A 52,685-nucleotide genomic window follows, 5' to 3' on the forward strand; every position below is an offset into this window, starting at 1 on the left:
GCCCCGCCAGCCAGCCCCAGCGCGCCGTGCACGACAGGATCGCGCATGACCTGGGCATCGCCATCGTGGGCGGCCGCTATCAGCCGGGAGACATATTGCCAGGCGAGGAGCGTTATAGCGCCGAACAGGGCATCTCGCGGACCGCCTATCGTGAGGCGGTCCGCGTCTTGTCAGCCAAGGGGCTGGTCCATAGCCGGACGAAGAGCGGCACGCGCATCAACGACCGGCTTCGCTGGAACATGCTGGACCTGGACGTTCTTGCATGGATGTTCGAAGCCGGACCCACGCCCGAGTTTCTCCGCGACATCTTCGAATTGCGTATCGTAGTGGAGCCGGCCGCGGCCCAGTTTGCAGCGCTGCGCCGTGATACGCAGGACATTTCACGCATGGGTCATGCGCTCGAGGAAATGCGGCGCTGCGGACTCCAGACGATGGAGGGACGCGCAGCCGACCAGAATTTTCACCGCCAGATCCTGCTCGCAACCCGCAATGAATCCCTCATCACGCTCGCGACATCGGTCACGGCGGTAGTTGCCTGGACCACGCGCTTTGCGCGCGATGAGCGCCAGGAGTCGCGCGATCCGATGCCCGACCATGACGCCGTTTTCGACGCGATCATGCGAGGAGACGGTGAGGATGCACGTTCGAAAATGCTGCTGCTGATCGGCAATGCATCGAGCGATGCCGGCATGCTGTGAACGAGAAAAACTATTTCTCATACCAGATATTGCAGTATCCGGCAGCAGACCGAACGGAACAACCCGCGCCGTTCACCCCACCTGACACAGCGCTCGCGCTTCGAGCGCGCCCAGCCCCTTCTATATCCGGACGCCCGACATGAGCTGCCCCAGATCGCTTCCCGCGGGCCGCTGGAACAGGCGCAGCCCGAATTCGGGCAGGATCGCGATCAGATGGTCGAAAATATCGGCCTGTATGCCTTCATATTCGGCCCAGACGATGCTGTTGGCGAAGGCGTAGATTTCCAGCGGCAGTCCATGTTCGCTGGGCGCCAGTTGGCGCACCAACAGGGTCTGGTCGGGCCGGATATTGGGATGCGCGCGCAGATAGGCCAGCACATAGGCGCGAAAGGTGCCGATATTGGTCAAGCGCCGGCCATCCAGCCTGTTGTCCGCCGCATGGTCCCCATTCCAGCGTGACAGGTCATGCTGCTTGTCATGCAGATAGGTTCGGAGCAGGCCGAAGCGTGCGACGGCATCAAACCCTGCCTCATCGAGAAAGCCGACACTGTTCTGGTCGATCACCAGCGCCCGCATGATCCGGCGGCCGCCCGATTCCTGCATCCCGCGCCAGTTGCGAAAACTCTCGCTGATCAGCCTGTGCGTCGGGATGGTGGTGATGGTGCGATCGAAATTCTGGACCTTCACCGTATGCAGCGCGATATCGATAACATCGCCATTGGCGTCGAGCTGCGGCATCTCGATCCAGTCGCCGACCCGGATCATGTCGTTGGAGCCGATCTGGACGGATGCGACCAGCGACAGGATCGTGTCCTTGAACACCAGCATCAGCACGGCCGCCATCGCCCCCAGCCCCGACAATAGCAGCAAGGGCGACTGGTCCATTAGCGCCGCGATCATCAGGATGCTCGCCGCGCCATAGACCAGCAGCTTGGCCACCTGCACATAGCCCTTGATCGGCCGGTTCGCGGCATCGGGGCGGCGCTGATACAGGTCGTTGCCGAGCGTCAGCAGGCCGCTCAAGGCGATGGCCAGCGTCAGGATGATGAAGGCGGCGCACAGGCTGGCGATGAAGCCGGCGAGCCTGACCGGCAGATGCGGGACGGCGGCGACGCCCGACTGGATGATGAGCGCCGGCACGATGTTGGACAGGCGCGCGACGACGGCACCAATATGCGCGGCCTCGACCCGGAACGGCAGATGATCGATCAGTCGCAGCAACAGGGTCAGGACGATACGCTTGGCCACCCAGTTGGCCGCCCAGGCGAATGCGCCAAGCAGCAGCAATCCCGTCATGGCCTGCAACCAGACATTCTCAACATAGCCGCGGGTCAGGATCTGGAGGCTGTCCGACGCGATATAGAGCTGGCTGATCATGCTGCACGCTCCCGTGTAAACGGATCGTCATGGAGCGACTGGCCTGCCGTTTCCGGCATGAAGCGGAGCGCAATCAGGCCGATGATGCAGGCCGCCATCATGTAGAAGGCCGGCATGAGTTCATTGCCGGTCGCGCCGATCAGCGCGCTGCCGATCGCCGGCGCCGTGCCGCCGAACAGCGAGGTCGACAGATTATAGGCGATCGCGAAGCCGGCGAAGCGTGCGATGGTGGGGAACAGCGCCGGGAAGGTCGCCGAAATCGTCGCCAGTTGCGGCACATAGAGCAGGCCGAGCAGGACGAAGCCGATGATCGCGCCGGCCAGGCCCGTCGCCATCAGCATGTAGAGCGGCACCACCGCGACCAGCAGGCCAATGAGCGACAGCCGCCACATCGGCCGCCGCCCGATCCGATCGGACATATGGCCGGCGATCGGCAGGAAGACCATCATGAAGAGCATGCCGATGATCGGCACCACCAGCGCCTCGTCCGGGGACAGGCCGATGCGGCGCTGCAAATAGGTCGGCATGTAGCTGAGCAGCGTATAGTTGACGACGTTGAGCGCCACGACCAGCCCGCCCACGACCAGCATCGGCCGCTTATGGTCGCGCAGCAGCCGGGAAAGGGACGGCGATCCGCTGCCTTCGGCCGCCTGCTCGCGGAAGACCGGCGTGTCCTCCATCCGCGACCGCAGATACATGCCGATGAGGCCCATGGGCGCGGCCACCAGGAAGGGAATGCGCCATCCCCAGGCGTGCATGACTGCGTCCCCCAGCAGCAGCGAAAAGCCGAGCATCAGCGCCGCACCGAAGGAGAATCCGGCAAGCGTGCCGAACTCCAGGAAACTGCCATAGAAGCCGCGTCGGGCGTCGGGCGCATATTCAGCCATGAAGGTCGCGGCGCCGCCATATTCGCCGCCAGTGGAAAATCCCTGCACCATGCGCAGGATGATGAGCAGCGCAGGCGCCGCCCAGCCAATCTGCGCATAGGAGGGGATGAGGCCGACGGCCAGCGTCGCGCCCGACATCATCAATATGGTCAGCGCCAGCACCGACTTGCGCCCCAGCCGGTCGCCCAGCGGTCCCCAGAACAGGCCACCCAATGGCCGGACGAGAAAGGAAATGGCAAAGGTCGCCAGCGCGAACAGCACTGCATCGTCCACCTCGCCGGGAAAGAGCGCGGCGGAAATATAGGTCACGCCATAGGCATAGATGCCATAGTCGAACCATTCAGTGGCATTGCCCAGCGCCGACGCGGCGATGGCCCGGCGCAAGGTGGCCTTGTCGGCCTGCACCGGGGCAACAGGGCTGGCAGGAACGGCGGAAGCGGTCATTCGGTCAGTCCGTCTACGGTATTGGGATCGAGCAGCGAGGCCACCGGCGTGGTGCGCGGCACGATCTGGAAGTCCTGCTGGTCGGGGACCGGCACGGGCGGGGTCGCCGTCTGGCGCCAGAGGCCGAAGGCCAGCGTCGCGCCGGCACACAGGGCAATGAAGAGAAAGAGGCCGCTCGTCGGCGCCAGACTCATCAGCAGGGCAGCGCCGAGCGGGCCGATCGCCGCGCCGACCGAATAGAGCAGCACCAGCCGCCCGCTCGCCGCGACCCGCTCGGTCGCGAGCAGCCGGTCGTTGCAGTGCGCGACGCAGAGCGGATAAAGCGCAAAGCTGAGGCCGCCGAACAGGGCGCCAAGCGCCAGCAGCAGCGGGCCGCCCGACACCAGCATCGCCAGCACCGTGCAGACCGCCAGCGTCGCGGCAAAGCAGCCGACGATCACCCGCCGCCGGTCGAGCCGGTCCGACAGGCGCCCCAGCGGCCATTGCAGCGCGACGCCGCCCAGGATGACAATCATCATGAAGCTGGCGGTCGCGCCAAGATCCAGCCCCAGCCGGCGCACATGCACCGCCGCCATGCCATAGAAGGCGCCCAGCATCAGCCCGGTCGCGACCGACCCGACCGTGCCAAGCGGTGACGCGGCATAAAGGGCGCGGATGGTGAAAGCCTGCGCATCGACCGGCGCGGGCGCGCTGCTGCGCGTCAGGCAGAGCGGGATGATGGCCAGGGAAATGAGGATGGAGGCGATCTGGAATGGCACCGCCGGCAACGCACCGCTGGCGCCCAGCAGCAATTGCCCGACCGCCTGCCCCGAATAGAGGGCGACCATATAGGCGGCGAGCACGCTGCCGCGCGTTTCCGCCTCTGCCCGATCGTTGAGCCAGCTTTCCAGACAGATGAACACGCCCGCGACGCAGATGCCGTCGATCAGGCGCAGGCAGGCCCAGAAGAGCGGATATTGGACCAGTGCATAGGCCAGCGTGCTGGCCGACAGCAGCGAGACGAAGGCGGCGAAGGCGCGGATATGCCCCACCTGTCGCACGATCGCCCCGGCCCGCAACGCACCCACCACAAGTCCACCGAAATAGGCGGTGGCGACCGCACCGATCGCCATCGTGCCTGCCCCTGCCCGCTCCAGCCGCAGGCCGATCAGCGTGGACAGGAAGCCGCTGCCCGCCATCAGCATGAAGATGGCGAGCAGCAGACTGCGGACGGGGTGGATCGCGGCGAACATGGGGGACAATCGGGTGCGGATCAGGCCGCGCGCCGATCCTCCGCCGGTTCCGCCCCGTCCTCCACCAGGGCGCGGTGCAGCGCGCCCACGGCGGTCTCATAATGATCGACATCGACGATGAACTGGACGTCGACATTGCGGATCTGGTGCTGCATCGCGACGATCGGCACATGGGCATCGGCCAGCGCCTGCAGGGCATCGGGCACCAGCCCCGGCCGGGATATGTCGCTGCCGATGACCGACACGATCGCCACCGGCTGGGCCGATATGGCAGCGTCGGGATAGCGCGCCTGCAAATCCGCGATCACCCGCTTGACCGTCGCCGCATCCGCGGACAGATAATGGGTGATGGTGTTAGCGTTCGACGCCTTGCTGACGATCCAGGCGCCATGGCGGGCCAGCGCGTCCAATATCGCCGCGTCATAGCCTTTCACGCCGACCATATCCTGCTCGAAGAACTGAAGCGCCTGCGCATGGCGCACGCCGGTGACGATCTCGACGCGCGGCGTGTCGGACACATAGGCGCCGCAGATCAGCGTCCCGCCATCTTCCCGGTCGAATGTGTTGCGCACCCGCAGTGGAATGTCGGTCTGGCGCAGCCCCCGGCCGGCGCCGGGATGGATCGCCTCCATCCCCAGATTGGCAAGCTGGTCCGCCACATCATAATTGGTGCGGCCGATCTTGCGCGCCTTGTCCGTCCCCACCAGGCGCGGGTCGGCGCTCGACAGGTGAAACTCCTTGTGGATGATCGCCTCGCGCGCCTTGGTCAGCACGGCGATGCGTGAAAAGGTCATTTCCGAATAGCCACGGGCATAGAGGCGCACCATGCCCTCGCTGCATCCGGCATAGCCGGTGACGATCGGCAGGGTGGTGGAAAGGTCGATCGGCGCGAACGCCTGGCCGATCCGGTCGTCCAGTTCGCGCATGTCCTGCTGGTCCCACAGGGTCAGGTCGACAAACTGCGCATTGACGCCCCGGTCGCGGAGCAGCAGCGCGGTCGAATGCGCGCTATGCGCTTCGCCGAGACCCGCCAGCAGTTCGCGCACCGTTACCAGTTGTTCCTTGACGCAGAAGCGACCATGGCTGCGCAGCCGCGCCAGATCGTCGAGACAGGCGGCGACCGCATCGATCCGCATGTCGACAAAGGCATTGGCCTCCGCCAGCCGGTCGGCGCGGACGAACATCGTCGCATTGCGCTCCCGCATGGCGCGGCGCACCGTCTCCATCGCCTGGCGCCAGCCATCCGCATCCTCGTCCGCCACGAAGCGGGCATAGACACCCGGTTCGCCGCTTTTCTTGTGCTCCAGCAGCAGGTCGGTCATGCCGGCATAGGCCGACACGACGAAGATGCGATGATAGAGATCCGCGCCCTTGCGGCCGGCGATCAGCACATTGTCGAACAATGTCGCGGTCGCGGCCATGGATGTGCCGCCGATCTTCTCGACGCTATGCAGGCTGCTCATGCCAGCGCCTCCTGCATCAGGGGGCCGGTGACCGGAGCGATCAGTTCCGGTTCGCCGCGCGCAGCGATGAAGGCGGGGCGCGGCCGGTCGACACCAAAGGGCGCCTCCAGCCGGTTGGACACCGCATTATAGACCAGGAAGGCATTGGCGCGCGGGAAGGGCGTGATGTTGCCGTTCGACCCGTGCATGATGTTGCAGTCGAAGATCACCACCGATCCGGGCTTGCCGGTCGGCGCGACGATGCCATGATGATGCGCCAGTTCGGCCAGGCTATCCTCGTCGGGAACGCCATATTCCTGGCGCTTGAGCGACTGGCGATAATGGTCCTCGGGCGTCTCGCCGACGCAGGTCAGATATTGGCGATGCGATCCGGGGATCAGCATCAGCGGGCCGTTATGCGGCGTGTTTTCCGCCAGCAGCACCGACATGGACAGCGCGCGCATGCGCGGCATGCCATCCTCCACATGCCAGGTCTCGAAATCGCTGTGCCAGTAGAATTCCTTGCCCTGGAAACCGGGTTTATAGTTGAGCCGTGACTGGTGGATATAGACATCGTCACCCAGCAGGAAGCGGGCCACGCCGGCCAGGCGACTGTCCGCCGCCAGCCGCTCGATCACCCGGCTCTGGGCATGGATGCGGAAGATGGAACGAACTTCCTTGCCGCCCGGTTCGGTGATCACCGTTTCGGCTTCCAGCGCATCGGGATCGGCCAGCAGCTTGCGGGCCTCGTGCTGGAGGAAGGCGACTTCCGCGTCGGAGAAAATGTCTTCCAGCACGAGATAGCCGTCGCGGTCGAAGGCATCGGCCTGGTCGCGGCTGATCGGCGCGCCTGCGCTCCAGTCGGCATGGACGACCGGATCGTGGCGCGGCAGGAATTCCGCCATGTCGGCATGGCGGGACGGGTAGAGGTCTTTCATGGGACTCCCCCTTTTTCAATCTAAGATAATAAGGGCGTGGCTGGCTCGGGCAGCCCCCAAGCCAGAGCTTGATCCGTTCATACTGAATCGGATCAAGCTCCAATTTTCGTTGTTGTCCGCATTTTCCGAGTCAGCAGATGTGGCCATCTGCTTTGAAAATGCTGGAGCGTCACGCATCAGTCGGCCAGCGCAGGCTCGCGCGCGGCGCTGATATCGGCGGGATAGGCGCCATTCTCGTCATGCACTTCCTTGCCGGTGACCGGCGGATTGAAGGTGCAGGCGCACAATATGTCGGTTTCCGGCCGCACGATATGCTGGTCATGGGCATTGAGCGCATACATAACGCCGGGCGCCAGCTGATGGGTGATGCCCGTGCCCAGATCCTCGATCGTGCCCGTGCCCTTGAGCACCAGCACCGCCTCCAGATGGTTCTGGTAGTGCATGTGCAATTCCTCGCCCGCGTACATGGTAGTGACGTGGAAGGAAAAGCCCATATTGTCGTCCTTCAGCAGAAGGCGGGCACTTTCCCAGCCCTTGGACTTCACATTGCGGTCGGACTTGCGGATGTCCTGAAGCTTGCGAACGATCATGTCTGAAATCTCCTCTTATTCTGCGGCGACGCCATAGGTGACGGTCAGCGCGGACCGGATGCTCTCCTCGAGAATGTCGAGGCCGGCCGACAGCACGGCGTCCTCGATCACGAGGGGCGCCAGTATCTTGACGATCTCGTCATGCGCGCCGCTGGTTTCGATGATGAGCCCCTGCGCAAAGCAGGCGGCGGTGATGGTCTGAGCGACTTCGCCCGATCCGACGTCGATGCCGCGCATCATGCCGCGGCCGCGCGTCGACAGGCCATGTTCGGCCGCCATCGCGTCCAGCCGCCGTTCCAGCAGCGCGCCGCGACGGGCGATATCCTGTTCGAACTGCGCATCGCCCCAGAAATGGCGCAGCGCGGCGGTGGCGGTGACGAAGGCATGGTTATTGCCCCGGAAGGTGCCATTATGTTCGCCCGGCGCCCATTGATCCAGTTCCGGACGGAACAGGGTGAGCGCGAAGGGCAGGCCCATACCCGACAGCGACTTCGCCATGGTGACGATGTCGGGGGTGAAGCCCATGCCTTCGAAGCTGAAGAAATTGCCGGTGCGGCCACAGCCGGCCTGGATGTCGTCGACGATCATCAGCGCGCCATGGCGCCTGGCGATCTCGGCGATCCGGCGCAGCCATTGCGGCGAGGCGGCATTGAGGCCACCTTCCCCCTGCACCGTCTCCACCAGGATGGCGGCCGGCGCATCAAGGCCGCTCGACGGATCGGACAGGCGCCGTTCCAGCAGGTCGGCGGTATCGACATCGGGACCATGATAGCCGTCATAGGGTTCATGGGCGACATGGCTGAGCGGCACGCCCGCGCCGCCGCGCTTGGCGGCATTGCCGGTGCAGGCGAGCGCGCCCAGCGTCATGCCGTGGAAACCGTTGGTGAAGGCGATCACCAGTTCGCGACCAGTGATCTTGCGCGCCAGCTTGATCGCGGCTTCGACCGCATTGGTGCCGGTCGGCCCGGTGAACATGGCGCGATAATCAAGCCCGCGGGGACGCAGGATCACATCCTCCAGCGTGGCAAGGAAGTCGGCCTTGGCATCGGTGTGCAGGTCGAGGCCATGGGTGATGCCGTCGCCGGCAATATAGTCGACCAGCGCGGCCTTCAGGACCGGGTGGTTGTGGCCATAATTGAGCGTGGAGCAGCCCGACAGGAAGTCGAGATAGCGGCCGCCCTGATTGTCGTGCATCCACACGCCTTCCGCGCGGTTGAACTGGCGCGGCATGGCGCGGGCATAGCTGCGCACGGCGGACTCGCGCCGCTCATAAATGGCCGTGTCGGGCATGGCACTGGTGGGTTTGGGCTGGGTCGTGACGGTCATGCTTTTCAATCTCCCTCAACTCTGTGCCAGGGTCGGCAGCGGGCCGATGCGCGCCTGCCATTCGGTGGCGTGGGCGCCGGCAAAATGGGCCTGTTCTTCAAAGCGGGCGGTCTTTTCGATCCGAACGCCCCACCGCCGCGCCAGCCCCTGGAACAGGGCCCAGGAGGCGCGATTATCGTCGGTGATGGTCGTCGTCAGATGGGTGACGCCGGCCTGCGCGGGCCGGGCCAGCAGCGCCTCGATCATGCGCCCGGCAAGGCGCTGGCCACGCGCGGCGGACGACACCGCGACCTGCCACACGAAAAGATTGTCGGGCGCTGCCGGCGGGCGATAGCCCGATACCCAGCCGACCACCGCACCGCCGCGCTCGGCGACGATGCAGTTGTCGGCAAAGTCCGTGCATTGCAGCAGGTTGCAATAGGCCGAATTGGGATCAAGCGGCGGACAGGCCGCGATCAATCCGCTGATGGCTGGCCCGTCCGTGGCGACGGGCTTGCGTAAGACGATGTCCTGCCCCTCGCCCGATCGAGAGCGCGCAGAAGCCCGTGGCGGCGAAGCAGCCGCTGTAGCTTGGGAATCGAAGATTGTTCATCTCCCGAATTATATTTTACTCGGAGAAGCAGATTCTCCGGCGAGACGGGCGGTTATATGCCGATCATCAGCGCCATCTTCAACCCCGAAGCCGAAATTATATTTCACATGATGAAGTATATGGTGAGGAACTTTTGGGCCCGTTGGCGCTTTGCGGGACTTCGCGCTATGCGCCTTCCCATGGATTCCGAAATCGCCTCCCTGACCCTGCGCGCGCTGCGCCGCGTCCTTCGCGCGACCGAAATCGGCAGCCGTCAGCTGGCGACGACGACCGGGCTCACCCCCTCACAATTGCTGGTGCTGCGGGAAATCGACACGCGCCTGTCCGTCACCCCCTCCGCCGTGGCGCAGGCGTTGCAATTCAGCCAGGCGACGATCACCGCGATCGTCGACCGGCTGGTCGCGCTCGGCTTCGTCCAGCGCCAGCGCGGCGAACGCGACAAGCGCCAGATCCACCTGACCCTGCTACCCGCCGGTCGTGATGCCCTGGCCGACGCCCCCGACCCACTGCAGAAGCGCTTCACCGATCGCTTCGACGCCCTGCCAAGCTGGGAACAGGCCATGATCCTCGCCGCAACAGAAAGGCTGGCGATGCTGATGGACGCAGATTCGATCGACGCCGCACCGCTGCTCGACAGCGGCCGGATCGACCGGTCCGAGCCGCTTTGACGCCCCACTGCGCTCCGCCGTCAGCGTCTCCCCCTCATGGTCTATGCATAGATTCCCTATTCCACGCATCGTCTGCCCTTCGGCCGCCGGTCAGGAATCGCTGTCAGTTGCCGCTTCGATCCGTTAGGAGGGCGCGATGAACGGGGTTATTTGCATGTTGCGCCATTCCGGCCGCACCTTCCTGATTGCGGGATCGATGGCCATCGGCACTGCTGCGCCTGCGCAGCAGGCCGCGCATGGCTCGCTGCTGGTCGGCGCGGTGGTCGTGCAGCCCTGCCGCATTTCCAGCGACCAGGCTGCTGGAAATTGCGGACAATATCATTATCGCATGGTGAAATCGTCCAGCGACAACGGAACAGTCGTCTCCCTTCGCAGCGGCAATATGGATCACAGCCGGCAGGACGACATCCTGTCCTATGAATTCTGACGGACCGATCCGTTATCTTGCGACGAAGGCGATTTACGCAAAATATTGGTAAAGCCGCCTTTTGCCCAAAAGCGCGTTATTAACCGACATTGACGATACTCCCTCCATCAAAGCTTGAGGTGTTGGAGGACACATGTTTCGTTTCAAACTGGCCGCATCCCTCGCAGCCGCGGCCCTGCTCACGGGTCTTGCAGGCACGGCCCAGGCAGCCACCACCACCACGACCTTCCCGGTTACCGCAACCGTGATCAAGGCCTGCGTCGTGTCGGCCACGGCGCTGGCGTTCGGCAATTATGACCCGACCGCGACCGGGCCAACCGACGCCACCTCCACCCTGTCGGTTCTCTGCACGGTCGGCACCACCTACACGGTCGGCCTGACCGCGGGCACGGCATCGGGGGCGACCGTGACCACGCGCAAGATGTCGAGCGGAAGCAATCTGCTGAGCTATGCGCTGTATCAGGATTCGGCGCATACGACGAACTGGGGCAACACGCCTGCGACCGACACCGCCGCCGCGACGGCGCCGGTCGGCACCAATGCCCTGACCGTCTATGGCCGGATCACGGCCGGCCAAAATGTCCCGATCGGTTCCTATAGCGACACCATCACCGTCAACGTCGTCTATTGATCGATCCGGAGCGAGGCGGCCATGCCCAAGATGTTCGCACGACGCGCGGCAGCGGCCCTGCTCGCCCTGGCACAGCCAACCACCGCCTGGGCCGCGACGCTGAAAATCTATCCGGTCCTGGTCGCGCTTGACGACAAGACCCCGGTCGAGACGATGACGATCGAAAATAGCGGCGATGCGCCGGCCCGCATGCAGGTGCGGGTCGTGGCATGGCGGCAGGATAATGGGCAGGATCTGTTCGAGGAAACACGCGACATCCTGGCCAATCCGCCGCTGTTCGAAATAGCCGCAGGCGGGCAGCAGATTGCGCGCTTCGGCCTGCGCACGGCCGCCACACCGACCGAGAAAAGCTATCGCGTCTTCCTGGAGGAAATCCCGACCGATCGCCCGACCGCCGCTGGCGAGATCCGCACATTGCTGCGCGTCAGCATCCCCATATTCGTGACCGCGCCCGGTGCGCAGGCATCCCTGGCGTGGCAGCTAACCGCCACCAATGACAGGCAGCTCACGCTGACCGCACGCAATGAAGGCAGCGCGCATGTTCACCTCAATCGCCTTGACCTGAAGCGGGCCGACGGCACCGCATTGGCGACGAGGCAGGAATCGATCTACATCCTTCCCGGCGCGACACGCAGCTTCCTGTTCGACATGCAACGACCGGTGGGCGGCGGAGAGAAGCTGACGCTGGAGGCGGCCACCGGCCAGCGCAGCCTGACCGCAGAGCTCGTCCTCCAGTCGGCATCCCATGCCGGTGGGACGCGCTAGCACCCTTCTTGTCCTGCCCTGCGTCGTGGCCAGTTGCGGCATTGCCAGCGCGCAGGACAGCGCGCCGACGACAGGCGCGGTTGCGACGACGGCGGATGCGACGGCGCCCACAATGATGCTGGCCTCGGTCACGCTCAACGGCCGGCTGTTGCCAGGCGACTATCTGCTTGCGCGACGCGCCGGCGCATTCCTGGTGCGCGTGAAGGATCTGGCCGCCTGGCGGATGCGCCCGCCGACGGGCACGGCAGTGCTGATCGATGGCGACGCCTTTGTCGCGCTATCCGCGCTCGGCGGCGTCGCGGCCGCCTTCGACGAGCCCAACCAGGCCCTGTTGCTGACGGTGTCGCCCGAAGCCTTCGAAGCGACCAGCGTTGCGCCGGCCAGCGCCGTCGCCGCGCCCAGCGACAATATGCTCGCCGCCTTCCTCAACTATGACATTTCTGCCGAATATGCCGGCAAGGCGCGCCTGGGCGCCTTCGTGGAGGCCGGGCTGTCCGATGACTGGGGCGTGGTGTCGAACAGCATGCTGCTGGGCAACGGCACGGTCTATGGTCGGGCGACCCGGCTGGACAGCTATTATCTGCGTGACGATCCGATCAACCTGACGCGCCTCGTCATCGGCGATGGCGTAACGGATGCGCGCGACTGGACGCGGCAGATCCGCTTTGGCGGCGTGCGCTTCGGCACCGAGTTCGCCCTGCAGCCAAGCCTCCTGACCTTTCCGACCCCGTCCCTTGCCGGCAGCGCCGCCGTGCCGTCGAACGTGGAGCTGCTGGTGAACGGCACCCAACGCTTCCAGACCGATGTCGGCCAGGGGCCCTTCTCCATCAATCAGGTGCCGCTGGTCACGGGCGCCGGCCAGGTGACGCTGGTCATCCGCGATCCGCTGGGTGTAGAGCGGCGCGTCACGTCCAGCTACTATGTGAGTTCCCACCTGCTGCGCGCGGGCCTGGCGTCCTGGTCTATGGAGGCAGGAGCCGAACGGCGCGGCTATGGGCTGCGCAGCTTCGGCTATGACAATCCCTTCCTGGCCGGCACCTATCGCCGCGGCCTGACCGACCGGCTGACGATCGAGGGACGGGCCGAAGCCAGCGCCGACGTCACCATGGCCGGCGGCGGCGTCAACATGATCATCGTTCCGATCGGCGAGATCAGCCTGGCGGCAGCGGGATCGACGAGCCAGGCCGGTGAGGGCCTGTTGTATCGGGCAGCCTTTGCCCGCAACGCGCCGACCTGGAACGTCGCTCTCAGTTACCAGCGGGCGTCGAACCGCTATCGCGAAATCGGCGTGGAGCGTGCCAGCGAGCGGATCGTGGAACAGGTGCAGGGCTCTGCCGGATGGAGCCTGGGCACGATGGGCACGATCGGCGCATCCTATACCAGCCTGACCTATGCCGACAGCCAGTCCGCCCGCGTCCTGTCGGGCAATTACAGCCTGTCCCTGCGCGACAAGGCCTTTGTCAGCGCCTACGCGATCCGCAGCCACTTTTCGGAAAGCGGCCATGAAAACAGCATCGGCTTCAATCTGACCATCCCCTTCGGCCCGCGCAGCAGCGCCTATCTCCAGGCCGATCGGGGTGGCGTGCGGGCGGAAATGCGCAGCACTCCGCCGCAAAGCGGAGGCTGGGGCTATCGGGCGGCGATTTCGACCGGCAGCAATGCGCAGCAACAGGGCGAGATTCTGTGGCGCGGCAATGCGGTGGAGATGACCGCGCAGGTGGACCGTGCCGGCGGACAAACCGGTTGGCGTGTCACCGGCCAGGGCGGGCTGTTGCTGGCCGATGGCGCGCTGTTCCCGACCCGCCGGGTGGAAAGCGGCTTTGCCGTGGTGCGCGTGCCCGGCCAGGCAGATGTGCGCATCTATCAGGAAAACCGACTGGTCGCGCGGACCGACGCCCGTGGCATGGCCGTCATTCCCGACCTGCGCCCCTATGAAGTCAATCGCCTCAGCATCGCGGCGGCGGACGTGCCGATCGACATCCGAATGCCCAATGACCAGATCAGGGTGGTGCCGCGCTACCGGGGCGCCGTCAGCGCGCGTTTCGTCGCGGTCCGGGAGCATCCGGCGACATTGCGCATCGTCATGCCGGACGGCGCGCCGGCGGAAATCGGCGCCAGCGTCACCGCGGAAGATGAAAAATCCTTTGTCGGCAACGACGGCGCCGTCTTCATCCGCAGCCTTCATCCCGGCATGATGCTGTCCGTCGATACGGGGGACGGCCCCTGCCATGTTCGGGTCGACGCCGTGCCGGACGAAATGCTACCAGTGATCGGGCCGCTGACATGCGTGCCATAAGGAGGATGAGGATGCGCACTGGCCATGCCCTCTACGCCGTTGCGGTCGCGCTGGCGGCCCTGTTCATGGCGGCCCCCGCGCAGGCGGCGTGCGATCCCCTGGCCCTGTGCACCTGCACCGTATCGGCAAGCGGCCTGAGCTTCGGCAATTACAACCCGGTCGCCAGCGGGGATAATGATTCATCGGGAACGGTGCGCGTGCGCTGCTCGCTGGTGGTCGCGCTGGGCGGCAGCTACACGATCCAGCTGAGCAAGGGGACATCGTCCACCTATGCGCCACGCGTCCTGACCAGTGGCGGCTCGACGCTCGCCTATAATCTCTACACCAGCAATGCGCGCAACCAGGTCTGGGGCGATGGGACCGGCGGATCGCAGACGGTGACCAGCAATTTCATTGCGCTATTGAGTCTGGATCAAACCACGACCGTCTATGGCCGTATCCCGGCCGGGCAGAATGTCCCGCCCGGCAGTTATTCGGACACGGTGCTGGTCACGGTCATCTTCTGATCAGGCGACTCTGAACAGCGCCTATTCATTGGCTGCCAGGGAATAGCCATGGCAGGTCTGCGCGTCGAACTGGGTGGTCGTGATGCAATCGCGGCCGCGCTGCTTGCTGGCGTAAAGCTGGCGATCGGCTTCCGCCATCCACAGCTCGGCGGGCAGGTCGGCATGGCAACGGGCACTGGCGACGCCGATGCTGACGGTGATGAAGGGGCTGACCTGCGACTGGGCATGGGGAATGTTGAGCGACTGGATCTGCAGCCGGATTTCCTGCGCAACCAGTTCTGCCCCCTGGGGGTCCGCGCCGGGCAGGATGCAGGCGAACTCCTCGCCGCCATAGCGCGCCGGCAGGTCGGTCGCGCGCTTGACCGCGCGGGTCAGTGCGGCGCCGACCATCGCGATGCAGCGATCCCCGGCGGGATGGCCATAGGTGTCGTTGAACTGCTTGAAGAAATCGATGTCGAGCATGATGACCGACATCCATTCCCCGGTCCGGGTCAAGCGCGCGCTTTCCGCCTGCAGCGACCGTTCCATGTGGCGACGATTGCTCAGGCCCGTTAGCGCATCGGTGACGGCCAGCGTCGCGAGCTGATCGCGCAGGCGCTTGAGTTCGACATGGTTGCCGACCCGCGCGCGCAATATCGCCGGCTGGATCGGCTTGGTCACATAGTCGATCGCGCCCAGCGACAGGCCGCGCATCTCATCTTCCGTATCGCCAAGCCCGGTGGTGAAGATGATCGGTATATCGACCAGCATGATGTCCGCCTTGATCTGGCGACAGACTTCGAACCCGTCGATGCCCGGCATCAGCACATCCAGCAGGATCAGGTCGGGCTGCACCGTGCGTGCAATGTCCAGCGCCTGCTGGCCCGACGTGGCGAAGCAGATCTCATAATCATCCTCCAGCACGGCGTTCATGATTTCGATGTTCGAAATCTCGTCATCGACGATCAGGATGGTGGCCTTGCTCATGATGTCGCTCCTGCCGGATCGATCGACCGGCCTGCTGTGCCCGCGCCCGGCGCATCGATCAGCGCGAGGGCGGTTTCATAATCCAGTTGCTCCAGCGCCCGCTGAACGGGATGGCCGGAGCGCTGATCGGGCGTCAGTCCCATTGCCTGCGCCAGCCGCTCGAACCCGGCGCGGGCGCTGAGGCTCCGGCGCGCGAGCAGCCCGCGCAACTCGGTGCGCGCCTGTTCGACCGCGTCATCATCCTGGACGGTGACGATCGCAACGTCCGATGCCTCTGCCCCCGCCGTCAGGCTGCGCGCGGCGGCGATCGCTGGTGCTATCGCCACCTCCAGATCAACGATCGCGGCCAGCGCCGGCCCGGTTTCGCCCGCCGCCAACATCCGTTCGATGTCCGACGCGATCTGCTGGACGCCGGGCAGTTCCAGCGATCCGGCCACGCCCTTCAGGCTATGGGCCAGGCGCCGCGCATCGGGCAGCAACCCTGCCGCCAAATGCGCCCGCAAATCCCGGCCAACATGGTCATAGCTGTCACCGAAGGTGACGATCAGCTTGCGCAGCAGCCCGGTCTTGCCATTGACCCGCGCCAGTGCGGCGGGCAGGTCGAAGGGCGGCAGCCGATCGGGCAGCGACGAACTGGCAACCGGCGGTGCCACTGTCGGCGCCACTTGCGTGGTCACTCGACCCGCCTTCAGCCAGCGATCCAGCACCCGGACCAGCACCGGCGGCTCTACCGGCTTGGCGATATGATCGTTCATGCCCGCGGCCTTGCAGCGCTGCTTTTCCTCCTCATAGGCATGGGCCGTCATGGCGATGATCGGCAGATCCTCGGCGTTCCATTGCTCGCGGATGATGCGGGTGGCGCTGATGCCGTCCATTTCGGGCATCTGCACGTCCATCAGCACGGCGGCATAACCGGCCCCCTTCTCGCGCACCATGTCGCAGGCGATGCGGCCATTTTCCGCGAAATCCACCTTCAACCCGGCATCGTCCAGCAGTTCGGCCGCAATCTCGCGGTTGATCTCATTATCCTCGACCAACAGCACGCGCAGCCCGCGCAGCGCCTCGGCCACCATCGGCAGGGCGGGCGTGGCCGAAGCGGCGACATGAACGACGGGCGCATGTTCCTCGGCGAAGATCTCGGTGATCGTATCCAGCAATATCTTGGGCACGACCGGCTTGGTCAGGAAGGCGGCAACCTTGTCGGTATCGACACCCTGCAACAGATCGTCGGCGCCATAGGCGGTGATGATCAGCGCCTTGGGACAGGGATGCCGCAGCGCTTTGGCGCGCAGCGCATCGACTGTTTCCATCCCGTCCATGCCGGGCATCTTCCAGTCGAGCAGGGCGAGGTCATAGGGCTCGCCCCGTTCGTCGGCATGTTCGATCGCGGCGATCGCCTCGCCGCCCGACGCCACCAGGTCCACCGCCATGCCCCAGCCGGCAAAGACGTCATGGATGATCTGGCGCGACGCCGGATTGTCGTCGGCGGCCAGCACGCGCAGCCGGCGGACATGCGCCGACATCGGCATTTCCAGCCCCATCGCCCGGTCGTCCGCATCCATCAGCATGTGGCAGATGAAGCTGCTGCCCTGGCCGGGTGCGCTTTCGACCGCGATGTCGCCGCCCATCTGCTCGACGATCTGGCGACAGATGGCGAGGCCAAGGCCGGTGCCACCGAACCGCCGCGTGGTCGAACTGTCCGCCTGGGTGAAGGAATGGAACAGCGATTTCTGCTGCTCGGGCGTCATGCCGATGCCGGTGTCGCGCACCGTCAGCTGCAGCCGCACCCGGCCATTCTGCTCGGACGCCGACAGGCCGATGGTGACGGTGCCTTCCTCGGAAAATTTGACGGCATTGCTCATCAGGTTGAGCACCACCTGGCAGAAGCGCATTTCGTCGCCGATAAGCCGCTCGGGCACATCGGCATCGACCCGCGAGACGAGCCTGACCTGCTTCGCCTCGGCATTGGCCGCGACCAGCTGGATCTGGTTCTCGATCGCGCTGCGCAGGGTGAAGGGATGCGCCTCCAGCGTCAGCTTGCCCGCTTCATTTTTCGAAAAATCGAGGATGTCGTTGATCAGCCGCAGCAGCGACACGCCAGCCTGGTTGATCTTGCCGATATAATCCTGCTGCTTGGGGTCGAGGTCGGTCCGGGCGACCAGATGGCAGAAGCCCAATATGGCATTCATCGGCGTGCGGATTTCATGGCTCATATTGGCCAGGAACAGGCTCTTCGCGCGATTGGCCTCCTCCGCCTCGCGGGTCCGTGCCTCCAGCGCCTGATTCTTGGCCAATATCTCCTCGCCCATCTTCTGGTTGCGCTGGAAACTCTCGACCAGCTTGTCGCTCAGCCAGACCAGCACCGCCGTCTGGAAGGCGACGATGCCGGCATGCAGCAGCACCCGTTCCAGATTGCCCTGCCCCGGAAACACCGCATAGGGCAGAAGATAGAGCAGCAGCAGATGATGCAGCGCCGTCGCCGTCGCCGCCGCCAGGATGGCGCGCTTGTCGCACCAGGCGATGGTCAGCGCCAGCATGGCGAAGAAATACATGTGCATGTCCATCTGCCAGGCATGGCCGCGCAGCAGGAACAGCAGGATCGCCGGCTCGCCCATCAGTGCGACGGCGGACAGATAGCGGGTTGCAGGGGCGATCCCCTGGCGCCACCAGGTCAGATGATAGGCCCCCGCCAGCAATGTGCCGCCCAGCGCCGCCGCGATCGGCGAATGGCCCGTAAGCAGGGCCACCGTCGCCAGCAACGGCACATGCGCCCAGAAGAGCGGCACGAGGAAGCGACCGAAATGGAAACGCAGCTTGTCCAGCTCGATAATCATGATGTCTGCCCCCCCGGCAATGGTTCGCCGCATTCGATCCGCGACGGCGTCGCGATCACGCCCCAGGCCCCCGCCCTGCGCAACGCCGCCGCGAAATCCGGCCGGTTCGACCCGGCAATGATGATGTTGGACAGGCGCCCCATGCCGACCAGCCCCCCGTCGGCCGCCCGCACCAGGTTGATCGCCTCGGCCCGCGACGCCCCCCAGGGCGCGATCACCAGATAGCGGCCCGAACCGCTGCCGCTCATGATCCAGGCGGCCGCCAGCCCGACCAGCCCCGCCAGCAACAGCAAAGCCGCAGGCAAATAGGCGGACATGGCGCAGGACGCGTCCATGCTGCCCGCGCGCGCGGGACGGTTCAAACCCTTGAGCAACCCTGCCTCATCCATCGCATTATTAGGCCATGGAAGCATTTTACAATGGTTAAGAGGCCTTTGCCTGTTCTGTTCGCAAAATGATCGCCTGCCTTTCTCGACATGGCCAATATTTACATATGAAATTACAGAAAACGGGCTTGGATTGGCGGCATAATTTACAAGTTATACGTCAACCGCGCGCTCTTTTCTGCAATTCCGGCATCGGCTTGCCCGGCTCGCCCGAACATGGCATCTGCGCCGGCCGAACCCATATTTTTGCCGGACGAGCCCCTGTCTATGGTCGTGTGCAACGCTGCGCCCGGCCCTTGGAGGCGCTTCTCCGGCATCGCCGAGGACAATGCGCCAGCCTGCCCGTCATCCGTCCCTGTCCGACCATCAGCGCACCGGCGATGTCTCCATCGCCGCGACCGCACCCGATCGCGCGTCCCGCCTGGCGGCGCATGGTGCCGCCTGATGCTGTTCGGCCAACTCCATTCCGATATCTTCGCGCTGTTCGCCGGGTCGAACCGCTTTCTCTACGAGCGCGTGCTGATCGGCCTCTATGAAGGCTTCTACCGTTCCGACCTGCATTTCCCGACCCAGGGCGAGGTCGTCCAGCTGATCTATACGCTGCTGGGCGACAATGCGGAGCTGTGGCGCGAGGATGAAAGCCCGGTGGTGCTGGACAAGCTGGCCGCGCGACCGGGCCGCCGCGTGCGCCGGCGCAAGCTGGAAGCCGCCGACGCGCAGGCGACCAGCGCGGCGATGATGCGCGCCCGGCATATCTACAACCGACTGCAGGCAACCGGCTGGATCGAGGAAAGCCGCTATGGCCTGAAGGTCACGGTCGACATGCCGGCCGGCGCCATGCGCCTGGCCGAATTTCTCTGCAGCTTGCGCGAAGGCCTGTCCGACCAGCTTGGCGGCCTTGTCATCCAGGTGAAGAACGAGCTGGAAGCCCTGCAGCGCAATGCGCGGGAAAATGCGCCCGGCCTGCACAAGGCGGCGCGCGACGCCGCCAGCTTCGGCCGCTATCTGCGCAGCGTGCTGAGCGCGCTGCGCGACATCGACAAGCGGGTGGTGGAAAGCGACAGCGTCGGCCGCCGGCTGCGCCATTATTTCGAGGATTTCGTCGAGAAGCTGCTGCTGCAGGATTATGCGGCCATCTCGACCACTTCCCACCCCTATCGCTTCCGCCATCGCATCTTCACCGCGCTGGACGCGATCGAGGATTCGATCGCCGACGTCGCCGCCATCGCCGAAGCCTATAATGAGGCCCGACTGGCGCCCGATCCGTCTGCCGCCCGCGATCTGGTCTATGACGATCTGCACAAGGTGCGGCGCGTGTTCGACCAGATAGAGGAGGCTTTCGAGCGCATCCAGCAGCATCGCAGCCGGCTGGAGACGCGGCTGCGCAACACCGTCCGCTATGCCGGACGGCGCGGCAACAGCTTCCTCCAGCGCAGCGAGCCGATGCTGCTGCAACTCGATCGGCTGCTCGCCCGGACGGATGGACAGGATATGGCGCCGTCCATGTCCGGTCTGCTGGAACCGCGCCGGTCCTACTGGTCCCCCGCCCTGCTTGCTCGGCCGCGCACCTATCGTTCGACGGTTTCGGGCGGCCTGCTGGTCCTGCCGCCGCCCGATCCCCTGCGCGAATGGCGCAAGCGGCTGGACCGGGACTATCTGGCCCGCCTTGCCGTCACGCCCGAACAGGTGAGCCGCTTCCTCGAACGGCGCGTGGCGCCCTTCGGATCGGGCGAGGCCAGCCGCTTCGCGATCGAGACGGTCGATGATTTCCTGACGCTCGAAGCGCTGCGCCTGTCCGTGCTGGCCGCCGATGCCGACGGCCGGGGCAATACCATCGCCAACCATCTGGCGCCCCATTTCCGCTTCTCGGTCGATACCGGATCGACCATCGACAATGACTGGCTGCACTGCGCGGGCTTCACCGTCTCGCGCATCGGCGATGCCGTGACCCCAGAGATACAAGATGCTCAGTGAATTTCAGACCCTGGAGGCGCGCGATCCGCGCCGGATGCACCGCGTGACCCAGGCGATCAGCCAGTTGCTGCGCCATCAGTTCCTGCATGTGCAGGATCGCGGCTCATCGGCGCTGCTCGAAGTCCTGCTCCGCCCCGAGGTCGAGCGGCTGGTGGCGGATTATTTCGAAGTCGCCGGCTACCGGCTGGTGGTGCGCGAAAGCGAGGGCTGGGCCGGCATCCTGCCCGACACCGAACAGATCGGCCATCCGCGCATGCGGATCGACGAGACGCTGGTGCTGCTGCTGTTCCGCCGATTGTGGGAAGAAGGCATCCAGGAAGGCGATGTCGAACGCTATGGCAGCGTGATGGTGACGCTCAACGCCGCCTATGACGCCTATCAGGACATGGTCGCCCGCGCCCGCCGCGCGACGCTGGGCATCAACGAGTTCAAGGCACTGGTCACCGCACTCGACCGCCGGGCGATCGTCCATATGGGCGACATCGACGACGAGATGGAGGACATGCCGATCACCATCCGCGCGCTGATCGCCACCGTCGCGGGCGAGGAGTTCATGGCCCATCTCGAACAATTGCTGGCCGGCGGCGACTATCAGGAAAGCGAGACGGAGGAGCCCGTCATCGATCTGGATGACGCCGACGAGGAGGAGGTCGCATGATGCAGCTTGCCCATATCGCACTGGTGCAATGGCATCTGTTCGGTCGCGAGAACCTGGCCGTCGGCGGCGACACCGCCGTGCTGGGCCAGAACCGCTCCGGCAAGTCGACGCTGATCGACCTCATCCAGGCGGTGATGACCGGCGGTTCGCGGCGCTGGTATCAGTTCAATCGTTCCGCCGGCGAAACCGGCAGCCGCAAGTCGGAACGCACTCTGCGCGGCTATTGCCTCGGCCAGCTCAACGAACATGAATTTCTGCGCCAGGAATCCGTCACCCACATCGTGCTGACGTTCGACGACCCCGACGGCATGCGCCCACCGGTGAGTGTGGGCCTGTGCGTCGAGGCGTCCGCGATCGAGGATGCACAGGTGGTCGGCCGCTATATCGCGCCCGGCGTGCGAGTGGATACCGACCTGCTGATCGAGCATCTGGATGGCGGGCAGCAGCGCTCGGCGCCCTGGAGCCTGGTGCGCGAACGGCTGGAGCAGGCCTGCGCAGCGGCCGGCACCCAGCTCATTCGCCCCGACGGCCCGCGCAACCATATCCGCGAATATATGCGCCAGCTGTTCACCGGCCGGCGCCACAGCGATCCGGATCGCTTCATCCGCGCCTTCGTCATGGCCCTGTCGTTCGAGGATATGCGCTCGGTCGAGGGCTTCGTGCATAATTTCCTGCTCGCCCGGAACGACATCGACATCGGCGAACTGCGCGAGGGCATCCAGCGCTATCGCGACATCCAGAAGGATGTGCATGAGCTGGAACGGCGGCTCGACGCGCTGCGGGCGCTGGCCGAACTCGTGTCGCGCTTCGTCACCTTGCTGGAGCGGGAGGATGTCGCCCGCGGCACCGCCCGCCTCGCCGCCATGATCGAGGCGGGCGCCGCGTTGATCGCCAATCTGCGCGAACGGCGCGACACGCTGGCGGAACTGGACGACATCCAGCAAGACATCGGCCGCTGCGATGCGGAGATCGCGGCACTGGGCGATCGGCAGGACAGCCTGCTCGCCCAGTCCGTGGCGGAGGGTGCTGCCGGCAAGCGTGCCGTGGTCGCCAGCGAACTCAAGGCCGTGGACCTGGCCCGCACCGGCGTCGTGCAACGGCTCGAAGCCCGCTTCCGCGCGGCCGCGCTCGGCGCCAGCCTGCTCGACCATCGCGAGCGGCTTGCCCCCCTGAAGCTCGGCGCCCTGTTCCAGGCGCTGGAGGCGCTGCGGCAGCAGAGCGACGGGCTGGAGCCGCCGACATGGCCGCGCGATCCGCTGGCGATGGAGTATCTGATCGCCACCGCCCGCCGCAGCGCCATCGATAGCGTCGCCAAGATCCAGGAACGGCGCGACCAGGCGATCGCCCAGCGGCGTGGCCTGCAGGACGAACTGGCCGATCTGGTCGCGCGCCGCGACAAGGCGCGCGCCGGCCAGGTGAGCCTGGATGATCGCACCATCCGCCTGATGGCAGCGCTGGAGCGGGAGAATATGCGCCCGCGCACGCTCTGTCAGGTGGCCGAAATCGTCGATCCGCAATGGCGCGAAGCGGCCGAGGCCCTGCTTGGGCGCGACCGCGAGGCGATCCTGGTCGATCCCGAACATGCGTCCCGCGCGGTCGAGATCGTGCGCGCCAACCGTGACGGCTTCCGCGGATGCCGGGTCATCAACAGCCGCCGCCTCGCCGAACAGCCGCCCGGCTTCGACACCGATTCCCTCGCCACCGTCTTTGCCAGCGACGACCCATTGGCGATCGCCTTCCTGCGCTTCCGCACCGGCCAGGTGCGCCTCGCCGGCACCCAGGCGGAATTGCTGGCGGGCGGCCGCGCGATCATGCGCGATGGCGCCTATAATAGTGGCATCGTGGTTGAGGTGCTGCGCACCCGCGACCTCAAGATCGGCCGGGCCGCAGCCCCGCTGATGGAGGCCGAACTGCTTGCCCGGATCGAGGATCGGCAGGCGCTGATCGCCGTCCATGCCGAAACCGAGCGGTTCCACGATGATATTCATCGCAAGCTGCTGCCGCTGATGGCCGATGTCGATCCGGCCGACCGGCTCGACCTGCTGGTCGCCGCGATCGACCAGCATGAGGAAAGCCGCACCGAATTGCAGCACCGGATCGACAAGATCGCGATGACGGTCGATCCGGCGATCCAGCACAATCTGGACAAGGTGAAGCTGCAACTGCGCAGCGCTACCGAGGAAAAGGAAGAACTGATCGGACGGCGCGGCCAGCTTGGACAGGCCAGGATCGAAATCCAGCGGCGGCTGGATGCGGGCGATGCCCAGCCCGGCTCCTGGCTCTGCCTGCGCTCGCGGCGCGCCCTGTTCAAGGATCGGGTGCGCTCATCGGCCAGCCTTTCGATCCTGCGCGAGGCCTATCGCCAGCAGCGCGGACGTCCCCTGCCCCGACTGGTGCAGGAGATGATGAAGCGCGCGGACGAGGCCCGCGACGCCTATCAGGCGTTGCAGGGCGAAATTCGCGAGACGCTGGGCCATTACCGCGCCGATTTCGACAATAGCGCGCCCATTGCCCTGCCCGGCGCGATCGCGACCGAAGTGAAGCCCTGGCTCGCCGCCAATATCGCGGCGCTGGAGGAAAATGAGCTGATCCAGTATCGGCGCCAGGCCGACGAAGCCGCCGAGCAGATCGGCCAGCTGTTCCGCACCGCCTTCATCCATGAGCTGAACGCCCGCTTCAACGATCTGCGTTCGGAGCTGGACAACCTCACCCGCGCGCTGCGGATGCGGCCGCTCCATGGCGAGATCTACACGCTCCATGCCCGTCCCAAGGAGGAATTTGCAGCGCTCCACCGGCTGGCGCGCGAGAGCGAGCATGACGAACTGACCTTCGACGCCCTCTTTGGCCGGGCCGCCCCGCGCGACGCCGAACATGCCCAGGCGCTGGCGGAGGTCGAACGGCTGCTGAGCGACGAGTCCCTCGATTTCTCGGCCTACCAGGATTACCGCAACTATTTCACCTTCGACCTGCGCATGGAGGATGTGAACAAGGGCCGCACCACCAGCTATGACAAGCGCAAGGGCACGGCGAGCGGCGCGGAGCGGCAAGTGCCCTATTATGTGGTGATCGGCGCGGCGCTGGCCAGCATCTATCATGGCGCGCGCCGGCAATATGAGCGGTCGGAACTGGGTCTGGGCCTTGCCGTGTTCGACGAGGCGTTCAGCAAGATGGACGGCCCCAACCAGCGCACCCTGCTCGAATTTTACGACGATATCGGGCTGCAGGTGGTGATCGCTGCGCCATCGGAAAAGCGCGCGGTCGTCTATGAAAATCTCGACAGCGTGATCGACGTGTTCCGCCATGGCGACAATGCCAGCGCCGAAGCCGTCCGCATCAAGCCCCATGCCCGCACCCAGATGCGCGCCGCCAACCCGCAGCATCTGGACGATGCCGCGCTGGCCGAACGGCTCGATCTCTTCGCGCTGGACAGCACGGAATAGGAAAGACCGGCTTCAGGGGCGCCGTCCCGCGCCCCTGAAGCCGCCATTCGATCAGGGGCGGGTCGCCGCCACGCGGATCACGCCCACGCCCTTGACCGTCTCGATCTTCGTGCCGAACGGCACGGACAGGCGCTGCAGCCGTTCCAGGATGCGCGCACCGGTGGTGGCGTCGGCCAGGTGCGGCACGCCCTTGCCCGCGCCCGTCGCATTGACGCCCAGGTCGACGGGATAGAGGCGGATTTCACTCAGCTGCCCATCCTTGTAATGGCTGACCGCGATCACCGTTTCATAGAGGTTGGGATCGCCAAATTCCTTCGCGCCGCGCGCCTGCAGCAGCTCGGGCGCGGTCACGCTGCCCGGCGCGATGCCGAACTGGTCGTACATGTCGGCCGGCAGGTCATCCAGGCTGTTGTTCATCATCGCGAAGTTGCCGAGCGAATAGAAGATCGGCTTGCCCTTGTAGATCTCGATCCCGCGCAGCTGGTGGGGGCCATGGCCGACATAGGCATCCGCGCCGGCATCGATCGCCTGATGGGCCAAGCCCTGGGCGAAATTGGCGGGCGTCTGGCTGGCATTGCCGGGCTCATGATTATGCAACGAGAAGACAGCGAAATTGCCATTCTGCTTGGCCTGGCGCACGGCCAGCATGTTGGCGGCAACATCCTTGGCATTGAGATCATATTCGATCGTCATCGGTGCGGTCGGGGTTGTCGTCGCCCGATATTCGCGGCCCTTCATCTTGACCGGCGCACCGGCCTTGGTGCCCGCCAGCCGGGCGATCGTCGCCAGATCGGTGTCGGACACCAGGCCGACCTCGATGCTGCGGATGGTGTTGGCGCCACCACGGCCGGGCACCTGGCCCAGCGGATCGGAGGCCGGCGACATCGGCGTGAAGCTGGTGGTGGCCGACACCAGCCCGACGCGGCCATGCGGCCCGTCATAATAGGCCGGGGCGCGGGCCGCGGTCATCGAACGGCCGGTGCCGGCATGGACGATATGGGCGCCGTCGAGCAGCGCCAGCGTATCATACAGCCCCTCCACGCCCCAGTCGGTGGCGTGGTTGTTGGCATGGCCGACAATGTCGATGCCCATCTTCGCCACATCGGCCGGGACGGCGGGATCGGCCAGCATCCAGGTGCCGCCCGACTCCGCCTGAGGCGAGCCCTTGAAGGTCTTGAGGTCGAGCGCGGTCGTCTCGAAATTGCCGAAGGTCACGTCCGCGCCGCGCAGGATGCGCAGCATGTCGGGCGACTGCTGCTCGATCGTCGCCAGCATCGGCCGCAGATAGATGAGGTCGCCCACCGCCGCGAAACTGAAATCACCGGCGATCGGGCTGGTCGGCACGCGGCTGGTCGACAGCTGGCCACCGCTTTCCTCTTCCTCGGCATGGGCTGCGATCGGCGCGGTCAGCATCAGCGCGGCGCCGGCCAGCGACAGGCCGCGCACCGCGCGGCGGCGAAGAATCTTGGACAGCATCAACGGACTTCCCCTTTGTAACTTTGTGTCGGGGATAGCCGGTCGGGCTGACATGAACCTGTCGCCGGGACAGGCTTTTCTGTTCGGTGGCGCTATTCGGCGCGAAACGCGATGGTGACGCACAGCCCCCGGCCGGTCCGGCCGTCTGCCAGGCTGATCTGCGCCCCCATCCGGTCGGCGAGCGCGCGGGCGATCGGCAGGCCAAGGCCGGTGCCCGGCGTCGCGCTGTTGCCCGGCATCCGATAGAAGCGGTCCCACACCTTCTCACGCTGAGCCTCGGGAATGCCCGGACCATCATCGTCGATGTCGACCATCGCCTGCCCGTCACGGCGATAGAGATGGACGGTGACCGTGCCGCCCGGCCGATTGTAGCGGATCGCATTGTCGAGCAGATTGCCGATCAGCTCCGCCGCCAGCCCCGGCTGGCCGACTGCCATGGCCGGACCGACCATCGCCTTGTCATAGCCGATTTCGATATCGGCCGGCGCCTGGGCGGCGCGATCGGCGATCACGTCCGCGGCAACTTCGGACAGGTCGAACGGCCCCATGCGCATGTCGCCATCCTCCTCGCTGCGGGCGAGCGCGATCAACTGGCGCAGCAATTGCTCCAGGCTGTCGATGGCGTGGGGAATATCCTGCAACGCCGCCTTGCCCTGTGGCGAGGCCGCGCCATAGCGATCGAGCACGTCGAGATGGACCCGCGCCACGGCGAGCGGCGTGCGCATCTGGTGCGAGGCGTTGGAGGTGAACTGCCGCAGCGAATTGGTCGCCCGCTCCAGCCGCGCCATCAGCCCGTTGAAGGCCGCGACGAACGGCTTGATCTCGACCGGCGTGGCGTCCGCCATTTCCATGCGGAAAGCCGGCGACGCCTCGCGCCGGGCGGCCTCCACCTGCCCCGTCAGGTCCGACAGCGGCCGCAGCCCCCAGCGGATCGCCCACCAGAAGAGCAGCCCGGTGACCAGCAGCACCGCGACGCCGACCAGCAGCACCTGGCGCAGGAACAGCCGCTCATAGGCGGACCGATCATCCAGATAGTCGGCAATCTGGATCGCGATCAGCCTGTCATCACCATAGGCGCGGCGCATCTCGGTCGCGATCCGCACCGGCTTGCCGTGCAGCGTGCCGCTGCGCAGATAGGCCGCCTGGGTGACATAATGGGCGTCCGCCGGATCGAGATAACCGCGCACCAGCGGCGTCTTGCGATAGGCATTCTTGAAGGTCGCGGGCGGATGGCGATCGGTCACGCCATCCCAGTCCGCGCGATAGTCGGCAGGCGGCTTCAGGCTGGGATCGCCGGCGACCAGCCTGTCGCCGCGATAGACGCTGTAATGGACCACCGGCCGGGCGCGGCGCTGGAGCAGGTGGATGACCAGCGGCACCAGCCGCTTCTGGTCGGCGGGCGGGCTGTTATAGGCAAGGCTGAGCGTGCGGACCGACCCCACCAGCACCCGGTCGACCGTGTCCCGCCTCGGTATTGTGATTGACCAGTGCGGTGATGACGGAAAAGACCAGCACCAGCGCCGTCAGCGGCATCATCACCGCGCCGGTCAGGCGCAGCCGCAGCGAGGAAGGCAATTTGCGCATGACGGATGCGGTCAATCAGTCCGGCGCTCAGGCCGCTTCGATCATATAGCCCAGGCCGCGGATCGTGCGGATCGACGGACCTGACGGCTGCAACTTGCGGCGCAGACGGCCGACATAGACTTCCAGCGCATTGGGCGTGACCGCGTCGTCGAAGTTGAACACTTCGGCCGACAGCCTTTCCTTGGCCACCACCTTGCCCGGCCGGCCCATCAGCGTTTCCAGCACCGCCAGTTCGCGCCGGCGCAGGTCGATCATGCTGCCTTCCAGATAGACGGTGCGGCTAGACCGGTCGAAGGTCAGCGTGCCGATGCGCAGCACCGGATCGAGCGTGCCCTGGCTGCGCCGCACCAGCGCGCGGACCCTCGATTCCAGTTCGCGCGGATCGAACGGCTTGGCCATATAATCGTCGGCGCCGCGATCCAGACCATTGATCCGGTCGTCGATCATGTCACGTGCGGTCAGGATGATGATCGGCGTCCGCGCGCCGCGCGCGCGCAGCCGGCTCAGCACTTCCAGGCCGTCCAGATCGGGCAGGCCCAGGTCCAGGATGATCGCGCTATAGGGTTCCTGATCGGCCAGCCGCAGCGCATCCTCGCCGCTGGTCAATATGTCGACGGCAAAGCCCGCGCCTTCCAGCGAGGCCATGATCCCCCGCGCCAGACGCTCATCATCTTCCACCAGCAACAAACGCATTACAGCACTCCTACCGATCCCGGCAGGCACCCTCGATCGACATTAAATTGCGATACGCATCCGCAGCAGGAATGCAAATACCAAATAAAAAGCCCTTATCTTGCCGTTGATTGCAAGATCGGCCGCCTCACCCCTCTCTGTGTCAGGTTCGTGACAGCGACTCCGGTTAGGACTCGCCAGGAAAGACGGACGACGACGGATTTTCCGCCGTACGCGCCGCCGGAAAAAAACAGATCGCAGCGCGGCAAGAGCGCTTCGGGCGCACAAGGGGAAAATAGATATGACGACCGTTCGGTCCTCGCTCGCGGGGGCGCTCATCTGCATGGCTGCGGCACTGCCCGCTGCCGCCATGGCGCAATCGGCCAGCCCGGCCCCGGCTGATGCTGCGTCGCTCGCCCGCCTCGACGCGCTGTTCGCGCGCTGGAACAGCAAGACCGCCCCCGGCTGCGCCGTCGCCGTCTCGCGCAATGGCCAGGCGATCGCCACCCGCGCCTATGGCATGGCCAGCCTGGAACTGGGCGTCCCCCTCACCCCGGACAGCATCTTCGAGGCCGGATCGGACTCCAAGCAGTTCACCGCCGCCGCGACCCTGATGCTGGCCCATGCCGGCAAGCTGTCGCTGGACGATGACATCCGCAAGGTCGTGCCGGAAATGCCCGATTACGGCACCCCGGTCACGATCCGCCACCTGCTGCACCACACCAGCGGCCTGCGCGACTGGGGCTCGGTCGCCGCGATCGAGGGCTGGCCGCGCAACAGCCGCACCGCCGACAATCAGGACATGCTGAACATCGTCGCGCGCCAGAAGGAACTGAACTTCGCGCCCGGCAGCCATTATCTCTACAGCAACAGCAATTATAACCTGCTCGCCATCATCGTCGCGCGGGTCAGCGGCCAGTCGCTCGCCGACTTCACCCAGGATCATATCTTCAAGCCGCTGGGCATGACCCACACACGCTGGCGCGACGACCATGGCGATGTCGTGCCCGGCCGCACCGGCGCCTATGAATTCGACGATGGCGTCTATCGCAACGACCAGGTGATCGAGGACGCCTATGGCAATGGCGGCCTGCTGACGACGGTCGGCGATCTGGTGAAGTGGCAGGCGGCGCTCGACGCCGACACGTTCGGCACCGGCTTCACCGCCGAAATGCAGACGCCGACCAAGCTGAATGACGGCACGCCGATCGCCTATGCGCTGGCGCTGGTGAATCTCGACCATCATGGCCAGCAGGAAGTCAGCCACAGCGGTTCGACCGGCGGCTACCGCGCCTGGATGGCCCGCTATCCGCAGCAGAAGCTCGCCGTGTCGCTGCTCTGCAATACCGGCAATGCCGATACGCCGGTGCTGGGCCGCGATGTCGCCGACATCTTCCTGCCCGCCTACAAGGCCAAGGTCTATACGCCCAAGGGGCCGCTGCCCTCGGGCACCTATGCCGACAGCATGACCGGCTTCCCGGTCCGCTTCGACAGCGACGACAAGGGCAATCTGCGCGCCGACGGCCGGGTGCTGACCCCGGTGGGTCCGGGCCGCTGGGCGCAACGCGAGGATATCTTCGCCTTTGGCAAGACCGGCCTGACGCTGGAACATCGCGAGGGCGAGAAGATCGCCTATCGCAAGGTCGATGCCGTCACCAGTTTCGACGCCAAGCCCTATGTCGGCCGTTTCTGCGGCGTCGACACCTTCGCCTGCCTCAGCTTCAAGCAGCAGGGCGACACGCTGACCTATAGCGGCCCGCGCTGGTACAACACGACGCTCAGCCCTGCTTATGCCGACGTCTTCACCGGCGAAGCCGCGCCGGGCGCCGGCCGCATCACCGTCAAGTTCGAACGCGACGCATCGGGCGCGGTCACCGCGCTGCGCTTTGGCGAAGGGCGTGCCTACGACGTCGCCTTCCGCCGCGTCGCCGACTGATTTTCAGTCATCACACAAGAGCCGCTCGGGTCGCGGCCACAACATAAGCAAGAGCAAAAGGGGACTATTGGAAATGCGTATTGAAGACACTGGATTTCGCCGCCTGCTGATGGCGGGCAGCGCCGGGGCCGCCCTGGTCCTGTCGCTCGCCTCGGCGCAGGTCGCCATGGCACAGGACAGCACGCCCGCCGCCGACGATGACGCCGGTTCGATCGTCGTCACCGGTTCGCGCATCGACCGCAAGGGCTTCGACGCGCCGACCCCGACCACCGTCGTGGGCGAAAGCGAACTGCGCCAGGGCGCCCGTCCCAGCATCGCGCAGGTGCTGAACGACCTGCCGCAGTTCCGCGCGACCCAGTCGCCGGCCAGCACTGTCGCCAACACCAACTCCTCCTCGTCGGCGATGGACCTTCGCGGCCTCGGCGTCACCCGCACCCTGACCCTGCTCAACAACCGCCGCTTCACCGGCTCGTCGGACCTCAACACCGTGCCGCAGGGCCTGGTGAAGCGGGTCGAGATCGTCACCGGCGGCGCCAGCGCAGCCTGGGGCTCGGGCGCGATCGGCGGCGTCGTCAACATCATGCTCGACGATGATCTGGAAGGCCTGACCATCGGCGCGCAGAACGGCGTGTCGTCGCGTGGCGACGGCTATCGCTACAGCTTCGACGGCACCTTCGGCACCCATTTCGCCGACGGTCGCGGCCACTTCATGATCGGCGCCGAATATCAGAATGACGAGGGCATTCTGGACCGCAATTCGCGCAAGAATGTCGGCAGCGCCAACCTCTTCTCGCCGACCACGGGCGACCATGACTATATCCTGGTGCGCGACGTCAACAGCTCGACCACCAGCCTCGGCGGCCTGATCACCTCGGGCACGCTCAAGGGCCAGACCTTCAACTCGGACGGCACGCTGCGCGCCTTCCAATATGGCAGCCAGATCAGCGGTTCGACCATGGTCGGCGGCGAAGGCGTGGCCACCAACGACGAATATGCGCTGACCAACCCCTATCAGCGTGTCAACAGCTATGCCCGCGCCAGCTTCGAGGTTGGCGACGCCACCTTCTGGGCGGACGGCAGCTACAGCCGCATCTGGGCCAAATATCCCTTCTATGCGGAAAACGGCACCTACACCCTGTCGGCCAGCAATCCCTATCTGTCGCAGTCGATCCGCGATCAGCTCGCCGCCGCCGGCGAGACCAGCATCAAGGTTGGCCGCTTCTTCGAGGATTATGGCTATCGCACCTTCGGCTATTATCGCCAGAATGTGGAAGGCGCGATCGGCGTCGACGGCAGCTTCGCGGACGGCAAATGGCGCTATTCGGCCTATTACAGCCATGGCGAAAACCGCAACATGCAGAGCTATGACAACCAGATCACCGGCGCGAACCTGACCGCCGCGCTGGATGCCGTGACCGACAGCAGCGGCAATATCGTCTGCCGCACGGCGCTCACCGATCCGACGACCGCCTGCCGCCCGCTCAACATACTGGGCGAAGGCGCCGCCAGCCAGGACGCGATCGACTATGTGTTCGGCAATGTCGCCCGCGTCGTCTACACCACCAAGCTCGACAGCGCCGGCGCCAGCCTGCGCGGCGATCCCTTCTCCACCTGGGCCGGCCCGGTTTCGGTCGCCTTCGGTGCGGAAGCCCGCTGGGAAGAGCAGGTCACCAACAGCCTCGACGCCACCTCGGCCGCCAAGGGCTTCAGCCGCTTCAACTTCTCGCCGCTCGACGGCGGGTTCAACGTCCAGGAAGCGTTCGGCGAAGTCGCCATCCCGCTGCTCGACCAGCCGTTCAGCAAGCTCGATGTCAACGGTGCGGCCCGCTACAGCCGCTACAGCACCAGCGGTGGCATCTGGTCGTGGAAGCTGGGTGTGACCGATCGCATCTTCGACAATCTGCTGCTGCGCGTGTCGCGTTCGCGTGACATCCGCTCGGGCAGCCTGGCGGAACTCTACACCACCACCACGACCAGCTTCACCACGGTCGCGGAAAATGGCAGCACCTACTCGATCACCCGCTATGGCGGCGGCAATGCGAACCTGAAGCCCGAAATCGGCAGCACGCTGACCGCCGGCGCGGTGTTCACGCCGACCTTCCTGCCGGGCTTCAACCTGTCGGTCGACTATTACAACATCAAGCTCAAGGACGCGATCACCTCGCTGGGCGCGCAGGACGTCATCAGCGGTTGCGCCAACGGCAATACCGACCTGTGCAGCCAGATCGTGCGGGACAGCTCGGGTGCACCGACCACCATCTACACCACCTATATCAACCTGGCCGAGTACAAGACCGCCGGCGTGGATATCGAGGCCAGCTACACCCTGCCGCTGAGCAAGGTGAGTGGCGGCCTGGGCGGCACGATGCGCTTCCGGGGCCTCGCCACCTATGTCGACAAGGTGCTGATCAACGACGGCATGACCAGCGTCGACCGCGCCGGTGACGTGGGCGACAATGTCAGCTTCGGCACGCCGCACTGGCGCGCCACCGGGTCGATCAACTACAGCAGCCAGGACGTCTCGGTCGACGCCCGCGTCCGCTATGTCGGCGGCGGCAAGTTCAACCATGCGCTGGATATCGCCAACAACGACATCGCCGCCCGCGTCTATGTCGACCTCGGTGCCCAGGTGAATGTCGACAAGTTTACCCTGTTCGCCAACGTCAACAACCTGTTCGACCGCGATCCGCCGCTGACCACCTATGGCGCGATCCATTATGACACGATCGGCCGTTACATGACGGTCGGTGCCAAGGTTCGCTTCTGATCCCTGGCTGATCGATGTGCGCGGGCAACCCCTTGCCCCCTGCCCGCGCACATTGAAAACCCGCCTTCGAACGACCGGCACCCATGCGGCGGGCTTTCATGCGCCGCTCCGCTGGGCTAGCACGCGCTATCCATCCGGTGCAGGATCATGGACGTTCGATGCTCACGGTTCGACAGATAGAAATTTTCCGCGCCGTCATGATTACCAAGACGGTCAGCGGCGCCGCGCGAATGCTCGGCACGTCCCAGCCCGGCCTCAGCCGGATGCTCGGCCATATGGAAGACCGGCTGCAGTTCCGCCTGTTCGACCGCACCCGTGGGCGGCTGGTGCCGACCCAGGAAGCGGGCGTGCTGTTCGAGGAGATCGAGCGCGTCTACAAGGGCTTCGACGATCTCGCCCATGTCATCCGCCGGCTGGCCAAGGGGGAGGATAAGACCTTTCGCGTCGGCGCATCGCCCTCGCTCGGCCATTCGATCCTGCCCCAGATGCTGGCCCGCCTCAGCGCCAATTATCCCGGCCTCACCATCCAGTTCGACATTCTCTCGGTCGAGCAGGCGATCGATTATCTCGCGCTCCAGCGCGGCGAATATGCGCTGACCGTCTTTCCGATCGACCATCCCAACATCCTGTCCAGCCGGATCGGCGCCGGACGCATGGTCTGCGCCGTGCCCAGCCATCATCCGCTGGCGGATCGCGACCGGATCGGCGTGGCGGACCTCGCCGGCGCGCAACTGCAATCCTTCCGCCCCGACACGCCCCATGGGCGGATCATCGCCGACATGTTTGCCCGCGCCGGGCAGGAACCGGACGTTTCCACCTATATCCGCTTCGCCGAAACCGCGGTCGCCTTCGTCGCGAACGGCATGGGCGTGGCGCTGGTCGACAGCTTCACCGCGATGCAGCCCCATGCCGACACCGTCCGCTTCCTGGAATTTGAAGACCCCGGCGTGCTTCCGGTCTATATCAACCGCAATATGGAATCGCCGCGCGCCATCATCGGCGAAACCTTCGAGGAGATTGCCCGCAGTGCGATGCTCGCCCTGCCGCGCCAGCCAAAGCCATAACATAGCGATATAGCGAAACGCATCAGGAGCGGTGGAAATTACCTATTGAATGGATGAGGCATAGCCATCCGCAGAATAGAAGCCGACAGGCCACCGGACAAGCAAGGCAAGGGCGCAGGGCGCCGCGAGAGGATGAAAGGCATTATTCGAGATGGCCAGCTATTCCGCCACCGGCAGCGTGTCCGTGCGGCCTTATGTGACCGTTGATGGCAGGGCTGCACCCGTCGCGTCGGACAGCCAATGGACCGCGCGCCAGATACTGGTCGTCGCCATCTGCTTCATCCTCAACATGCTCGACGGCATGGACGTGCTGATCCTGTCCTATATCGCCCCCGCCCTGTCGACCGACTGGCAGGTGACACCCGAACGGCTGGGCGTGGTGTTCAGCGCCGGGCTGGCCGGCATGGCCGCCGGCGGCCTGCTGATCGCGCCGATGGCCGACAGGTTCGGCCGCCGCAAGCTGATCCTGGCCTCGCTGGTGATGATGGCCGGCGCCATGTTCGGCTCGGCCATGGCCGCCAATATCGGCGAACTGATCGTCAGCCGCTTGATCGTCGGCATCGGCATCGGCACGGTGCTGGCCAGCATGGCGGCGCTGACCGCCGAATATGCCCCGCCCCGGCATCGCACCTTCGCGGTCGGCTTCCTCCAGGCCGGCTATCCGGTCGGCGCCACCATCACCGGCTTCGTCGTCGCCAACCTGCTGCCCATTTACGGCTGGCAGGCGATGCTGCTGGGCGCGGCAATCCTCTGCACCCTGTCCCTGCCCTTCGTCTGGCTGCTGCTGCCCGAAAGCATCGACTTTCTGCTGACCCGCCAGCCCAAGGGCGCGCTGGAAAAGGCCAACCGCCTGCTCCGCTCGATGGGCCAGCCGGCGGTCGATACGCTGCCCGCCAGGAAGGTGCATGAAGCCAACAAGGCCGGTGTGCGCGGCCTGCTGACCGATGGCCGCGCGACCGGCACCATCCTGCTGTGGATGGCTACCATCTCCGGCTTCATGACGCTCTATTTCGTCATCAGCTGGATCCCCAAGCTGGCGGTCGAGGCCGGCCTGCCGGCCAAGGACGCCATCTATGCCGGCGCCATCTACAATATCGGTGCCTTTGTCGGCGTGACACTGATCGGCATAGCCGGCACCCATTTCGACCTGCGCCGTCTGATCCTGGGCTATATGTCGGCCGCCGCCGTCACGCTGGTCCTGTTCGGATCGGTCACCATGCCGCTGATCGCGACGCTCGCCACCGCCTTCCTGATCGGCGTCTTCGTCCAGGGCGGCTTCAACGGCTGCTACCCGCTCGCCGCCAGCCTCTATCCGCCCGAAGCACGCGGCACCGGCATCGGCTGGGCCATGGGCGTCGGCCGGATCGGCGCAGTGATCGGGCCGATGCTGGGCGGCTTCCTGCTCGCGGCGAAAGTCTCACTGCCTGTCATCTTCGGTGTCTTCGCGGTGCCAGCCGTCATCGCGGGCATCTGCGCCGCGATGATCCGCCTGCCCAAGGCCGACTGACCGCCCCTCTTCCAAGGATAATGCCATGTTCCAGTCCCCCGCGCCCGTCGCGGATCGCCCCCGCGCGTCCATTCTCTGCGGCCTGATCGGCCAGGGCATCGCCGGATCGCGCAGCCCGCACATGCACGAGACGGAGGCAAAGGCGCTCGGCCTGACCCTCGTCTACCGCATCCTCGATGCCGATCGGATGGGCTATGACGCGGACGACCTGCCCCGCCTGCTGCCGATGCTGGGCGCGATGGGCTTTGACGGGATCAACGTCACCCATCCCTTCAAGCAGGCGGTCATCCCCTTGCTCGACAGCCTGTCCGACGCGGCGCGGGCATTGGGCGCGGTCAACACCATATTGTTCCGCAACGGCCGGGCGCATGGCGACAATACGGACTGGTCGGGCTATCGCGCCCATTTAGTCGCAGGCCTTGCCGATCGCCCGCGCGGCCGGATCGCGATGATCGGTGCAGGCGGCGCTGCGGCAGCGGTCGGCTATGCCCATCTCGACCTTGGCGCGACGCATCTTGCCATCGTCGATCCGGCACAGGACCGCGCGGCGGCGCTGGCCGATCGGCTTGGCGCGCTCTTCCCGGCGGCGCAGGTGCAGGCCATGGCCCATGCGGCCGATGCCATAGCCGGCGCCGATGGCGTGGTCCAGACCTCCCCGATCGGCATGCTCAGCCATCCCGGCCTGCCCTTCGATCCCGATCTGCTGACGCCCGATCAATGGGTGTCGGACATCATCTATTTCCCGCTGCACACCCCGTTGCTGGTGGCGGCGCAGGCCAAGGGCTGCGCCATACTGACCGGCGGCGGCATGGCGGTGATGCAGGCGGCCCATGCCTTCGCCCTGTTCACAGCGGTCGCACCGGACAGCAACCGCATGCTGGCGGACTTCGCCCGCGCGACCGATGCGGCTGTCGCGCCATGATCGCCGACAGCCCGCCCGCCATCGTCCTGCCCGTCCAGGTCGCCGAAGCGGTGAAGCCCGCGCCGCAATTGCAGGGGCCGCCCGCCGGACCACAGACGCCCCCACCCCCGCCGCCGGCCGCGCCCCAGGCCGGCTGGCGCACACGGCTCAAGGACAGCGGCGTCAACCTCACCTTCTCCTATGTCTCCGAAAGCGCCGCATCGATCAGCGGCGGGCGCGATCAGGGCGCAGCCTATACCCAGCAATTGCTGGCATCGGCGGTCGTCGACACCGGCAAGGCGTTCGGCCTTTCAGGCGGGAAGATCATCGCGACGATCATCCATCGCAAGGGGCAGGATCTGACCGCGACCCGCATCGGCAATCTGTTCGAGGTGCAGGAACTGTTCGGCGGCGGGCAGGATCTGCGCCCGGCGGAACTGAGCTATGAGCAGCAGTTGAACGGCGGCCGGACCGCGCTCAAGATCGGCCTCTATCATACGGGCGACGATTTCGCGACCTTGCCCTCGGGCTGCCAGTTCCAGAATTTCGCCTTCTGCCCGCGCCCGACCACGCTCTTCTACAATAGCGGCTTTTCCGGCTTCCCGATCCCGCGCTGGGGCATCCGCGCCCGGCAGGACATCGGCCATGGGCTGAGCATCAGCGTCGCCGCCTTCGAAGTGAACAGCATCCGCGCCCAGACCGGCAATGGCTGGCAACTGGCGCCGCGTTTCGACAGTGTCGTCCTGCCGGTCGAACTGGGCTGGAAATCGGGCCAGGGCGCGGGGCAATTGCCCGGCCTGGTCCGGGTCGGCGGCCTCATCGACACGACCGACAAGCCCGACGTCTATGCCGACGCCAATGGCGATTCCTACGCCCTGTCCGGCCTCGCCCCGGCCACCCGGCGCGAACGGTGGAGCGCCTGGGCCATGGCGGAAAAGATGATCGTCCGCTTCGGCCCCGGCGAACGCGGCCTGTCGCTGTTCGGCACCATGACCCTGTCCGACCGGGCGACCGCGCGCGTGCCCCTGTTCCTGAGCGGCGGCTTCGTCGCGCGCGGCCTGTGGGACAATCGGCCCAGGGACAATTTCGGCCTCGGCCTCGTCTATGCCAGGGTCAATCCGCGCATCGCCGATCGGCAGCGCGACCAGCAGATGCTGGGACAGGATGTCGATCCGCAGCGCTGGGAAGCAAGCGGCGAAATCTTCTATGGCTGGCAGGCGACCCGCGCATTGCTGCTGCGCCCCAACCTCCAATATATCCACCGCGTCGGGGCGACGAGCCGCTATCCCGATGCGGTGGTGGCCGGCATGACGATCAAGCTGATCCTCTGACCCCGCTCAATCGACCGGGTTCTCGGCGCGGAACCGGTTCTGTGCGGCCAGCCGGACGCCGGCATTGGGTGCGCCATAGCCCGTATAGCCACGATCGCGCTGGACGAACTCGAAGAAGAACAGCTTGTCGAAAGCGCGGCTGTAAAGCTGCCAGAAGCCGTGCCCATCGGCGTCCTCGTCATAGAGGATGCCCAGCGCCTGCATCCGAGCCACCAGCGCATCGTCAAAGCCGAAGCGCGCGGCGATGTCCGCATAATAATTGGCCGGGATGGTCAGCACCGCGGCGCCCTCATCCCGCAATGCCTGCGCCGTCGCGAAGATATCGTCGGTCGCCAGCGCCACATGCTGATAGCCGCCGCCAATCCCCTGGTCGAGGAAGCGGGACGACAGCGTCTCGCGCGCGTCCGACGCATTGAGTGTCACGCGGAAGGCGCCGTCGGGCGCCTGCAAGGCCTGGCTATGCACCAGTCCCGACGGATCGATCACATCCTGCGCCGCCTTGGCCTCCAGCCCGAACAGGGCGCGCCAGTAAAGCTGCCAGGACAGGAATTCGTCATTATGGACGACGGCGGCGAGATGGTCGAAGCCATGGGCATGGACCGGCGCATCGGGCGCTGCCTCGATCGCTTGGAACTCCCGTGCCCACAGCCCTTCGACCTCATTATCGTCGATCAGATAGACCAGGCTGCCGCCGACCCCGCGCAGCGCCGGCATCGCCATCCGGCCGGGGCGGCCTTCCGCGCTATAGGCCTTGATCCCCAGCGCCGCCGCGCGCGCCTGCACCGCCGCCTTGTCCCTCACCCGCACGCCGATCGCGCAGATGGACGATCCATGCGCCGCACGATAGGCGCTGGCAAAGCCCTTGGGTTCGGCATTGATGACCAGGTTGACGCCGTCCTGGCGCCATCTCGTCACCTTCTTCTGGCGATGCTCGCCGGCAAGGCTGAAGCCCAGTGTCGTCAGCGTGCGGCCCAGCCGCGCGGAATCGGCGCTGGCGGTGGTGAATTCCACGAATTCGGCGCCCAGCACCGGCTCCGGCGCGGGCATGGTCGACGGGCGCCCCAACTGCCGCAGCGCCGCATCGCGCACATAGTCGAGCGAACGATGCCCGTCCTCCGCCACCAGCGTCGCCGCATTGGAGCGGAACCGGTCGTTGAAGATTTCCAGCGACAACGGCCCGTCATAGCCAGTGGCCAATATCTCCGCGACGAAGCCGGCGACATCCAGCCCGCCCTGCCCCGGCAGGTTGCGGAAATGGCGGCTCCAATAGAGCAGGTCCATGTCGAGCAGCGGCGCATCGGCGAGCTGAACGAAGACGATCTTGTCGCCACGGATATCGCGGATGCTGTCGCTCGGAATCTTGCGCGACAGCGAATGGAAGCTGTCGAGGATGATGCCGATATGGGGATGGTCGACCTGCTCGACGATCGACCAGACATCGCGATGATCGAACACATGCCGGCCCCAGGCCAGCGCCTCATAGCCCACCAATATGCCGCGCTTGGCCGCCCGCTCGCCCAGATCCCGGAAATCGTCGACGATCCGCTCCCGTTCGCCCAGAGAGGCAGGCGAGCAGTTGGAGCAGACCAGGATGCGATCGGTGCCCAGTTCGCCCATCAGGTCGAACTTGCGCTCGGCCCGGTCGAAGGCGCGCTGGCGCAGCGCGCCCGGCATCCCCTCGAAATCGCGGAAGGGCTGGTAGAGCATGCAGGCAAGGCCCAGATCGTCCAGCATGCGCCGCACGTCTCGCGGCGCCAATTCCGACCCGATCAGGTCATTCTCGAATATCTCGACCCCGGCAAAGCCGGCCGCGGCAGCGGCACGCAATTTCTCTTCAAGCGTGCCGCGCAGCGAAACGGTGGCGATGGCGTTGGACATGGGGGATCTCCTTGAAGCCCCCTTATCCCACAGCCCGGCACCGCCATTTAACCGCTCAAGACCGACTATCCCATAGCATAGAGTTATAGGATGGCCGCCCGGATCAGGACGGGATCAGTCCCTTGCCCGCGAGACGGCCGCGTTCGGCCGCGACCTGCGCCGCGGTCTGCTTGCCGCCGGCGCGCACCTTGGCGACCTCCGCCGCGGTGAAGGGCGCGGCGGGCTTGGCCGCCTTCTTGAGCGACACGGCATGATTCAGCACATCGGCAATATCCTGATCGGACATGGTGCCCATGCCGGGCATCAGGCCGGTGATCTTCCTGTCGTCCACGGTGATCGGGCCATAGATGCCATAGAGCAGCACCATGGCGAGATAGCGCCGCCCCTCCGGGCTGGTCGCGATCTGCGCGACCCGGCCGTTGAGACGCGGAAACTGGCCCGGCAGGCCCGCGCCCGAGGGCTGATGGCACATGGAGCAGCGGTTGGCGAAGGTCTGCGGACCAGTCGCCTGTGCCGCCCCCGGCAAACCTACCGCCGCAACCGCCAGCAGAGAGAATATGACGCGCTTGATACCCTGAATCATCGCCTGAAATGTCCCCGCACATATGGACGTTTACCCCGGAAGCCGCCCCCGCCAGGGTGCCGCACCGGATTTCACGCCTCTTCCCAAGATTATGTGGATGCGCAAATACTGGACAGTCTTCAAATATTCGTCAAGCCCGCCGTTGCGAGCGATGCGCAAAGGGTGGCGAACCGGGCCGCGCCGTGGTAGGAGGGCCGCCAAGGCAGATGTGATATGATACTCGCTCCCTCACGGCCCGGCATCTATGCCCGCGGGTCCGAAACGGTGGACCAGATCCTCAAGGCAGCACTGGACGTGCTGATCGACGAGGGTGCCGATGCCTTCACCCTGCGCCGCATCGCCGCGCGCTGCGACATGAAGGTCGGCAATGTCAGCTATCATTTCCCGCGCAAGGAAATGCTGATCCAGGTGATGCTGGACGAGATGCTGGAATCCTATGACAAGCTGCTGGAGGAGATGGTGCGCAAGCCCGGCCTCACCGCCGAGGAACGGCTCAAGCTGGTCATCATCCTGTGCCTGGAGGATATCCAGACCAAGCGCACCACCCATTTGTTCACCGAACTCTGGGCGCTCGCCAACCAGAGCGAGTTCGTCGCCGACCGGGTGCGCCTGTTCTACAGCAAGGTGCATGAGGTGATCGGCGAATATGTGGCGCAGATCAATCCGGCCCTGTCCCCGGACGAGGTGCATAGCGTCGCCCTGTTCATCAGCGCGTCGATGGAAGGATCGACGCCTTTCCTGGGGCATCAGAAGCCCTGGGCGGCCAAGATGCCGGTCTTTACCGCGCTGGCGGCAATGTCGTTCGTGCATCTTGCCAAGACGGTGACTTCGCGCGATCTTGCAGGGCTGATGACAGAAGCGGCCTGACGCCGCCCCAAGGGGGAGAGATGGTCTGAACGGCAGGGGCGCCACCGGCGCCTGTTCATGCTGTGGGGGCCATCATGACGCAAAGCCGTATATTGCCCGGATGGGCACCGGACCGGACCATCGCCTGCATCGCCGCCGCCGCGCTCGCGCTGCTGCAACCCGGCATCGATCCCGTCTTCCTCACCCTGCTGACCGCTGCCACCCGGCTTGATCCATCCGACCATGGCTGGATCGTCGGCGCGACCCAGGGTGGCATGGCGATCGGCGCGATCCTCGTCTGGCGCGGCGGCGCGCACCTGCCGGCCGGCGCGCCGGCCTTCGCCGCGCTGATCGCGCTGGCCGCCAGCCTGATAACGCCGGCGCTCGACGAACTGGCAACGCTCATCGCCGCGCGCGGTCTGTTCGGCGTCGGCATGGGCGTCGCCTATACCCACGCGATGAGCGCCGCCGCCTCGCAGCGCCCGACCGGCGCCTATGCCGCCGTCTTCCTGGTCCAGTTGCTGCTGTCCACCCTGGTCGCGCTGGCGCTGCCGGCGATCGGCGACAGCGCCGGGCCGGCCGCTGCGCTGCGCCTGCTGGCGCTCGCACCGATCGGCGTGCTGCTGCTCAGCCTGCTGATGCCGGCCGCCGATCCGGCGCAGACGCCCACCGGCGACGCCAATGAACGCGCGCCCACCCCGGCCCGCGCCTGGGCGCTGGCCGTTGCCCTGTTCTGCTTCATCGCCGCCACCATGATGATCTGGAGCTTTTCCGGCGCGCTGGCGCTGGCCGCCGGCATCGACGACAGCGTGATCGGCGAGGCGGTGGCGATCGGATCGGTGATCGGCGCGCTAACCGCGATCGCGCTGATGCGCGAACAGAGCATCGTGCCGCTGCCGCTGACCGGCCTGCTGTGCGCCTTCTGCCTGCTTGCCCCGCTCGCCCTCACCCGCCCCGGCGCACCGACCCTGTTCATCCTGGCGATCGGCCTGCTCAATATCGGGTCGACCGCCACCATCATCCGCTTTTCCGGCCTTGCCACGGCAGCGGGCGGCGGCAGTCCGCTGTTCCGCCGCTTCGTCGCCTGCGTCCACAGCCTGGGCATGATCGCCGGGCCGGTGGCGGGATCGCTGCTGTCCGACGGGTTGGGGCAACAGGGGCTGGTCGATGGCGCGCTGGTCGCGCTCACCGGCGGCTGTTTCGCGCTGCTGGTCGCTGCTGCCCCCGACAGGCTGCGCCTGCCCCGGATCGAGGGCGTGCACGAGATTATCGCTTAGTTTTGCTGCGGCGCAAAATTATTTTGCGGGGAGCGCCTCCACCCCCTTGACCAATCCTTGACACTTGTCCAGCCTTCATTTCAGCGCCGGAACGCGGACCAGATGAGTCCAGCGCCGCCGCACCGATCAAGGGGGATCACACCAGATGTCGAGCGCCGCCGTCAGGGGATTTTTCGCCACCGCCGCCATGGGTTTCGCCCTGTGCGCAGCCATCACCGTCCATGCCGCGCCCGCCGACACCACGGCCGCGCTGGAGCCGGAAACGTCCGATGTGGTGACGATGGAGCCACCCAAGCCCAACTGGTTCTTCGTCGACGGCGGATGGGACATGCCGGGCACCAGCATCTTCGACGGCGACAGCGGCAAGATGGTGGGCATGGTCGAAACCCGGCGCCTCGCAGACATGGCAATCGATCCGGCCGGCAAATATTATTATGTCGCCGAGACGATCTGGTCGAAGGGCGATCGCGGCACGCGGCAGGACATGGTGTCGGTCTATGACACGCGCGAACTGAAGCTGGTCACCGAAATCACCATTCCCGACCGCATCCTGATCGGATCGCGCAAGAACAATTTCATCATCAGCGATGATGGCAAGACCGGCTTCGTCTATAATCTCAGCCCCGCCTCCTCGGTGAACATCGTCGATCTGGTGAAGCGCAAGTTCGTCGCCAATGTCGAAGTGCCCGGCTGCGCCAGCATGATGCCCAATCCGGGCGTCGGCTTTTCCGCGCTCTGCGCCGACGGATCGCTCGCCACCGTGAAGCTGACTGGCAGCAAGGCCGACATCACCCATAGCGCGCCCTTCTTCTCGGCCACCGACGATCCGATCTTCGACAATTTCACCTATGACCGGAAGAAGAAGGAAACGACGTTCCTCAGCTACACCGGCCAGATCTGGACCGCGAAGCTTGGCCCGGCGCCGACCATCTCCGCGCCCTTCTCGATCCAGGCGGCCGCCGGCATCCGGCCGGGCGAAACCAAGCCGCTGGAACTGAACTGGTATCCGGGCGGGCGCCAGCCGATGGCGCTGCACCGCGCCACCGGCCATCTGTTCGTGCTGATGCACATGGGCGAATATTGGTCGCACAAGGCGTCGGGCACGGAAGTGTGGGAAGTCGATCTCGCCACGCAGAAGGTGGTGAAGCGCCGCCCGCTGGAAGAGCCCATGAACAATATCGAGGTCACCCAGTCGGACAAGCCGCTGCTGATCATGGACGGCGAGAAGGGCACGGCCCTCGTCATCGACCTCGCCACCTGGGAAGAAAAGCACAAGATCGAGAAGGCCGGCGGCAGCACCATCACGGTCGCGGACCCGTCCTGACCATGACACTGGGTCTGGCGATCGCCGCGCTGGCGGCTGCCATCGGGATCGGCCTCATCCTGTTGCAGGCGGGCCTGTCGAAGCTGCGCCACCGTGTCCTGCTGCCCGGCGTGATCGCCAATTACCGGCTGCTGCCGCCGGCGCTGGTCGCGCCCGCCGCGATCCTGCTGCCGCTGGCGGAGATCGCCATCGGCGCCACGCTGATCGCCGGTCTTGCCCCGGTGCCGGTGCTGCTTGCCATGCTGCTGCTTAGCCTCTTTGCCGGCGCGATGGCGATCAACATCGCGCGCGGGCGCAGCCATATCGACTGCGGCTGCGGCCGTTCACAGTTACGCCATCCGATCGGCTGGCCGCTGGTGATCCGCAACCTGCTGCTGGTCGCGCTCGTCGCGCCGCGCCTGCTGCCCGCCCCGCCACTGTCCGTGCTGGACATCGCCACCGCCGCCGCTGGCGGCATCGCTCTGTTCCTCGCCTTCCATCTGCTCGGCGCCATCCTGGCGCTGATCGCCACGCCCGCTGCCGCCTACCGGAGATAGAAGACCTATGCTGACCTCGCTCATCATCGCGCAGATCCTGTCCTGGGTCGCCATTTTCGCGCTCGGCATCGCCCTGCTGGCGGTCGCGCGGCAGGTCGGCGTGCTGCACATCCGCGTCGCGCCCGCCGGCGCGCTCGCCACCAGCGGCGGCCCAGCGGTGGGCGACGCCATCGTCAAGATCGATACCCGCACCATCGACGGCGCGCCCGTCACGATCGGCGGCCATGCCCATGGCACGGCGCTGCGCCTCTTGATGTTCGTCTCCGCCCAATGCCCGCTGTGCAAGAATATCATCCCGATGGCCAAGTCCTTCGCGCGGGACGAGCGGGTCGCGCTGACCTTCGTGGGCGACGATGATGTCGCCGCCCAGCGCGCGATGATCGCCCAGCACGGGCTGGAGGCCTATGCCTTCGTCAACGGGCCGGAAGCGGGCCAGGCCTATGGCGTCGCCAAGCTGCCCTTCGCCGTGCTGCTCGATGCCGAGGGCACCATCCTGTCCAAGGGACTGGTCAACAGCCGCGAGCATCTCGAAAGCCTGGTCGTCGCCCATGAAATGGGGATCGCCACGGTGCAGGATTATATCGGCTCGCTCAAAGCGCAGGCGGCCTGATCGCAAGTTCAAAGGGGGTCCGTGACATGAAGAAGTTCGACGCCGACGCCATGGGGGAAAAGCTGCTGCGACGCCTCGCCGGGGGGACATCCCGCCGCTCGATGCTCTCGCGCCTGGGGGCCGCCCTGGTCGCTGCGCCCGCCTTCCCGCTGCTGCCGGTCAGCCGCGCCGAAGCGGCCAAGCCCGACCGCTCGCCCGAGGCCAAGACCGCCTTCGCCCGCACTGCGCAGAGCAAGGACGAGACCAAGTGCGACTATTGGCGCTATTGCGCGATCGACGGCGCACTCTGCACCTGCTGCGGCGGCGGCATCCATAGCTGCCCGGCGGGTTCGGAGCCCTCGCCCGTCTCCTGGGTCGGCACCTGCATCAACCCGGACGACGGCAAGGCCTATCTGATCGCCTATCGCGACTGTTGCGGCAAGCCCGCCTGCGGCCAGTGCGGCTGCGACAATACCGATCGCGAAACCCAGCTCTACATGCCCCAGCTCAACAATGACGTGATCTGGTGCTTCGGCACCAGCAGCATGGAATATCATTGTTCGACCGCCGTGCTGGTCGGTGCGGCCAGCTGAAGGCCGGCAGGACATGCGGCATGTGCTGCTGATCGGATCGCTGGCGCTGCTCGGCGCGGTCGGCATCGGCCGCGCCGCCCTGCCGCCGATGGGCCTGTTGCCCAGCGCTATCACCGATCCCGATCTCGCCCGGTCCGACTATGTCGAAAATTGTGGCGGCTGCCACGGGGTGCAGGGCAGCGCCGCGCCCGCGGCCCTGCCCGAACTGCGCGGCCGGGTCGGCTGGTTCCTCTGCACCCCCCAGACCCGCGCCTATCTCATCCGCCTGCCCAATGTCGCGCTCAGCCGGATCAAGGATAACCAGCAACTGGCCGACATGATGAACTTCGTCGTCTTCGGCCTGGGCGGCGGCAGCGTGCCGCAGGGCAGCACGCCCTTCACCGCCGAGGAAGTCGCGCATGAACGACGCTTCGCCCTGTCCGCCGCCTCGCTGACCGCCGAACGCGCCCGCCATGTCGAAACCGCGATCCGCAAATGCCATGCGCCCGCCTCGCTCAGGGAGATGTTTCCGTCTGCAGGGCGATAGCGCTGCCACGGGCATCGCTGTCCTACACGCCGCTTTTCTGATCTATCCCTCGCCATGCGACAAAGGCTGTTCCCCCTCGCCCAACCCGGCCGCCCGGCGCGTGGCAGGCGCTATGTGGCGCGCGGCTGTCGCGTCATGGGCGCGCGACAGGGGCAAGGGCGACGCGCTTCCATGCCCCTGCCCCCATTACCCCCGGCGCGGCACAGGCGCGTTACCGACGCGTCGCAGGTGCGCGACAGGCGCAAACACCCCCAACAGGCCGTTTACACTGTGAACTTCGGCAGACGCGCGCCCGATCGCGGGCGCCGCCATGCTTCAGAATGTCGCCTTCACCCCGGCATACCAGCGGCGTGGCGCGCCCGCGCCATAGGCCCTCGGGTCGCTCGCCCCCGGCGCCTCGTCCAGTTCGATCTCATCCACCTCGGTAAAGGTGCCGAAGGTCGCATAGTGGCGGTCGAACAGGTTGCGGACCTCGCCGAACAGGGTGACGCCGGGAATGATGTCGATGCCGGCGCGGATATTGGCGATCAGGTAGCCGGGCACTTTGGCATTCCGGTTGGCCTCGTCACCGACCAGATATTGGCCCGACCGGGCGATCAGGTCGCCGCCGACCGACCAATGGCGCTGACCGCCCATGATGCCAACATAATCCAGCGTCAGGGTCGCACTATGGCGAGGGATACCGGGCAGGCGATCGCCCTTGCCGACGTCGATCGTGCCGTCGTCATTGGCCTCGGGATTGGCCGGGCTGCTCAATGTCAGCGCGCTGCGATAGGTGGCATCGGTGAAGGCATAGCTGAGGCCTGCGGTAAATCCGCCCCGCGCCGCCTTGACCGATGCCTCGACACCCTGGCGCCGGGTCTTGCCGATATTCTGGAAATAGGCCCGACCGCGAATGTCCGACGCAATATATTGGATGTCGTCATGATTGCCGGTGCGATAGGCGGAAACCAGCCAGTCGGCGGTCCATCCCCCGACGGCGAAGCGGCCCGAACCGCCCGCCTCCCAGCTTTTCGCCACCACCTGCTTGAGCGGCGGATCGGCGATGAAGAAATTGGTCAGGCTGCACGGCGCATTCTCGTCGGCGCAGGACAGTTCGGCCGGGGTCGGCGCGCGGTTGGTCTCGGCATAGCCGACCCGCAGCGACAGCCCGTCCGAAACCCGATAATCCAGCTCCGCGCCGGGGTTCAGCCGCTGAAAATTGTGCCGCCCGTTCAGTGCCGTGCCGATCTGGTCGACCAGCTCGATCCGCGCATGGTTCCAGCGCAGCCCCAGTTCCGCCGTTAGCCCCGGCGCCAGCGGCAGCCGGTCCTGCACGAAGACACCCCAATAATCGGTGTGTGCGACCAGCCCGACCGGCGCGATCGCGCCGTCCGGCTGGACGATGATCGATCCCAACCCCTCGACGCTGCGCTCGTCCGTCATCGCCCCCAATTCGGTCGATGTATCGAACCGGGTGCGGCTGGTGTCGTAACTCATGCCGATCGCAAAATGATTGGTGCCGCCCATCAGCGCGCGATCATCGATCAACTGCACCAGCGCGCCCATTGCATCGGTCCGCGTCCGCCCCCGATTGAGTACGCCATAACCCTCGCCGCCCAGGCTGTCGGCAATGGCGTTGCCGTTGGCGTCGGTCAGGACCGACTGCGCCTCGTCCCCGTCATCATCGCTCCCCACCGTCTCCAGGCAGAGCAGCCCGGCGTCATCCTCATCCTCGCACCCCTCGATATCGGCGGCGTCGCCATTGACGGTATGCAGGGTCAGTCGCTGGGCATAGAGCGTTCCCTCGATCCGGGTCGTGTCGGACAGCGCGACCCAGGGGTGCAGGCTGATCCGGCCATAGCGGCTGCGGCTATTGTCGGGCCAGGTGAAGACGGCGCGCCGGTCCGCCGCCAGCAGTTCGACCGGCGATACGCCATTGCCGGTCAGGTCGGTCCTTGCCCCGACCAGCTTCATGTGCAGCCCGCCCTTCTCGCTATCGAAGCCAAGATCGGCATAGCCATTATAGAGATGCGACGGGCTATGATCCCGCCAACCATCGTCATGGCTATACTGGAACGCCCCGAACGCACTGAAATTGCCACGCGCAAAACCGCCAGCGATGCTCGCCTCGGCATAGCCGAAACGGCCGCCGGTCGCGCTCGCCTCCAGCCCCGGATCGCTGCGCCCGTCCTTCGTCTCCAGCAGGATCGCCCCGCCCAGCGCATTAAGGCCATAGACCGGGCTGGCATCGAGCAGGCTCAATTTACGGATCGCCGCCTCGGGGATCAGGTCGAACTGGACGGTATCGCCGAACGGCTGGTTGAAACGGGCACCGTCCATATAGACGGCCAGCCCCTGCGCCTGCCCCTGCAGCGGCGAGGCGACGAAGCCGCGATAGAGAAGATTGGGCTGCCAGGGGTTATTCTGCGCGTCCTGCAGGGTGATGCCGGCGACATTGCGGGTCAGTGCGCCGAGCAGGTCGGGCGTGCCGCCGATGCCGATATCCCGGCGGGAAATGGACAGCGCATCATCGACATCGATCGCCCCGCCCGGCGCGGTGACGATGATCGTCTGGGCCGGGCCAGCATCGGGCTCTTCCGCCCATGCCAGCGCCGGTATCAGCGCCGCGCCTGCCAGACCCGCGCAAAGCCAGCCCCTGCCCCGCATATTCCTCTCCCATCTCTGTTTATGAAAAGGACGCTAGGGAGGGCTGGCCATCGCCTCCATTATACCTTGGGTCGCATGCGAAAATCAGGCGGCAACCCCGGCGCGACTGCGCACCAGGTCCGCAACCACGCTCGGGTCGGCCAGCGTGCTGACATCGCCCAGCGCCTGGGCCGACACCTCCCCCTCGGCGATCTTGCGCAGGATGCGGCGCATGATTTTGCCCGATCGTGTCTTGGGCAGGCCCGGCGCGAACTGGATCACGTCCGGCGTGGCGATCGGCCCGATCTCGCTGCGCACCCATTGGGTCAGGGTGCGGCGCAGATCCTCGCTCGGTTCCTCGCCTACATTCAGCGTGACATAGGCATAGATGCCCTGCCCCTTGATATCGTGCGGCATGCCGACCACCGCCGCCTCCGCCACGGTCGCATGCAGCACCAGCGCGCTCTCGACCTCGGCCGTGCCCATGCGATGGCCCGATACGTTGATGACATCGTCGACCCGGCCGGTGATCCAATAATAGCCGTCCTCATCCCGGCGGGCGCCGTCGCCGGTGGTATATTTGCCGGGAAAGGTGGTGAAATAGGTCTGGAAGAAGCGCTCATGATCGTTCCAGACGGTGCGCATCTGGCCGGGCCAGGACCGGGCGATCACCAGATTGCCTTCGCTCGCGCCATCCTGCACCACGCCATCGCCATCGACGATCTGCGCCTCGACACCGGGCATGGGAAAGGTCGCGCTGCCGGGCTTCAGGTCCGTGGCGCCCGGCATCGGCGCGATCATCGCGCCGCCGGTCTCGGTCTGCCACCAGGTGTCGATGATCGGGCAGCGCCCTTCGCCCGCAACGCCATGATACCAGCGCCAGGCCTCCGGATTGATCGGCTCGCCGACGCTGCCCAGCAATTGGAGCGACGCGCGGCTGGTCTTCGCGACATGATGGTCGCCCTCCTTCATCAGCGCGCGCAGCACGGTCGGCGCGGTGAACAGCGTATGGACCTGATGCCGGTCGACCACCTCCCAGATGCGGCTGGGCGTCGGCCAGCTCGGCAGGCCTTCATACATCAGCGTCGTCGCGCCATTGGCCAGCGGACCATAGACGATATAGCTGTGCCCCGTGACCCAGCCGACATCGGCGGCGCACCACCAGACGTCGCCGGGCCGATAATCGAAGCAGAGCGCGTGGGTGAGACTGGCCCAGAGCAGATAGCCGCCGCTCGAATGGACCACGCCCTTGGGCTTGCCGGTGGAGCCGGAGGTGTAGAGCAGGAACAGCGGGTCTTCCGCATTCATCACCTCGGCCGGACAATCGGGCGCGACGCCGGCCATCGCCTCGTCATACCAGCTGTCGCGGCCCGGCTGCATCGCCACCGCCCCGCCGGTTGCGCGCACCACCAATACGCGGCGCACGCTGGTGCAATGGTCGAGCGCCAGCGCCGCGTCGACATTGGCCTTGAGCGGCACGCGCTTGCCGCCGCGCCGGCCCTCGTCGGCAGTGACGACGATGCTGGAATCGCAATCGGTGATGCGGCCTGCCAGCGCCTCGGGCGAAAAGCCGCCGAACACGACGCTGTGGATCGCGCCGATCCGCGCGCAGGCGAGCAGCGCCACCGCCGCCTCCGGGATCATCGGCATATAGATGGTTATGCGGTCGCCGCGCCGCGCGCCGGCGTCCTTGAGCACATTGGCGAAGCGGCAGACCTCGGCATGGAGTTCGCGATAGGTCAGGCTGCGCGGGGCGTCCGCCGGGTCATCGGGTTCCCAGAGGATCGCGATGACATCGCCGCGTTCGGCCAGATGCCGGTCGAGACAATTGGCCGACACGTTGAGTGTGCCGTCGGTGAACCACTGGATGCCGAAATCCGCTTCGCCGAAGCTGCTTTCCGACGCGCGGGTCGGCGGCGTGATCCAATCCAGCCGCTGCGCCTGCTCCAGCCAATAGGCATCGCCGTCATCGAGCGAGCGGAGATAATCGGCGGCGCGCACCGCCTGGTTCATGCCGGCATGGGCCGCCCAGTCGGCAGGTATCGGAAACAGGTCTTCGGACATGATGGCTCCCTTCATTGGCCGAACCGCACGCCGATCCAGAGCGTCCTGGGCGTACCCAGGTCGATCGATCCGCCGGCATTGCGGGTGACGATATCCTCGTCGAACAAATTTTCCCCGCGCGCGACCAGGCTGATGCCATGGCCGATCGGCAGCCGGGCAAGGGCGTCGAGCGTCAGCGCATCGGGCAGCACGTCGCTCTGCAGATCATCCTCATATTGCTTGGCCGTGTAGCGCAGCGTCGCCGACAGCTCCGGCCCGGCCTTGGGTGCCCAGGCCAGCGTCGCGCTGGCGGAATGGCGCGGCACCTGCGCCGGCGCGAAGCCATCGAACGCCAAGCCCGGCGCATCGACCTCGCTGTGGCTGTACGCATAGGAGGCGAGCAGCGAGAAATTCGCCGGCAGTTGCGCGCTGGCGGTCAGTTCGACGCCCTTGGCCACGATCGCATTCACATTCTGCCGCTGGCGGGTGTTGGTGGCGATGGTGACGTTCGCGATCGCATCGTCGAGCCGGTTGTAGAAAAGCGTGGCGGACAGCTGCACGCCCGGCGCCGGGGTGAGGTCGATGCCGCCCTCCACGCCTTTCAGCTTCTCGGGTTTCAAGGCAGCATTGGCCTGGGTGGTGATCGGGAAGACCACGAAGGGGCGATACAGCTCATTGAGCGTGGGCAGGCGGAAGCCGCTATAGACCGCCCCGCGCAGCGCCACCGCATCGCTCACATGGTAGAGCGCGCCGGCCCGGCCGGAAAATGCCCAGTCGGAGCGGTTGGCGTAGCTGCTGTCCTGCGTCACCAGGCCGGCCGCACTGACCGCTTTGTAGAAGCCGTTGCGGATCGACCAGCGATCGGCGCGCACCCCGCCGGTCAGGACAAGATTGCCAATCGTCCAGTCATCCTCGGCAAAGATGCCGCTGGTGATCTGGTCACCACCGGCATGACGGCGCGCTGTCAGCGGGTTGCTGGCGACGCCGGCATTATAGGCATCCTCATACATGTCACCCGTGGCAAAGCGGGTGTCCACGCCGATACGCAGCACATGATCCGCGCCCACCGGCGGGCGCAGTTCGATCTTGCCGCCGATCCCGGTCGAGGGCGTGTTGCGCTGGTCGAGCGACTTGCGGAAGCTGGTGGAGGAGATGACGATGTTCGAGAAGTTGCGCGCCTGGAGATAGGCGAGCGCATCAACCTGCCAGCGCCCCCGGCTGATATAGCGGATGCTGGCATCCTGGCCCTGGCTCATGCTGTCGGCACCGGCAAAGCGCAGCGTGCGATTGTCCTGGAACAGGGTGCCGCGAAACTGGATTTCCGAGGTCGCATTGATCGGCGCGACGGCGCGCAAATTGGTCGACCAGCTGTCATAGGCGGCGGGCACGGTGGCGGCGACGCGCTGGTCCTTCGGCGTGGTCTGGAAACCGTCGCCCCGATCCCAGCGGCCGGACAGCGACACGTAACCGCTGCCCAGATCCGGCGCGATGCTGGCCGACAGCTCGGTCGCATCCCTGCTGCCGTAGAAGGCGCTGGCGCCGAAGTG

At 65.9% G+C, this 52,685-nt stretch carries 43 protein-coding genes (1 of these 43 cut by a window edge); 23 read left to right on the forward strand and 20 right to left on the reverse strand.

The window, feature by feature from the left end:
• Positions 1-698, forward strand: the 3' portion of a protein-coding gene (locus A0U87_RS05155) for a FadR/GntR family transcriptional regulator (protein ID WP_017498927.1). The gene continues 31 nt to the left of window position 1, outside the view; only the last 698 of its 729 coding nucleotides appear in the window; its start codon lies beyond the left edge, outside the window; its stop codon occupies positions 696-698.
• Between the two features lie 120 nt (positions 699-818).
• Here the strand turns inward: A0U87_RS05155 and A0U87_RS05160 are convergent, their stop codons facing one another.
• The 8 genes from A0U87_RS05160 to ectA form a co-directional block, all read right to left on the reverse strand.
• The gene (locus tag A0U87_RS05160; RefSeq protein WP_048938482.1) at positions 819-2,075 is read right to left on the reverse strand and encodes a mechanosensitive ion channel family protein; all 1,257 of its coding nucleotides are present in this window, start codon (positions 2,073-2,075) and stop codon (positions 819-821) included.
• Positions 2,072-3,406, reverse strand: coding sequence for an MFS transporter (locus A0U87_RS05165; RefSeq protein ID WP_048938481.1), 1,335 nt, complete (start codon positions 3,404-3,406; stop codon positions 2,072-2,074). Before A0U87_RS05165 ends, A0U87_RS05160 begins: the two co-directional genes overlap by 4 nt.
• Positions 3,403-4,638, reverse strand: coding sequence for an MFS transporter (locus tag A0U87_RS05170; RefSeq protein WP_037511932.1), 1,236 nt, complete (start codon positions 4,636-4,638; stop codon positions 3,403-3,405). The genes A0U87_RS05165 and A0U87_RS05170 overlap by 4 nt, the downstream gene beginning before the upstream one ends.
• Positions 4,639-4,658: 20 nt before the next feature.
• Positions 4,659-6,101, reverse strand: coding sequence for an aspartate kinase (locus tag A0U87_RS05175; protein ID WP_048938480.1), 1,443 nt, complete (start codon positions 6,099-6,101; stop codon positions 4,659-4,661).
• Entirely contained in the window at positions 6,098-7,018 is a 921-nt protein-coding gene (thpD, locus tag A0U87_RS05180; protein ID WP_048938479.1) for an ectoine hydroxylase, read from the reverse strand. Before thpD ends, A0U87_RS05175 begins: the two co-directional genes overlap by 4 nt.
• A gap of 176 nt (positions 7,019-7,194) precedes the next feature.
• The gene (locus A0U87_RS05185) at positions 7,195-7,608 is read right to left on the reverse strand and encodes an ectoine synthase (RefSeq protein WP_004208301.1); all 414 of its coding nucleotides are present in this window, start codon (positions 7,606-7,608) and stop codon (positions 7,195-7,197) included.
• Between the two features lie 15 nt (positions 7,609-7,623).
• Positions 7,624-8,934 carry a diaminobutyrate--2-oxoglutarate transaminase gene (ectB, locus tag A0U87_RS05190; protein WP_048938478.1) on the reverse strand — a complete coding sequence of 437 codons (1,311 nt, stop codon included), beginning with the start codon at positions 8,932-8,934 and terminating at the stop codon, positions 7,624-7,626.
• 15 nt (positions 8,935-8,949) lie between these two features.
• Positions 8,950-9,441: a diaminobutyrate acetyltransferase gene (ectA, locus tag A0U87_RS05195; protein ID WP_080993638.1), complete on the reverse strand. Its 492-nt coding sequence runs from the start codon at positions 9,439-9,441 to the stop codon at positions 8,950-8,952.
• 141 nt (positions 9,442-9,582) lie between these two features.
• On the opposite strand from ectA, the gene A0U87_RS05200 reads away from it, so the two are divergent.
• From A0U87_RS05200 to A0U87_RS05225, 6 genes are all read left to right on the forward strand, one after another.
• Positions 9,583-10,194 carry a MarR family transcriptional regulator gene (locus tag A0U87_RS05200; protein WP_048938476.1) on the forward strand — a complete coding sequence of 204 codons (612 nt, stop codon included), beginning with the start codon at positions 9,583-9,585 and terminating at the stop codon, positions 10,192-10,194.
• A 136-nt stretch (positions 10,195-10,330) separates the two neighbouring features.
• Positions 10,331-10,621: a hypothetical protein gene (locus A0U87_RS05205; RefSeq protein ID WP_234415726.1), complete on the forward strand. Its 291-nt coding sequence runs from the start codon at positions 10,331-10,333 to the stop codon at positions 10,619-10,621.
• Between the two features lie 133 nt (positions 10,622-10,754).
• A complete protein-coding gene (locus A0U87_RS05210; RefSeq protein ID WP_004208307.1) occupies positions 10,755-11,252 on the forward strand; it encodes a spore coat U domain-containing protein in 498 nt (165 codons plus the stop codon).
• A gap of 21 nt (positions 11,253-11,273) precedes the next feature.
• Positions 11,274-12,017 (forward strand): fimbria/pilus periplasmic chaperone, encoded by a 744-nt coding sequence (locus tag A0U87_RS05215; RefSeq protein ID WP_048938474.1) that lies wholly within the window; start codon positions 11,274-11,276, stop codon positions 12,015-12,017.
• Between the two features lie 112 nt (positions 12,018-12,129).
• Positions 12,130-14,313 (forward strand): fimbria/pilus outer membrane usher protein, encoded by a 2,184-nt coding sequence (locus A0U87_RS05220; protein WP_048938499.1) that lies wholly within the window; start codon positions 12,130-12,132, stop codon positions 14,311-14,313.
• Between the two features lie 11 nt (positions 14,314-14,324).
• Positions 14,325-14,819, forward strand: a complete 495-nt coding sequence (locus A0U87_RS05225) for a spore coat U domain-containing protein (RefSeq protein WP_048938473.1) — start codon at positions 14,325-14,327, stop codon at positions 14,817-14,819.
• Positions 14,820-14,840: 21 nt separating this feature from the next.
• Here the strand turns inward: A0U87_RS05225 and A0U87_RS05230 are convergent, their stop codons facing one another.
• From A0U87_RS05230 to A0U87_RS05240, 3 genes are read right to left on the reverse strand one after another with little or no spacing between them, the layout of a single operon-like run.
• Positions 14,841-15,785 carry a diguanylate cyclase gene (locus A0U87_RS05230; protein WP_037507622.1) on the reverse strand — a complete coding sequence of 315 codons (945 nt, stop codon included), beginning with the start codon at positions 15,783-15,785 and terminating at the stop codon, positions 14,841-14,843.
• Positions 15,782-18,619: a response regulator gene (locus A0U87_RS05235; RefSeq protein ID WP_048938472.1), complete on the reverse strand. Its 2,838-nt coding sequence runs from the start codon at positions 18,617-18,619 to the stop codon at positions 15,782-15,784. The genes A0U87_RS05230 and A0U87_RS05235 overlap by 4 nt, the downstream gene beginning before the upstream one ends.
• Positions 18,616-18,936 carry a hypothetical protein gene (locus A0U87_RS05240; protein WP_010338507.1) on the reverse strand — a complete coding sequence of 107 codons (321 nt, stop codon included), beginning with the start codon at positions 18,934-18,936 and terminating at the stop codon, positions 18,616-18,618. The genes A0U87_RS05235 and A0U87_RS05240 overlap by 4 nt, the downstream gene beginning before the upstream one ends.
• 513 nt (positions 18,937-19,449) lie before the next feature.
• On the opposite strand from A0U87_RS05240, the gene A0U87_RS05245 reads away from it, so the two are divergent.
• From A0U87_RS05245 to A0U87_RS05255, 3 genes are read left to right on the forward strand one after another with little or no spacing between them, the layout of a single operon-like run.
• On the forward strand, positions 19,450-20,979 hold the full coding sequence (locus A0U87_RS05245) for a Wadjet anti-phage system protein JetA family protein (protein ID WP_122928252.1): 1,530 nt from the start codon (positions 19,450-19,452) through the stop codon (positions 20,977-20,979).
• Entirely contained in the window at positions 20,969-21,637 is a 669-nt protein-coding gene (locus A0U87_RS05250) for a DUF4194 domain-containing protein (protein WP_048938469.1), read from the forward strand. The genes A0U87_RS05245 and A0U87_RS05250 overlap by 11 nt, the downstream gene beginning before the upstream one ends.
• Positions 21,634-25,077, forward strand: coding sequence for an SbcC/MukB-like Walker B domain-containing protein (locus A0U87_RS05255; RefSeq protein WP_137405273.1), 3,444 nt, complete (start codon positions 21,634-21,636; stop codon positions 25,075-25,077). The genes A0U87_RS05250 and A0U87_RS05255 overlap by 4 nt, the downstream gene beginning before the upstream one ends.
• A 51-nt stretch (positions 25,078-25,128) precedes the next feature.
• Here A0U87_RS05255 and A0U87_RS05260 read toward each other — a convergent pair whose 3' ends face one another.
• From A0U87_RS05260 to A0U87_RS05270, 4 genes are all read right to left on the reverse strand, one after another.
• A complete protein-coding gene (locus A0U87_RS05260; protein ID WP_048938467.1) occupies positions 25,129-26,553 on the reverse strand; it encodes a CapA family protein in 1,425 nt (474 codons plus the stop codon).
• A 92-nt stretch (positions 26,554-26,645) separates the two neighbouring features.
• Positions 26,646-28,001, reverse strand: a complete 1,356-nt coding sequence (locus tag A0U87_RS05265) for a HAMP domain-containing sensor histidine kinase (protein ID WP_240700504.1) — start codon at positions 27,999-28,001, stop codon at positions 26,646-26,648.
• The gene (locus tag A0U87_RS26640) at positions 27,961-28,137 is read right to left on the reverse strand and encodes a hypothetical protein (protein ID WP_240700505.1); all 177 of its coding nucleotides are present in this window, start codon (positions 28,135-28,137) and stop codon (positions 27,961-27,963) included. The genes A0U87_RS05265 and A0U87_RS26640 overlap by 41 nt, the downstream gene beginning before the upstream one ends.
• 27 nt (positions 28,138-28,164) lie before the next feature.
• Complete coding sequence (locus A0U87_RS05270; protein ID WP_010338501.1) at positions 28,165-28,830, reverse strand: response regulator transcription factor; 666 nt, start codon at positions 28,828-28,830, stop codon at positions 28,165-28,167.
• Positions 28,831-29,110: 280 nt separating this feature from the next.
• On the opposite strand from A0U87_RS05270, the gene A0U87_RS05275 reads away from it, so the two are divergent.
• The 6 genes from A0U87_RS05275 (at position 29,111) to A0U87_RS05300 (ending at position 38,315) form a co-directional block, all read left to right on the forward strand.
• The gene (locus A0U87_RS05275; protein ID WP_048938465.1) at positions 29,111-30,745 is read left to right on the forward strand and encodes a serine hydrolase domain-containing protein; all 1,635 of its coding nucleotides are present in this window, start codon (positions 29,111-29,113) and stop codon (positions 30,743-30,745) included.
• Between the two features lie 73 nt (positions 30,746-30,818).
• On the forward strand, positions 30,819-33,512 hold the full coding sequence (locus tag A0U87_RS05280) for a TonB-dependent receptor (protein WP_048938464.1): 2,694 nt from the start codon (positions 30,819-30,821) through the stop codon (positions 33,510-33,512).
• A gap of 158 nt (positions 33,513-33,670) precedes the next feature.
• On the forward strand, positions 33,671-34,576 hold the full coding sequence (locus A0U87_RS05285) for a LysR family transcriptional regulator (protein WP_048938463.1): 906 nt from the start codon (positions 33,671-33,673) through the stop codon (positions 34,574-34,576).
• Between the two features lie 151 nt (positions 34,577-34,727).
• On the forward strand, positions 34,728-36,083 hold the full coding sequence (locus tag A0U87_RS05290; RefSeq protein ID WP_048938462.1) for an MFS transporter: 1,356 nt from the start codon (positions 34,728-34,730) through the stop codon (positions 36,081-36,083).
• A 25-nt stretch (positions 36,084-36,108) separates the two neighbouring features.
• Positions 36,109-37,005, forward strand: coding sequence for a shikimate dehydrogenase (locus tag A0U87_RS05295; protein ID WP_048938461.1), 897 nt, complete (start codon positions 36,109-36,111; stop codon positions 37,003-37,005).
• Positions 37,002-38,315, forward strand: a complete 1,314-nt coding sequence (locus A0U87_RS05300) for a carbohydrate porin (RefSeq protein WP_122928260.1) — start codon at positions 37,002-37,004, stop codon at positions 38,313-38,315. The genes A0U87_RS05295 and A0U87_RS05300 overlap by 4 nt, the downstream gene beginning before the upstream one ends.
• 6 nt (positions 38,316-38,321) lie before the next feature.
• On the opposite strand, the gene A0U87_RS05305 is transcribed toward A0U87_RS05300, so the two are convergent.
• Positions 38,322-40,193: a sugar phosphate isomerase/epimerase and 4-hydroxyphenylpyruvate domain-containing protein gene (locus tag A0U87_RS05305; RefSeq protein ID WP_048938459.1), complete on the reverse strand. Its 1,872-nt coding sequence runs from the start codon at positions 40,191-40,193 to the stop codon at positions 38,322-38,324.
• Positions 40,194-40,296: 103 nt separating this feature from the next.
• On the reverse strand, positions 40,297-40,776 hold the full coding sequence (locus tag A0U87_RS05310; RefSeq protein WP_048938458.1) for a cytochrome c: 480 nt from the start codon (positions 40,774-40,776) through the stop codon (positions 40,297-40,299).
• A 213-nt stretch (positions 40,777-40,989) separates the two neighbouring features.
• On the opposite strand from A0U87_RS05310, the gene A0U87_RS05315 reads away from it, so the two are divergent.
• The 7 genes from A0U87_RS05315 to A0U87_RS05345 all read left to right on the forward strand — a co-directional run bounded on the left by A0U87_RS05315 (position 40,990) and on the right by A0U87_RS05345 (position 46,467).
• Positions 40,990-41,643 (forward strand): TetR/AcrR family transcriptional regulator, encoded by a 654-nt coding sequence (locus tag A0U87_RS05315; RefSeq protein ID WP_004208329.1) that lies wholly within the window; start codon positions 40,990-40,992, stop codon positions 41,641-41,643.
• 74 nt (positions 41,644-41,717) lie between these two features.
• Positions 41,718-42,899 (forward strand): hypothetical protein, encoded by a 1,182-nt coding sequence (locus A0U87_RS05320; RefSeq protein ID WP_048938457.1) that lies wholly within the window; start codon positions 41,718-41,720, stop codon positions 42,897-42,899.
• Positions 42,900-43,044: 145 nt separating this feature from the next.
• Positions 43,045-44,223: an amine dehydrogenase large subunit gene (locus tag A0U87_RS05325; RefSeq protein WP_048938456.1), complete on the forward strand. Its 1,179-nt coding sequence runs from the start codon at positions 43,045-43,047 to the stop codon at positions 44,221-44,223.
• 2 nt (positions 44,224-44,225) lie between these two features.
• Positions 44,226-44,759 carry a MauE/DoxX family redox-associated membrane protein gene (locus A0U87_RS05330; RefSeq protein ID WP_048938455.1) on the forward strand — a complete coding sequence of 178 codons (534 nt, stop codon included), beginning with the start codon at positions 44,226-44,228 and terminating at the stop codon, positions 44,757-44,759.
• Positions 44,760-44,766: 7 nt separating this feature from the next.
• Positions 44,767-45,369: a methylamine utilization protein MauD gene (locus tag A0U87_RS05335; protein WP_010338488.1), complete on the forward strand. Its 603-nt coding sequence runs from the start codon at positions 44,767-44,769 to the stop codon at positions 45,367-45,369.
• Between the two features lie 26 nt (positions 45,370-45,395).
• A complete protein-coding gene (locus tag A0U87_RS05340; protein WP_004208334.1) occupies positions 45,396-45,941 on the forward strand; it encodes a methylamine dehydrogenase light chain in 546 nt (181 codons plus the stop codon).
• A gap of 13 nt (positions 45,942-45,954) precedes the next feature.
• Positions 45,955-46,467 (forward strand): cytochrome c, encoded by a 513-nt coding sequence (locus A0U87_RS05345; protein ID WP_048938498.1) that lies wholly within the window; start codon positions 45,955-45,957, stop codon positions 46,465-46,467.
• A 315-nt stretch (positions 46,468-46,782) separates the two neighbouring features.
• On the opposite strand, the gene A0U87_RS05350 is transcribed toward A0U87_RS05345, so the two are convergent.
• The 3 genes from A0U87_RS05350 to A0U87_RS05360 form a co-directional block, all read right to left on the reverse strand.
• Entirely contained in the window at positions 46,783-49,116 is a 2,334-nt protein-coding gene (locus A0U87_RS05350) for a TonB-dependent receptor (protein ID WP_048938454.1), read from the reverse strand.
• An 84-nt stretch (positions 49,117-49,200) separates the two neighbouring features.
• Positions 49,201-51,159, reverse strand: coding sequence for an acetate--CoA ligase (acs, locus tag A0U87_RS05355; RefSeq protein WP_048938497.1), 1,959 nt, complete (start codon positions 51,157-51,159; stop codon positions 49,201-49,203).
• Between the two features lie 11 nt (positions 51,160-51,170).
• A partial coding sequence (locus A0U87_RS05360) for a TonB-dependent receptor (protein ID WP_137405274.1) occupies positions 51,171-52,685 on the reverse strand: 1,515 nt, incomplete at its 5' end.

The sequence above is a fragment of the Sphingobium sp. MP9-4 genome, from assembly GCF_005281675.1.
Lineage (GTDB): Bacteria > Pseudomonadota > Alphaproteobacteria > Sphingomonadales > Sphingomonadaceae > Sphingobium > Sphingobium yanoikuyae.

Bases quoted from the DNA above. Each gene is read 5' to 3' on its own strand.
- A0U87_RS05160 (WP_048938482.1), bottom strand. From the start codon at position 2,075: ATGATCAGCCAGCTCTATATCGCGTCGGACAGCCTCCAGATCCTGACC.
- A0U87_RS05165 (WP_048938481.1), bottom strand. From the start codon at position 3,406: ATGACCGCTTCCGCCGTTCCTGCCAGCCCTGTTGCCCCGGTGCAGGCC.
- A0U87_RS05170 (WP_037511932.1), bottom strand. From the start codon at position 4,638: ATGTTCGCCGCGATCCACCCCGTCCGCAGTCTGCTGCTCGCCATCTTC.
- A0U87_RS05175 (WP_048938480.1), bottom strand. From the start codon at position 6,101: ATGAGCAGCCTGCATAGCGTCGAGAAGATCGGCGGCACATCCATGGCC.
- thpD (WP_048938479.1), bottom strand. From the start codon at position 7,018: ATGAAAGACCTCTACCCGTCCCGCCATGCCGACATGGCGGAATTCCTG.
- A0U87_RS05185 (WP_004208301.1), bottom strand. From the start codon at position 7,608: ATGATCGTTCGCAAGCTTCAGGACATCCGCAAGTCCGACCGCAATGTG.
- ectB (WP_048938478.1), bottom strand. From the start codon at position 8,934: ATGACCGTCACGACCCAGCCCAAACCCACCAGTGCCATGCCCGACACG.
- A0U87_RS05200 (WP_048938476.1), top strand. From the start codon at position 9,583: ATGCCGATCATCAGCGCCATCTTCAACCCCGAAGCCGAAATTATATTT.
- A0U87_RS05205 (WP_234415726.1), top strand. From the start codon at position 10,331: ATGAACGGGGTTATTTGCATGTTGCGCCATTCCGGCCGCACCTTCCTG.
- A0U87_RS05210 (WP_004208307.1), top strand. From the start codon at position 10,755: ATGTTTCGTTTCAAACTGGCCGCATCCCTCGCAGCCGCGGCCCTGCTC.
- A0U87_RS05215 (WP_048938474.1), top strand. From the start codon at position 11,274: ATGCCCAAGATGTTCGCACGACGCGCGGCAGCGGCCCTGCTCGCCCTG.
- A0U87_RS05220 (WP_048938499.1), top strand. From the start codon at position 12,130: ATGATGCTGGCCTCGGTCACGCTCAACGGCCGGCTGTTGCCAGGCGAC.
- A0U87_RS05225 (WP_048938473.1), top strand. From the start codon at position 14,325: ATGCGCACTGGCCATGCCCTCTACGCCGTTGCGGTCGCGCTGGCGGCC.
- A0U87_RS05230 (WP_037507622.1), bottom strand. From the start codon at position 15,785: ATGAGCAAGGCCACCATCCTGATCGTCGATGACGAGATTTCGAACATC.
- A0U87_RS05235 (WP_048938472.1), bottom strand. From the start codon at position 18,619: ATGATTATCGAGCTGGACAAGCTGCGTTTCCATTTCGGTCGCTTCCTC.
- A0U87_RS05240 (WP_010338507.1), bottom strand. From the start codon at position 18,936: ATGTCCGCCTATTTGCCTGCGGCTTTGCTGTTGCTGGCGGGGCTGGTC.
- A0U87_RS05245 (WP_122928252.1), top strand. From the start codon at position 19,450: ATGCTGTTCGGCCAACTCCATTCCGATATCTTCGCGCTGTTCGCCGGG.
- A0U87_RS05250 (WP_048938469.1), top strand. From the start codon at position 20,969: ATGCTCAGTGAATTTCAGACCCTGGAGGCGCGCGATCCGCGCCGGATG.
- A0U87_RS05255 (WP_137405273.1), top strand. From the start codon at position 21,634: ATGATGCAGCTTGCCCATATCGCACTGGTGCAATGGCATCTGTTCGGT.
- A0U87_RS05260 (WP_048938467.1), bottom strand. From the start codon at position 26,553: ATGCTGTCCAAGATTCTTCGCCGCCGCGCGGTGCGCGGCCTGTCGCTG.
- A0U87_RS26640 (WP_240700505.1), bottom strand. From the start codon at position 28,137: ATGCGCAAATTGCCTTCCTCGCTGCGGCTGCGCCTGACCGGCGCGGTG.
- A0U87_RS05270 (WP_010338501.1), bottom strand. From the start codon at position 28,830: ATGCGTTTGTTGCTGGTGGAAGATGATGAGCGTCTGGCGCGGGGGATC.
- A0U87_RS05275 (WP_048938465.1), top strand. From the start codon at position 29,111: ATGACGACCGTTCGGTCCTCGCTCGCGGGGGCGCTCATCTGCATGGCT.
- A0U87_RS05280 (WP_048938464.1), top strand. From the start codon at position 30,819: ATGCGTATTGAAGACACTGGATTTCGCCGCCTGCTGATGGCGGGCAGC.
- A0U87_RS05285 (WP_048938463.1), top strand. From the start codon at position 33,671: ATGCTCACGGTTCGACAGATAGAAATTTTCCGCGCCGTCATGATTACC.
- A0U87_RS05290 (WP_048938462.1), top strand. From the start codon at position 34,728: ATGGCCAGCTATTCCGCCACCGGCAGCGTGTCCGTGCGGCCTTATGTG.
- A0U87_RS05295 (WP_048938461.1), top strand. From the start codon at position 36,109: ATGTTCCAGTCCCCCGCGCCCGTCGCGGATCGCCCCCGCGCGTCCATT.
- A0U87_RS05300 (WP_122928260.1), top strand. From the start codon at position 37,002: ATGATCGCCGACAGCCCGCCCGCCATCGTCCTGCCCGTCCAGGTCGCC.
- A0U87_RS05305 (WP_048938459.1), bottom strand. From the start codon at position 40,193: ATGTCCAACGCCATCGCCACCGTTTCGCTGCGCGGCACGCTTGAAGAG.
- A0U87_RS05310 (WP_048938458.1), bottom strand. From the start codon at position 40,776: ATGATTCAGGGTATCAAGCGCGTCATATTCTCTCTGCTGGCGGTTGCG.
- A0U87_RS05315 (WP_004208329.1), top strand. From the start codon at position 40,990: ATGATACTCGCTCCCTCACGGCCCGGCATCTATGCCCGCGGGTCCGAA.
- A0U87_RS05320 (WP_048938457.1), top strand. From the start codon at position 41,718: ATGACGCAAAGCCGTATATTGCCCGGATGGGCACCGGACCGGACCATC.
- A0U87_RS05325 (WP_048938456.1), top strand. From the start codon at position 43,045: ATGTCGAGCGCCGCCGTCAGGGGATTTTTCGCCACCGCCGCCATGGGT.
- A0U87_RS05330 (WP_048938455.1), top strand. From the start codon at position 44,226: ATGACACTGGGTCTGGCGATCGCCGCGCTGGCGGCTGCCATCGGGATC.
- A0U87_RS05335 (WP_010338488.1), top strand. From the start codon at position 44,767: ATGCTGACCTCGCTCATCATCGCGCAGATCCTGTCCTGGGTCGCCATT.
- A0U87_RS05340 (WP_004208334.1), top strand. From the start codon at position 45,396: ATGAAGAAGTTCGACGCCGACGCCATGGGGGAAAAGCTGCTGCGACGC.
- A0U87_RS05345 (WP_048938498.1), top strand. From the start codon at position 45,955: ATGCGGCATGTGCTGCTGATCGGATCGCTGGCGCTGCTCGGCGCGGTC.
- A0U87_RS05350 (WP_048938454.1), bottom strand. From the start codon at position 49,116: ATGCGGGGCAGGGGCTGGCTTTGCGCGGGTCTGGCAGGCGCGGCGCTG.
- acs (WP_048938497.1), bottom strand. From the start codon at position 51,159: ATGTCCGAAGACCTGTTTCCGATACCTGCCGACTGGGCGGCCCATGCC.